This is a genomic window from Agromyces sp. NPDC055661, from assembly GCF_053618135.1.
The window spans coordinates 883,338-938,171 of sequence record NZ_JBSHHC010000001.1 but is presented as its reverse complement, the minus strand read 5'-3'; the positions used below and the strand labels follow the sequence as shown (position 1 = coordinate 938,171).

At 71.7% G+C, this 54,834-nt stretch carries 56 protein-coding genes (1 of these 56 cut by a window edge); 32 read left to right on the top strand and 24 right to left on the bottom strand.

The annotated features are described in order from the left end of the window. A protein-coding gene (locus tag ACWGO8_RS04310) for an RNA polymerase sigma-70 factor (protein WP_376956000.1) crosses the window boundary here: on the top strand, nt 1-124 show its end. It extends 752 nt beyond the left edge of the window; 124 of the gene's 876 nt are visible here — the last part of the coding sequence; the start codon falls outside the window, past its left edge; its stop codon occupies nt 122-124. Between the two features lie 35 nt (nt 125-159). On the opposite strand, the gene ACWGO8_RS04305 is transcribed toward ACWGO8_RS04310, so the two are convergent. The 4 genes from ACWGO8_RS04305 to ACWGO8_RS04290 form a co-directional block, all read right to left on the bottom strand. Beyond that, entirely contained in the window at nt 160-531 is a 372-nt protein-coding gene (locus ACWGO8_RS04305; RefSeq protein ID WP_452041893.1) for a hypothetical protein, read from the bottom strand. Continuing rightward, nucleotides 521-1,399, bottom strand: coding sequence for an RNA polymerase sigma-70 factor (locus ACWGO8_RS04300; RefSeq protein WP_452041892.1), 879 nt, complete (start codon nt 1,397-1,399; stop codon nt 521-523). The genes ACWGO8_RS04305 and ACWGO8_RS04300 overlap by 11 nt, the downstream gene beginning before the upstream one ends. Before the next feature lie 161 nt (nt 1,400-1,560). After that, on the bottom strand, nt 1,561-2,298 hold the full coding sequence (locus ACWGO8_RS04295; RefSeq protein WP_452041891.1) for an alpha/beta fold hydrolase: 738 nt from the start codon (nt 2,296-2,298) through the stop codon (nt 1,561-1,563). Nucleotides 2,299-2,383: 85 nt separating this feature from the next. Then, on the bottom strand, nt 2,384-3,745 hold the full coding sequence (locus tag ACWGO8_RS04290) for an FAD-binding oxidoreductase (RefSeq protein WP_452041890.1): 1,362 nt from the start codon (nt 3,743-3,745) through the stop codon (nt 2,384-2,386). Between the two features lie 111 nt (nt 3,746-3,856). Between ACWGO8_RS04290 and ACWGO8_RS04285 the strand changes: the two genes are divergently transcribed. Continuing rightward, the gene (locus ACWGO8_RS04285) at nt 3,857-4,474 is read left to right on the top strand and encodes a sigma-70 family RNA polymerase sigma factor (protein WP_452041889.1); all 618 of its coding nucleotides are present in this window, start codon (nt 3,857-3,859) and stop codon (nt 4,472-4,474) included. Here ACWGO8_RS04285 and ACWGO8_RS04280 read toward each other — a convergent pair. Next, entirely contained in the window at nt 4,449-5,384 is a 936-nt protein-coding gene (locus tag ACWGO8_RS04280; protein WP_452041888.1) for an alpha/beta fold hydrolase, read from the bottom strand. The two genes, ACWGO8_RS04285 and ACWGO8_RS04280, sit on opposite strands and share 26 nt — an antisense overlap. Before the next feature lie 89 nt (nt 5,385-5,473). Further along, nucleotides 5,474-6,748: a diaminobutyrate--2-oxoglutarate transaminase gene (gene ectB / locus ACWGO8_RS04275; RefSeq protein WP_452041887.1), complete on the bottom strand. Its 1,275-nt coding sequence runs from the start codon at nt 6,746-6,748 to the stop codon at nt 5,474-5,476. Nucleotides 6,749-6,879: 131 nt separating this feature from the next. Here ectB and ACWGO8_RS04270 point away from each other — a divergent pair, with 131 nt between their 5' ends. Beyond that, nucleotides 6,880-7,353 (top strand): nitroreductase/quinone reductase family protein, encoded by a 474-nt coding sequence (locus ACWGO8_RS04270; protein ID WP_452041886.1) that lies wholly within the window; start codon nt 6,880-6,882, stop codon nt 7,351-7,353. Nucleotides 7,354-7,360: 7 nt separating this feature from the next. Here ACWGO8_RS04270 and ACWGO8_RS04265 read toward each other — a convergent pair whose 3' ends face one another. After that, entirely contained in the window at nt 7,361-7,858 is a 498-nt protein-coding gene (locus ACWGO8_RS04265) for a MarR family winged helix-turn-helix transcriptional regulator (RefSeq protein ID WP_452041885.1), read from the bottom strand. Between the two features lie 79 nt (nt 7,859-7,937). On the opposite strand from ACWGO8_RS04265, the gene ACWGO8_RS04260 reads away from it, so the two are divergent. The 3 genes from ACWGO8_RS04260 (at nt 7,938) to ACWGO8_RS04250 (ending at nt 11,618) form a co-directional block, all read left to right on the top strand. After that, nucleotides 7,938-9,905 carry an FAD-binding protein gene (locus ACWGO8_RS04260; RefSeq protein WP_452041884.1) on the top strand — a complete coding sequence of 656 codons (1,968 nt, stop codon included), beginning with the start codon at nt 7,938-7,940 and terminating at the stop codon, nt 9,903-9,905. Next, the gene (locus ACWGO8_RS04255; protein ID WP_452041883.1) at nt 9,902-10,822 is read left to right on the top strand and encodes an LLM class flavin-dependent oxidoreductase; all 921 of its coding nucleotides are present in this window, start codon (nt 9,902-9,904) and stop codon (nt 10,820-10,822) included. Before ACWGO8_RS04260 ends, ACWGO8_RS04255 begins: the two co-directional genes overlap by 4 nt. Before the next feature lie 145 nt (nt 10,823-10,967). After that, on the top strand, nt 10,968-11,618 hold the full coding sequence (locus ACWGO8_RS04250) for a GyrI-like domain-containing protein (RefSeq protein WP_452041882.1): 651 nt from the start codon (nt 10,968-10,970) through the stop codon (nt 11,616-11,618). Nucleotides 11,619-11,935: 317 nt separating this feature from the next. Here the strand turns inward: ACWGO8_RS04250 and ACWGO8_RS04245 are convergent, their stop codons facing one another. Continuing rightward, nucleotides 11,936-13,513, bottom strand: a complete 1,578-nt coding sequence (locus ACWGO8_RS04245; RefSeq protein ID WP_452041881.1) for a multicopper oxidase family protein — start codon at nt 13,511-13,513, stop codon at nt 11,936-11,938. Next, on the bottom strand, nt 13,497-13,982 hold the full coding sequence (locus ACWGO8_RS04240) for a hypothetical protein (protein WP_452041880.1): 486 nt from the start codon (nt 13,980-13,982) through the stop codon (nt 13,497-13,499). The genes ACWGO8_RS04245 and ACWGO8_RS04240 overlap by 17 nt, the downstream gene beginning before the upstream one ends. A 252-nt stretch (nt 13,983-14,234) precedes the next feature. Between ACWGO8_RS04240 and ACWGO8_RS04235 the strand changes: the two genes are divergently transcribed. The 4 genes from ACWGO8_RS04235 to ACWGO8_RS04220 all read left to right on the top strand — a co-directional run bounded on the left by ACWGO8_RS04235 (nt 14,235) and on the right by ACWGO8_RS04220 (nt 19,673). Continuing rightward, nucleotides 14,235-16,232, top strand: coding sequence for a sensor histidine kinase (locus tag ACWGO8_RS04235; protein ID WP_452041879.1), 1,998 nt, complete (start codon nt 14,235-14,237; stop codon nt 16,230-16,232). Between the two features lie 101 nt (nt 16,233-16,333). Continuing rightward, complete coding sequence (locus ACWGO8_RS04230; protein ID WP_452041878.1) at nt 16,334-18,403, top strand: ATP-binding protein; 2,070 nt, start codon at nt 16,334-16,336, stop codon at nt 18,401-18,403. Next, a complete protein-coding gene (locus ACWGO8_RS04225; RefSeq protein WP_452041877.1) occupies nt 18,396-19,076 on the top strand; it encodes a response regulator transcription factor in 681 nt (226 codons plus the stop codon). Before ACWGO8_RS04230 ends, ACWGO8_RS04225 begins: the two co-directional genes overlap by 8 nt. Before the next feature lie 117 nt (nt 19,077-19,193). Next, nucleotides 19,194-19,673: a cupin domain-containing protein gene (locus tag ACWGO8_RS04220; protein WP_452041876.1), complete on the top strand. Its 480-nt coding sequence runs from the start codon at nt 19,194-19,196 to the stop codon at nt 19,671-19,673. A gap of 27 nt (nt 19,674-19,700) precedes the next feature. Here the strand turns inward: ACWGO8_RS04220 and ACWGO8_RS04215 are convergent, their stop codons facing one another. After that, nucleotides 19,701-21,068: an NAD(P)/FAD-dependent oxidoreductase gene (locus ACWGO8_RS04215; protein WP_452041875.1), complete on the bottom strand. Its 1,368-nt coding sequence runs from the start codon at nt 21,066-21,068 to the stop codon at nt 19,701-19,703. Between the two features lie 110 nt (nt 21,069-21,178). Further along, a complete protein-coding gene (locus tag ACWGO8_RS04210) occupies nt 21,179-21,631 on the bottom strand; it encodes an Lrp/AsnC family transcriptional regulator (protein WP_452041874.1) in 453 nt (150 codons plus the stop codon). A gap of 103 nt (nt 21,632-21,734) precedes the next feature. Between ACWGO8_RS04210 and ACWGO8_RS04205 the strand changes: the two genes are divergently transcribed. Continuing rightward, nucleotides 21,735-22,373, top strand: coding sequence for a LysE family translocator (locus tag ACWGO8_RS04205; protein ID WP_452041873.1), 639 nt, complete (start codon nt 21,735-21,737; stop codon nt 22,371-22,373). Between the two features lie 17 nt (nt 22,374-22,390). Here ACWGO8_RS04205 and ACWGO8_RS04200 read toward each other — a convergent pair whose 3' ends face one another. Further along, the gene (locus ACWGO8_RS04200; RefSeq protein WP_452041872.1) at nt 22,391-22,774 is read right to left on the bottom strand and encodes a YciI family protein; all 384 of its coding nucleotides are present in this window, start codon (nt 22,772-22,774) and stop codon (nt 22,391-22,393) included. A 115-nt stretch (nt 22,775-22,889) separates the two neighbouring features. Between ACWGO8_RS04200 and ACWGO8_RS04195 the strand changes: the two genes are divergently transcribed. Continuing rightward, a complete protein-coding gene (locus ACWGO8_RS04195) occupies nt 22,890-23,369 on the top strand; it encodes an SRPBCC family protein (protein ID WP_452041871.1) in 480 nt (159 codons plus the stop codon). Next, nucleotides 23,366-23,680, top strand: a complete 315-nt coding sequence (locus tag ACWGO8_RS04190) for an ArsR/SmtB family transcription factor (RefSeq protein ID WP_376956021.1) — start codon at nt 23,366-23,368, stop codon at nt 23,678-23,680. Before ACWGO8_RS04195 ends, ACWGO8_RS04190 begins: the two co-directional genes overlap by 4 nt. 14 nt (nt 23,681-23,694) lie before the next feature. Here the strand turns inward: ACWGO8_RS04190 and ACWGO8_RS04185 are convergent, their stop codons facing one another. Beyond that, a complete protein-coding gene (locus tag ACWGO8_RS04185) occupies nt 23,695-24,090 on the bottom strand; it encodes a hypothetical protein (protein WP_452041870.1) in 396 nt (131 codons plus the stop codon). A 194-nt stretch (nt 24,091-24,284) separates the two neighbouring features. On the opposite strand from ACWGO8_RS04185, the gene ACWGO8_RS04180 reads away from it, so the two are divergent. The 8 genes from ACWGO8_RS04180 (at nt 24,285) to ACWGO8_RS04145 (ending at nt 33,104) form a co-directional block, all read left to right on the top strand. Then, a complete protein-coding gene (locus tag ACWGO8_RS04180) occupies nt 24,285-24,737 on the top strand; it encodes a GNAT family N-acetyltransferase (protein WP_452041869.1) in 453 nt (150 codons plus the stop codon). A gap of 112 nt (nt 24,738-24,849) precedes the next feature. Further along, nucleotides 24,850-26,268 carry a DUF222 domain-containing protein gene (locus tag ACWGO8_RS04175; RefSeq protein WP_452041868.1) on the top strand — a complete coding sequence of 473 codons (1,419 nt, stop codon included), beginning with the start codon at nt 24,850-24,852 and terminating at the stop codon, nt 26,266-26,268. 98 nt (nt 26,269-26,366) lie between these two features. Further along, nucleotides 26,367-27,002 carry an MEDS domain-containing protein gene (locus ACWGO8_RS04170; protein ID WP_452041867.1) on the top strand — a complete coding sequence of 212 codons (636 nt, stop codon included), beginning with the start codon at nt 26,367-26,369 and terminating at the stop codon, nt 27,000-27,002. 13 nt (nt 27,003-27,015) lie between these two features. Beyond that, nucleotides 27,016-27,960: a helix-turn-helix domain-containing protein gene (locus tag ACWGO8_RS04165; RefSeq protein WP_452041866.1), complete on the top strand. Its 945-nt coding sequence runs from the start codon at nt 27,016-27,018 to the stop codon at nt 27,958-27,960. Between the two features lie 164 nt (nt 27,961-28,124). Then, nucleotides 28,125-29,345, top strand: coding sequence for an epoxide hydrolase family protein (locus ACWGO8_RS04160; protein ID WP_452041865.1), 1,221 nt, complete (start codon nt 28,125-28,127; stop codon nt 29,343-29,345). 20 nt (nt 29,346-29,365) lie between these two features. Further along, nucleotides 29,366-30,280 carry an alpha/beta fold hydrolase gene (locus ACWGO8_RS04155; protein WP_452043516.1) on the top strand — a complete coding sequence of 305 codons (915 nt, stop codon included), beginning with the start codon at nt 29,366-29,368 and terminating at the stop codon, nt 30,278-30,280. Between the two features lie 27 nt (nt 30,281-30,307). Further along, nucleotides 30,308-31,390, top strand: coding sequence for a thioredoxin (locus tag ACWGO8_RS04150; RefSeq protein ID WP_452041864.1), 1,083 nt, complete (start codon nt 30,308-30,310; stop codon nt 31,388-31,390). A gap of 49 nt (nt 31,391-31,439) precedes the next feature. Further along, complete coding sequence (locus tag ACWGO8_RS04145) at nt 31,440-33,104, top strand: Na+/H+ antiporter (protein ID WP_452041863.1); 1,665 nt, start codon at nt 31,440-31,442, stop codon at nt 33,102-33,104. Here the strand turns inward: ACWGO8_RS04145 and ACWGO8_RS04140 are convergent. Genes ACWGO8_RS04140 through ACWGO8_RS04130 form a run of 3 tightly spaced genes read right to left on the bottom strand, consistent with a single transcriptional unit; the run spans nt 33,061 to nt 35,454 of the window. Continuing rightward, the gene (locus tag ACWGO8_RS04140; protein WP_452041862.1) at nt 33,061-33,783 is read right to left on the bottom strand and encodes a CE1759 family FMN reductase; all 723 of its coding nucleotides are present in this window, start codon (nt 33,781-33,783) and stop codon (nt 33,061-33,063) included. The genes ACWGO8_RS04145 and ACWGO8_RS04140 overlap by 44 nt on opposite strands. After that, a complete protein-coding gene (locus tag ACWGO8_RS04135) occupies nt 33,755-34,261 on the bottom strand; it encodes a MarR family winged helix-turn-helix transcriptional regulator (RefSeq protein WP_452041861.1) in 507 nt (168 codons plus the stop codon). Before ACWGO8_RS04135 ends, ACWGO8_RS04140 begins: the two co-directional genes overlap by 29 nt. A gap of 5 nt (nt 34,262-34,266) precedes the next feature. Continuing rightward, nucleotides 34,267-35,454 (bottom strand): CE1758 family FMN-dependent luciferase-like monooxygenase, encoded by a 1,188-nt coding sequence (locus tag ACWGO8_RS04130; protein WP_452041860.1) that lies wholly within the window; start codon nt 35,452-35,454, stop codon nt 34,267-34,269. Nucleotides 35,455-35,603: 149 nt separating this feature from the next. Between ACWGO8_RS04130 and ACWGO8_RS04125 the strand changes: the two genes are divergently transcribed. After that, nucleotides 35,604-36,494: an alpha/beta fold hydrolase gene (locus ACWGO8_RS04125; RefSeq protein WP_452041859.1), complete on the top strand. Its 891-nt coding sequence runs from the start codon at nt 35,604-35,606 to the stop codon at nt 36,492-36,494. 15 nt (nt 36,495-36,509) lie between these two features. On the opposite strand, the gene ACWGO8_RS04120 is transcribed toward ACWGO8_RS04125, so the two are convergent. Next, nucleotides 36,510-37,454, bottom strand: coding sequence for a DUF389 domain-containing protein (locus ACWGO8_RS04120; protein WP_452041858.1), 945 nt, complete (start codon nt 37,452-37,454; stop codon nt 36,510-36,512). A 62-nt stretch (nt 37,455-37,516) separates the two neighbouring features. Further along, entirely contained in the window at nt 37,517-38,566 is a 1,050-nt protein-coding gene (locus tag ACWGO8_RS04115; RefSeq protein WP_452041857.1) for an NADPH:quinone reductase, read from the bottom strand. A 69-nt stretch (nt 38,567-38,635) separates the two neighbouring features. Between ACWGO8_RS04115 and ACWGO8_RS04110 the strand changes: the two genes are divergently transcribed. Continuing rightward, on the top strand, nt 38,636-39,115 hold the full coding sequence (locus tag ACWGO8_RS04110) for a dehydrogenase (protein WP_452041856.1): 480 nt from the start codon (nt 38,636-38,638) through the stop codon (nt 39,113-39,115). After that, the gene (locus ACWGO8_RS04105; protein WP_452041855.1) at nt 39,112-40,194 is read left to right on the top strand and encodes a winged helix DNA-binding domain-containing protein; all 1,083 of its coding nucleotides are present in this window, start codon (nt 39,112-39,114) and stop codon (nt 40,192-40,194) included. The genes ACWGO8_RS04110 and ACWGO8_RS04105 overlap by 4 nt, the downstream gene beginning before the upstream one ends. Here ACWGO8_RS04105 and ACWGO8_RS04100 read toward each other — a convergent pair. Continuing rightward, a complete protein-coding gene (locus ACWGO8_RS04100) occupies nt 40,191-42,197 on the bottom strand; it encodes an acyl-CoA dehydrogenase family protein (RefSeq protein WP_452041854.1) in 2,007 nt (668 codons plus the stop codon). The two genes, ACWGO8_RS04105 and ACWGO8_RS04100, sit on opposite strands and share 4 nt — an antisense overlap. A gap of 169 nt (nt 42,198-42,366) precedes the next feature. Between ACWGO8_RS04100 and ACWGO8_RS04095 the strand changes: the two genes are divergently transcribed. Continuing rightward, nucleotides 42,367-43,620, top strand: a complete 1,254-nt coding sequence (locus tag ACWGO8_RS04095) for a glycosyltransferase (RefSeq protein ID WP_452041853.1) — start codon at nt 42,367-42,369, stop codon at nt 43,618-43,620. Between the two features lie 35 nt (nt 43,621-43,655). Here ACWGO8_RS04095 and solA read toward each other — a convergent pair whose 3' ends face one another. Continuing rightward, nucleotides 43,656-44,849 (bottom strand): N-methyl-L-tryptophan oxidase, encoded by a 1,194-nt coding sequence (gene solA / locus ACWGO8_RS04090; RefSeq protein WP_452041852.1) that lies wholly within the window; start codon nt 44,847-44,849, stop codon nt 43,656-43,658. Here solA and ACWGO8_RS04085 point away from each other — a divergent pair. Continuing rightward, nucleotides 44,836-46,491 carry a right-handed parallel beta-helix repeat-containing protein gene (locus tag ACWGO8_RS04085; RefSeq protein ID WP_452041851.1) on the top strand — a complete coding sequence of 552 codons (1,656 nt, stop codon included), beginning with the start codon at nt 44,836-44,838 and terminating at the stop codon, nt 46,489-46,491. The genes solA and ACWGO8_RS04085 overlap by 14 nt on opposite strands. 6 nt (nt 46,492-46,497) lie before the next feature. Here ACWGO8_RS04085 and ACWGO8_RS04080 read toward each other — a convergent pair whose 3' ends face one another. Continuing rightward, nucleotides 46,498-47,100 (bottom strand): HDIG domain-containing metalloprotein, encoded by a 603-nt coding sequence (locus ACWGO8_RS04080; RefSeq protein ID WP_452041850.1) that lies wholly within the window; start codon nt 47,098-47,100, stop codon nt 46,498-46,500. Between the two features lie 110 nt (nt 47,101-47,210). Here ACWGO8_RS04080 and ACWGO8_RS04075 point away from each other — a divergent pair, with 110 nt between their 5' ends. Beyond that, complete coding sequence (locus ACWGO8_RS04075; protein WP_452041849.1) at nt 47,211-47,468, top strand: zinc-ribbon domain-containing protein; 258 nt, start codon at nt 47,211-47,213, stop codon at nt 47,466-47,468. Between the two features lie 38 nt (nt 47,469-47,506). Here the strand turns inward: ACWGO8_RS04075 and ACWGO8_RS04070 are convergent, their stop codons facing one another. Beyond that, complete coding sequence (locus ACWGO8_RS04070; protein WP_452041848.1) at nt 47,507-47,974, bottom strand: VOC family protein; 468 nt, start codon at nt 47,972-47,974, stop codon at nt 47,507-47,509. Between the two features lie 105 nt (nt 47,975-48,079). On the opposite strand from ACWGO8_RS04070, the gene ACWGO8_RS04065 reads away from it, so the two are divergent. Next, on the top strand, nt 48,080-48,817 hold the full coding sequence (locus tag ACWGO8_RS04065; RefSeq protein WP_452041847.1) for an acetolactate decarboxylase: 738 nt from the start codon (nt 48,080-48,082) through the stop codon (nt 48,815-48,817). A 16-nt stretch (nt 48,818-48,833) separates the two neighbouring features. On the opposite strand, the gene ACWGO8_RS04060 is transcribed toward ACWGO8_RS04065, so the two are convergent. Then, a complete protein-coding gene (locus ACWGO8_RS04060; RefSeq protein ID WP_452041846.1) occupies nt 48,834-49,562 on the bottom strand; it encodes a hypothetical protein in 729 nt (242 codons plus the stop codon). Nucleotides 49,563-49,625: 63 nt separating this feature from the next. Between ACWGO8_RS04060 and ACWGO8_RS04055 the strand changes: the two genes are divergently transcribed. After that, a complete protein-coding gene (locus tag ACWGO8_RS04055) occupies nt 49,626-50,054 on the top strand; it encodes a hypothetical protein (RefSeq protein ID WP_452041845.1) in 429 nt (142 codons plus the stop codon). A gap of 10 nt (nt 50,055-50,064) precedes the next feature. Here the strand turns inward: ACWGO8_RS04055 and ACWGO8_RS04050 are convergent, their stop codons facing one another. Further along, nucleotides 50,065-50,979, bottom strand: coding sequence for a LysR family transcriptional regulator (locus ACWGO8_RS04050; RefSeq protein WP_452041844.1), 915 nt, complete (start codon nt 50,977-50,979; stop codon nt 50,065-50,067). A 73-nt stretch (nt 50,980-51,052) separates the two neighbouring features. On the opposite strand from ACWGO8_RS04050, the gene hisD reads away from it, so the two are divergent. The 3 genes from hisD to ACWGO8_RS04035 are packed head-to-tail and all read left to right on the top strand — an operon-like array spanning nt 51,053 to nt 54,704. Further along, nucleotides 51,053-52,387 carry a histidinol dehydrogenase gene (gene hisD, locus ACWGO8_RS04045; protein WP_452041843.1) on the top strand — a complete coding sequence of 445 codons (1,335 nt, stop codon included), beginning with the start codon at nt 51,053-51,055 and terminating at the stop codon, nt 52,385-52,387. Beyond that, nucleotides 52,384-53,181 carry a nitrilase-related carbon-nitrogen hydrolase gene (locus ACWGO8_RS04040; RefSeq protein WP_452041842.1) on the top strand — a complete coding sequence of 266 codons (798 nt, stop codon included), beginning with the start codon at nt 52,384-52,386 and terminating at the stop codon, nt 53,179-53,181. Before hisD ends, ACWGO8_RS04040 begins: the two co-directional genes overlap by 4 nt. A 44-nt stretch (nt 53,182-53,225) precedes the next feature. Further along, the gene (locus ACWGO8_RS04035; protein WP_452041841.1) at nt 53,226-54,704 is read left to right on the top strand and encodes a purine-cytosine permease family protein; all 1,479 of its coding nucleotides are present in this window, start codon (nt 53,226-53,228) and stop codon (nt 54,702-54,704) included. Nucleotides 54,705-54,834 lie beyond the last annotated feature (130 nt).

Genomic DNA, 54,834 nt, shown 5'->3' with positions numbered 1-54,834 from the left:
CGACGGCGCGATCGTCGCCGCGCTGAGCTTCACGATCGAGCACGGCCGCATCACGCGGATCTTCTCGGTGGCGAACCCCGAGAAGCTCGAGCGCCTCGACACGGAGTCGGCCATCGCCCGCTGAGGCGGGCTGATGCGCCCGCCGCTCGGTCGAGGGGTTCAGCCCTCGGCCGGGCGGCGGCGGTTCCAGTGCGCGAGCTTGCCCGGCGCCGCGGAGAGCCAGATCTCCCGGATCGTCCCGTGCGCTCCGGCGTCGACGACGAGCACGCCGACGACCGTGCCGTCGTGGAGGCGCAGCGCCAGCCCCGGCGCGCCGTTCACGTGCACGGTCGCGAACGCGGAATCCGGATGCCGCACCCGAAGGTCGTCGAGCGCGCGCGCCACGTGCGCCCGGCCGCGCAGCTCGGCGCCCGTGGAGTCGCCCGTGTCGACCACGATGCTGCAGTCGGGATCGAGGAGGTGCGCCTCCGCGAGGTCGTCGCGTCGTTCGAGCGCGGCGAGCAGGCCCGCGACGAGGGACTCAGGCTGCACGGGAGGTCACGCCGCCGAGCTTGTTCGGGTTCATCATCCAGAGCACCTGGTCGATGCCCTGGTCGGATGCCACGACGGTGAGCACCGCGAACGTGGTGCCGTCCTTCGACAGCAGCACCGACGGCTGGCCGTTCGTCTGGGTCTCGGTGACGGTGACGCCCTCCCAGAAGTGCGTGTGGAACGCCCGGACGAACTTCGCGACGGTGACCCGCCCATGCACCGGGAACTTCGACGCGCGCACCACTCCACCGCCGTCGGAGTACGACACGACGTCCTCGGCGAACAGCCGCTCGAGCTGCTCGAGGTCGCCCGTCTGCGCGGCACTCACGAACGCGGTGAGCAGGCGCTGCTGCTCCGACGTGGAGACCTCGCGCCGGCGCTCGCCGGCGAGGTGCTTGCGGGCGCGGCTCACGAGCTGGCGCGCTGCGGCCTCCGAGACCTGGACGATCTCGTGGATCTGCGCGTACGAGTAGCCGAACGCCTCGCGCAGCACGTAGGCGGCGCGCTCGGTGGGCGTGAGCCGCTCGAGCATGACGAGCACGGCGTAGCCGAGCGCCTCGGTGCGCTCGGCACCGAGCGTCGGGTCCTGGCTCGTGTCCACGGGCTCGGGCAGCCAAGGTCCGATGTAGGTCTCGCGACGGGCGCGCGCGGACTGCAGCGAGTTGATGGCGAGGCGGGTGGTCGTCGTCGCGAGGAACGCCGCCGGATCCTGCACCACCGACCGGTCGGTGCCCTGCCAGCGCAGCCAGGCGTCCTGCACGATGTCCTCCGCCTCGGAGGCGCTGCCGAGCATCCGGTACGCGATGCCGAACAGACGCCGGCGCACGGATTGGAAGACGGCGAGCGCGTCGTCGAGGTTCTCGTCCATCTGCTCATCCTGTCGGTCGGCGGGAGGTGGCGCATCCGCCTCCACCTGCTGAGACCGGACGGGATGCCGAAGTGTGACGGGCCCGACGGAGATTCGTCCGGTGGTGGCCGCCCTGGGCGCGCGAGCCGACGACCTCGCGCGCCCGGGGAATCGGCCTCGGCTCAGGCGGCGGCGCGTTCGGCGGCCACCGCGTGCACGGCCTCGAGGATCGCGGCGGCGACGGCCTCGGGCTGCGAGACGCTGATGGCGTGCGACGCGCCCGCGACCTCGTTCGTGCCGCGAGAACCGGCGCGCTCGGCGCCGGCCCGCAGCACGGCGGCCGGGATGTTGCGGTCCTCGGCGCCGAAGACGTGCCACGTCGGCCGGTCCTTCCAACCGGGCACGGGGGCCTCGACGGCGTCCTTCAGCGCCGCTTCGGTGATGGGACGCTGGGTCGCGCCCATCAGGCCCGCGACCGCCGCGGGCACGTCGGCGGCGAACTGCGCGTGGAACCGGTCGCGGCGGATCACGAGCTCGACGCCGCCGGTCGAGATGGGGTGCGCCTCGATCGCCTCGCCGAGGGTCGAGCCGGGCTCGCTCGCCGAGAGGCCGAATGCGCTGTCGCCCGTCTCGGGCACGAACGCCGAGGCGTAGACGAGTGCGGCCACCCGATCGTGACCGGCGGATGCCTCGGAGATCACGAGCCCGCCGTAGGAGTGCCCGACCAGCACGACGGGGCCCTCGAGGGCGTCGATGACGTCGCGGACGTACGCGGCGTCGCCCGCGAGGCTGCGGAGCGGGTTGGCGGCGGCGATCGCGGTGACGCCGGCTTCGGAGAGGCGTTCGATGACGCCGTTCCAGCTGGCGGACTCGGCGAACGCGCCGTGGACGAGCACGACGGTGGGCAGGTGATCGGACATGGAGGTCTTCCTTTCGCGCGGAGCGGGTTTCAACCGCTCTGACCGGATCCGGCGAGCGAGTGTGACACCGACGCGCGATGACGCCCTATCCGAGTGGACGGTTGCTGCGGATGATCCCGTCGGGGTCGACTCGGCGCTTCACGCCCGCCAGCCGGTCGACGACGTCGGCCGAGTAGGCGTCGGCGAGCGACGTGCCGAGCCCGAGGAACGTGGGCACGGTGGTGTCGCCGCGGTGCCGCGCGACGAGGTCGCGCATCGGCTGCAGCGCCGCCGCCGGGTCGAGCGACGGGTCCATCAGGAGCACCCCGCTGTTGAGGAATCCGCCGGCGTGCACCGCGCCCACGGCGGAGAACTCGGCGCCGAGCTCATCGGCGATCGCGCCGCCGAGCGCGCGCACGCTGCAGCGCATGAGACCGTGCTCGGCGCCCGAGAGGAACGCGTCGACGAACTCCCGGGCGAAGCCGGCGTCGAGCGTGTCGACGGCGCCGCCGAAGTCCGCGTTCGGCATCGGGTCGACCGGCTCGGCCGCGACGGCGGCGAGCGACCCGATCGTGAACGCCGTGAGCGTGTCGGCGACGGGCTCGGCCACCGAGACGAGCCGATCGGCGTACGAGCGCCCGGTCGCCTCGTCGCCCACGTGCACGAGCGCGACCGTCGCGACGGTCTGGCCGCGCAGCGGCGGCGGCACGAGCGGCAGGTCGGGGAACTGCATCATGCCGACGTCGAGCCCGAGCTCGGGGACGTCGCGAGCGAGCTCGTATGCGGCGGAGATGACGTCGACCGCGTTGCGCGCGGGGAACGCCAGGCTCCCGCCGAAGAGTGCGTCGCCGGGATGGAGCGCGAGCTCGATGGCGGTGATCACGCCGAACAGGCCGCCGCCTCCGCGGAGCGCCCACGCGAGCTCGGCGTCGTCGGCGTCGGTGACCCGGCGCACCTCGCCGGCGGCGTCGACGAGCTCGACGGCGACGATGGAGCGCGCGGGGATGCCGTACCGGCGGCTGAACATGGACTGCCCGCCGTTGATGGTGAGTCCGACGACGTTGACCTCGGGGTTGGAGCCGGCGAGGCCGATGAGGCCCGTTCCGTCGAGGCGCTCGAGCGCGCGGCCCCAGTTCACGCCGGCGCCGACGCGGAGCAGCTGCGCTTCGGCGTCGACCATGATCTCGTCGAACCGCGACGGCCGGATCAGGATCACGTCGGCGAGGTCGCCGTCGGCGCCGTGGCCGTTCGGCTGCGTGGTCACGCCGTACCCGCCGGCACGCGCGGCGGCGATGATCGCCTGCACGTCGGCGACGTCGGCCGGCGTGGCGACCGCCGCGGGCCGCTGGTCGACGGCGAGGTTCCACGGCAGGCGTGCCGTGTCGTAGTCGGCGTCGCCCTCGAGCACGAGCGTGCCCTGCAGGTCGGAGCGGAGCCGTTCGAGTGCGGCGCGGTCGGAAACGGACATCTTCATCCCCCATTCGGTCCGGGGCCCACCGTATCGTCCGGCACCGACGTCGCGGAAGGGATGCTCCGCCGTCCGCTCCGCCGTCGGCTCGACGAGCGTAGGGTGAGGGTCGTGCCATCCGCTGCAGACCTGGATGAGGCGGCCGCCACCTTCGCGGAGCTCCGGCCGCGGTTGTTCGGCATCGCCTACCGCATGCTGGGCAGCGTCGCGGATGCCGAGGACGTCGTGCAGGACGCCTGGATCCGCTGGCAGGAGTACGACCGCAGCGCCGTGCGCGATCCGGCGGCATTCCTCGCGACGACGACGACCCGGCTCGCCATCAACGAGCTCCAGTCCGCGCGAGTGCGTCGCGAGGCCTACCTCGGCCCGTGGCTGCCGGAGCCGATCGACACCGGCGAGGACCCCGAACTCGCAGCCGAGCGCGACGAGGCGCTCGATTTCGCCGTACTGCGGCTGCTCGAACGGCTCTCGCCGACCGAGCGCGCCGCGTACGTGCTGCGGGAGGCGTTCGCGTATCCGTACGACCGCATCGCGGAGATCGTGGAGACGACCGATGCGAACGCACGGCAGCTCGTGAGCCGGGCCCGCCGGCACATCGCCAAGGGTCGGCACGCATCCGTCCGACGGGCCGACCGGGATCGCCTGCACGACGCGTTCCTGGAGGCCGCGCACGACGGCGACCTCGAGGCGCTCGAGTCGGCCGTCAGGCCGCCGCGTCGGCCGAGCTGAGCCTCGCGACCTCCACGACCGCCGCGGCGAAGGCCTCGGGCGCCTCCTGCGGCAGGTCGTGCCCGGCGTCGGGCACGTGCCGGTGCACGCGCGGCCCGGTGAAGTGCGCAGCGGATGCCGCGGCATCCGTCGCCGGGAAGTTGCCGTCGGCGAGGCCGTCGAGGGTCACCGCCGGCACGGGGATGGGCGGCAGCTCGGCCAGCCGGGCCTCGACTTCCCGGTAGGCGGGCGCACCGTCGACGTGGCCGAGCCGGTGCCGATACGAGTGGATGACGATGTCGACGTAGTCGGGATTCTCGAATGCGGCGGCGGCGCGGTCGAGCTCGGCGTCGGCGAAGGCCCATGCGGGGGAGTTGCGGCGCCAGATCACCTCGGCGATCTCCCGCCGGTGGGCGGCGAGGCCCGCGCGGCCGCGCTCGGTGAGGAAGTAGAAGAAGTACCAGAAGCCCGCCTCGAGCTGCGGCGGGAGCGGTGCCATCGCGGCGGCCAGGTCCTGGATGAGGTAGCCGTTCACCGACACGATGCCCTCGACGCGCTCCGGCCACAGCGCGGCCGCAACGCACGCGGCGCGCCCGCCCCAGTCGTAGCCGGCGAGGACGGCGCGCTCGATGCCGAGGGCGTCCATGAGGTCGATGACGTCCCGGCCGAGCGCGGCCTGCTGCCCCGAGCGCGGGGTCGCGCGATCGCGGAACCGCGTGCCGCCGTGCCCGCGCAGGTAGGGCACGATGACCCGGAAGCCGGCTTCGGCGAGCCGCGGCGCGACGTCGACGTAGCTGTGGATGTCGTACGGGAAGCCGTGCAGCAGGATCACGGGACGGCCGTGGGCCGGCCCGGCTTCGAAGTACGTGACGTCCAGCACGCCCGCCGTCACGTGCCGCAGCGGCTCCAGCCGCTCGAGTCCCTCGCCCATGTGTCGCCCTCCCGGTCAGCGCCCCGGCCTCCGGCGGGGGTCACCAGCGAGGACCGGGTGCGCGGCGGGATTGTGACCGGGCGACCGGGTCAGCCCGCGAGCACCGCGTCGAGGCTCTCCCGCACGATCGCGAGGCCCCGGCGGAGCTCGTCCTCGTCGATCGTCAGCGCGGGCAGGAACTTCAGCACCTCGTCGAACGCGCCCGACGTCTCGATCACGAGTCCGCGCCCGAACGCCTCCTTCGAGATCCGGCCGGCCAGCGTGCGATCGGCGTCGCAGGCGAGCCCGTACATGAGGCCGCGGCCGCGCACGACGAAGCCCTGCTCGGGGTGGTCGGCGGCGATGCGGTCGAGCTCGCTGCGCAGGAGCGCCGACTTCGCAGCGATCGCGTCGGTGAACGCCGAGTCGGCCCAGTAGGTCTCGAGCGCGACCCGCGCCGACACGAACGCGAGGTTGTTGCCCCGGAACGTACCGGTGTGGGCGCCGGGCTTCCACACGTCGACCTCGGGGCGCAGCAGCACGAGCGACATCGGCAGGCCCGAGCCCGAGATCGACTTCGAGACGGTCACGATGTCGGGGACGATGCCCGACTCCTCGAACGCGAAGAACGCGCCGGTGCGGCCGACGCCGGCCTGGATCTCGTCGAGGATCAGCAGGATGCCGCGGGCGGCCGTCAGCTCGCGCAGGCGGCGCAGCCAGGTGGCGCGCGCGACGTTGATGCCGCCCTCGCCCTGCACCGCCTCGACGATCACGGCGGCGGGCAGGTCGAGGCCCGAACCCGGGTCGTCGAGCATCTTCTCGAGCAGGTCGAGGGTGTCGACGTCGGCGCCGAGGTAGCCGTCGTAGGGGAGGCGCGCGACGTCGTCGAGGCTGACGCCGGCGGCGGAGCGGTAGTGGCTGTTCCCCGTTGCCGCGAGGGAGCCGAGGCTGAGCCCGTGGAAGGCGTTCGTGAAGGCCACGACGGTCGACCGCCCGGTCGCCTGGCGTGCGACCTTGAGCGCCGCCTCGACGGCGTTCGCGCCGGTCGGGCCGGTGAACTGCAGCTTGTGGTCGAGGCCGCGCGGCTCCAGCACGATGCGCTCGAAGGCCTCGATGAACGCCCGCTTCGCCGAGGTGGCCATGTCGAGGCCGTGGATGATGCCGTCGCGCTCGAGGTACTCGATCAGCGCACGCGTGAACGCGGGGTTGTTGTGCCCGTAGTTGAGCACGCCGGCGCCGGCGAAGAAGTCGAGGTACTCGCGGCCGTCGGCGTCGACGAGGGTCGAGCCGGTGGCCCGGTCGAACACGGTCGGGAACGCGCGGATGTAGCCGCGCACCTCCGACTCACGACGGTCGAAGACTTCCAGGGCTGCGACGCTGCTCATGGCAGGCGTACTCCTCTCGAGGCGGGGGACGGTGAATCGACCCTACGTCCTCCAGCCGAGCGTTCCGTGCACGGGGCGTCGGACGGCGAGATGATGGAGGCAGGGGATCGCCACCCCGAGGAGGCGACGACATGGCCCTCGACACGCCGAACGGCACCCGCGGCGCACGGCAGCCCGGCCGCAGCCGCATCGAGCAGCGCGGCAATCGCTGGATGGTCGACCGCATCCGACGCAAGGGCGCGAAGGACGACCGCCAGGTGGTGCTCGTCACGATCGGCAAGCGCACCGGCCGGGAGCGGATGAACCCGGTGCGCTCCTTCGCCGAGGCCGACGGCTCGCGCCTCATCGTGGCGTCCGCGAACGGCGCCGCCCGCAACCCGTCGTGGTACTACAACATGGCGGCGAATCCCGAGCGGGTGCGCATCGAGTTCGCCGGGCAGCGCATCGACGTGACGCCGTGGCAGCTGCACGGCGACGAGCGCGCGACGGCGTGGCGGCGCATCACGGCCGAGGCTCCGGGATTCGCGAAGTACGAGAAGATCACGGACCGCGAGATGCCGGTCATCCGGCTCACGCCGCGCGGCACGGGCGACGGGCAGGCGTAGCCTTCGCTCAGGCCTCGTCGGCGACCTCGCACGGGTCGTCGACGTCCTCGCCGGTGCCGGCGGCGGCCTTGTTGAGCAGCTGTCGGAAGGCGGTGCGCTCCGGCCCGTCGAGCGTGCCGAGCAGCTCGTCCTGCGCCTCGACGACGCGGCGGCATGCCGTCTCGACGAGCTCGCGTCCCTTGTCGGTGGCGACGACCATCCGCTGCCGGCGGTCCGTCGGGTTCGCCCGTCGCTCGACCAGGCCCTCCTGTTCGAGGTCGTCGACGAGGTAGGTCATGACGGTGCGGTCGATCCCGAGGTGGTTCGCGAGGGCGAGCTGGCTGGGCTGCGTGCCGCGCAGCACCTCGGCCATGGTCTCGTAGCCGCGGGGTCCGTGCGGGAAGTCGCCGAGGGCGCGCTTCACCCGATCGCGGTAGCCGCGGAGGAGGACCCCGAGGGCCCAGCCGAGGTCGTCGCCGAGGTCGAGCGCCGGGGGCGGGGCATCCGTTCGCGTCGTGTCGCTCATGCCCTCAGTCTACAACTCGATCTGCGGAATAAATCATCTAAAGAACCGATTATCGTTGGTACAGCACGTTTGGAGGAGCATGACCATCGAGATCGGAATCCGGATCGAACCGACCGTCGAGGGATCCGACGACCTGGCGATCGCGGCTGAGGGGCACGGGCTCGACCTCGTGGTCGTCGGGGCGCGACCAGAGCCCGACCGCACGCCGCTCGACCCGTGGACGACCGCCGCCTGGCTGGCCGGCCGTACCGAGCGCATCGCGATCGGCGTCGACGAATCCGCGCGGGCGCCGCGGGGCGCGGCATTCGGCCTTCGCGAAGCGGCACCCGACCCGCGCGACGCCGAGCGCCCCATCGCGAGTGTCATCGCCCGCGCACACGAGAGCCTCGACGTGCTCGCGCCGTCACGACTGCTCCGTGGCGGCGCGGCCATCGCGGCGAGCGTCGGCGGCGAGCGAGCGGATGCCGCCGCCGCGCGGCCGTGGCGCATCGCGCCCGCCGGGGCGACCCGTGACGACCTGACGGTGCTCGCCGGCGAGGGCGTGCCCGTCGTGGTACCGGCGGACACGCTCGCCGACGTGGAGCGCATCGCCGCCCTCGCCGAGGAACTCCGCGGACTCGCGCCGGCCCGACCCGCGCGCTCGGCCGCCGCGCGCGCCCGACGCGTTCCGGGCATCGACTACGACGGCGTGCCCGAGTCGCTCGCCGACGCGATCGTCGAGCCGGGCGACCCCGCGTACCGCAGCGTGTCCTCGACCTACCTCAGGGGCGGCGCTCCCGGCCTCGTGCTCCGGCCGCGAACGGCCGACGAGGTCGCCGACGCGCTCGGGTTCGCGCGACGTCACCCCGATGTGCCCCTCGGCGTCCGCAGCGGCGGACACGGGGTCAGCGGACGGTCCACGAACCGCGGTGGCCTCGTGATCGACGTCGGACGCATGAACGGCATCGAGGTGCTCGATCGCGAGCGCCGACTGGTGCGCATCGGACCGGGTGCGACGTGGAAGCAGGTGGCCGCGGCGCTGCATCCGTTCGGCTGGGCGCTCGGTTCGGGCGACTACGGCGGCGTGGGCGTCGGCGGGCTCGCGACGGCGGGCGGCATCGGCCTGCTCTCGCGGGAGCACGGGCTCACGATCGACCACCTGCGCGCGGTGGAGCTCGTGCTGGCCGACGGCCGCCGTGTGCGGGCCTCCGCAGACGAGCACCCAGGCCTGTTCTGGGCGGTGCGGGGCGCCGGGGCGAACTTCGGCATCGCCACGGCGTTCGAGTTCGAGGTCGACGAGGTCGACGAGGTGGGCTGGGCGAAGCTCGCGCTCCTCTCGCCCGACCTCGAGGGCAGCCTGCGCGACTTCGGGCGCATCGCCACCGCCGCCCCGCGCGACACGACGGTGTTCCTCGTCACGGGACGCCCGCATGAGGGGCAGTCCGTCATCCAGCTCTACGCGATCGTCGACGACCCCGATCCCGACGTCATCGTCGAGCGGCTGACCCCGTTCACGGGCATCGGCCTCTTGGCGCAGCAGGAGGCGGCCGTCATGCCGTACCGCGAGGTGATGGCGCAGGCCGGTGACGTCGGACCCGACGGCCACCACGGCTTCGGCGAGCCGGTGTCGCGCTCGGCCTTCCTGCCGACGCTGACGCCCGAGTTCGCAGCGGATGCCGCGACGCTCCTCGCGAGCGGTGTCGTGCACTTCTTCCAGCTGCGCACCATGGGTGGCGCGATCGGGGACGTCGCGCCCGAGGCGATGGCCTTCCCGCACCGTTCGGTCGCCTTCCAGGTGACCGCGATGGGCGCCGACGACGCGGCGCTGAGCGCGGCATGGCGTCGGTTGCGACACCACTTCGACGGGCTCTACGTGAGCTTCGAGACCGACCGCAGCCCGGATCGGCTGCTCGAGGCGTTCCCCGAGCAGGTGCTCGAGCGACTTCGAGCGCTGAAGCGCCGGTACGACCCTCGGAACCTCTTCCGCGACAACTTCAACATCGACCCGACGGTCGCCGCGGCATCCGCCCGACCGTCGCCGACCCCCCGCTTGGAGGCGGCATCATGACCGACTACGGACACGACCTGCGGTTCGGCACGTTCATCACCCCGTCGGCGCAGGGCGCCCGGCAGGCCGTGGAACTCGCCGTGGCATCCGATCGGGCCGGACTCGATCTCGTGACATTCCAGGACCATCCGTACCAGGCGTCGTTCCTCGACACGTCGACGCTCCTCGCGTACGTCGCGGCGCGCACGGAGCACGTGCACCTGAGCGCGAACGTCGCGAGCCTGCCCTTGCGCCCGCCCGCCGTGCTCGCCCGCTCGGCGGCATCCCTCGACGTGCTGAGCGGCGGTCGGTTCGAGCTCGGGATCGGTGCCGGGGCGTTCTGGGACGGCATCGCGGCGATGGGCGGGCGCCGGCTCACGCCGGGCCAGGGCGTCGACGCGCTGCGCGAGGGCATCGCGATCATCCGCGACCTGTGGGACGTGGATGCCCCGGGCCGGATCTCCCACCACGGGCGGTACTACGACGTCGCCGGGGCGAAGCGCGGGCCGCGACCCGCGCACGACATCGGGGTCTGGGTCGGCGCCTACAAGCCCCGGATGCTCGCGCTCACGGGCGAGGCGGCCGACGGCTGGCTGCCGTCGCTGGAGTACCTCGACCGGGGCGTGGACTCGCTCGACCCGTCGAACTCGCGCATCGACGACGCCGCGCTCGCGGCGGGCCGCCCGCCCGCCGGTGTGCGCCGGCTGCTCAATTTCATGCGCGTCGACCTCTCGCCCGTGTCGCGCGGGCTGCTCTCCGGCCCGCCCGAGCAGTGGGTCGACGACCTCGCCGGACTCGCGCTCGAGCACGGCATGAGCTCGTTCCTCGTCGCGGGCGACGACCCCGTGGTCGCCGAGCGTCTCGGCGCCGAGATCGCGCCGGCGGTGCGCGAGCTCGTCGCGCACGAGCGCGGTGCGCGCGGGACGACGGCGGCCTGAGCGGCGAGCGGCCGTCGGTCAGCTCATCGGCCCGCTCGGCGGGCGCCGAGCCGACCGGGGATCCCCGAGCGGCGAGTCGGGAACGCACGTCGACTACCGGGGCATCCGGTCACGAACTGACCGAGGGTCGTCGTACGCTCGCCGCATGGCCGAGCCCACGACTGCGAAGTACGACGTCAAGCGCGAGCATCGCGAGCTGTACGCGCCCTCGGCGAAGGACTTCGCGATCGTCGAGGTGCCGCCCATGCGGTATGCCGCCGTCGACGGGCACGGCGATCCCAATACCGCGGCGGCGTACCGCGAGGCCGTGCAGGCCCTCTACGGCGTGGCCTACACCGTGAAGTTCGCGAGCAAGCGGAGCCTGGGCCGCGACTTCGTGGTCGCCCCGCTCGAGGGACTGTGGTGGGCCGAGGACCCGCGGGCGTTCGCGGCACGCGACAAGCGCGCCTGGAGCTGGAAGATGCTCATCGCGCAGCCCGACTGGATCGAGGAGGATGCGATCGCCGCCGCCGTGGCCACCGTGCGCGAGAAGGCGGCGAAGGCCGGCGATCCGCCGAACCCCGCGCTCGACCGGGTGCGCCTCGAGCGCCTGACCGAGGGCAGCTCGGCGCAGATCCTCCACGTCGGCTCCTACCAGGACGAGTCGCCGACGCTGGCGCGCCTGCACGACGAGTGGATGCCGCAGCACGGCCTCACCTTCAACGGCCCGCATCACGAGATCTATCTCAGCGATCCCGGTCGAACGGCGCCCGAGAAGCTGAAGACCGTGCTGCGCCAGCCGGTGCGCCCGGCCTGACCGCGCCCGCACACCGACCCGACCCGCACCCGCGCCCGCGCACCCGAGCGGCGGGGGACACGATTCGGCGGCGGGTGGGACCAGCCGCGGTCTGCTTGGCGCAACCCCGTTCGGGAAGGCCGCCTGAAACCCAGTGCTCCCGCTCTTACCTCACGACTCGACCGAACCTGTCACCATCCCTGACCGACCTGTGCGCGCGGATGTGACGGGATTCGACCGCACCCCAGGTTGGAATCACGCTCGGCTGTGTTCTACTCCGCTCACGCCGGATCCGCCACACTTCCAGCGCATTCCGCACGGCTCACGCGCCCGGCCCCTCACTCAGGGTGGTTCCCCGCATCGCCGTTGATCGTGAACGGCGTCGTCACGCCGTCGTACATGACGTGCGCGATGAGCCCGTCGACCGCGTGGGGGAGCGTGTGGCAGTGGTCGCTCCAGATGCCCGGGTTGTCGGCGACGAACGCGATGTCGTAGGACTCGCCCGGGTGCACGTCGAGCGAGTCGACGATCCAGGGGCTGCCGGATGCCGCGACGCCGTCCCGCGAGAGCACGACCACGTGGTGCCCGTGCAGGTGCATCGGGTGCACGTCGCCCGAGTCGTTGCGCAGGTGCATCACGACCACGTCGCCCTCGGACACCTCGAACATCGGCACGTCGGGGAACATGCGGCCGTTGATCGTCCAGAAGCTGCCCGGCCGGCCGTCGATGATGCCGAAGCGCCGCGCGATGACGTACTCGTACGAGCGGTCGGGGAGGGTCGGATCGAAGTCGAGCGGGGCCGGCGAGCCGTAGGCGAGCAGGTCGAGGCTCGTCGAGGGCTGGGGCACCTCCTCCGGTCCCTGAGCCCGTCCATCCGGTCCCTGAGCCCGTCGAAGGGCCGACGCGTCCCCGACGAGCACGCTGCGCGCGCCGCCCGTGTGCAGCCGCACCAGCTCGCCGCGCGCCGGCGCCCGCACCGTGACGTCCGCGCGTCCGCCCGCCGGGATGAGCACGCGCTGCCCGACCACGTCGGTGGGCTCGTACACCTCGTGCCCGTCGGTCGCGGCGACGCGGAACGGGGCATCCGACCACACCGAGGCAGTGCCCTGGTCGGTGTTGATCACGCGGACGCGTACGGTCGATCCAGGTGCGGCGTCGACGCGTTCGTCCTCGACCGCGCCGTTGAGGGTCTGCTGGCCGCCGTACACGTGCAGCAGGGCGGTGACGTCGAGGGCGCCTGTCGCGGCATCCGTCGACGCGGTCGACGCCGTCGACGCCGTGGCCGGATCGATCACGATCGCGCCGAGCAGCCCGCCGACGACCTGCTCGTGCGACACCTGGTGCGAGTGGTACCAGTAGGTGCCGGCGTCCGCCGCCACGAAGCGGTAGACGTACCGGCCGCCGACGGGCACGGCGTCCTGCGTGATGCCCGCGACCCCATCGGCCGAGTTCGGCACGTCGATGCCGTGCCAGTGCAGCGTCGCGCCGTCGGTCACCGACTCGTTGACGAACGTCACCTCGACGAGGTCCCCCTGCCGAGCGCGGATTTCGGGTCCGGGCGACGTGCCGTTGACGGTGTAGCCCTCGACCGGGTGGCCGCCGGGCACGTCGATCGTGCCCTGCCGGGCGGTGAGCTCGACGCGCACGTCGGGCGCGCGGTCGGGGTCGGCCGTGAGGTCGGTGACGCTGAGCGCCTGCGACGAGCCGACGGCGCCGGATGCCGCGGACGCACCCGACCCGGCGGGGCTTCCGTGTCCGCCGTGCCCGCCCTCGCCGCCGCTTCCGCCGCGGCCCATGTCCATGACCGAGTACTCGCCGAGCAGCGTGGAGCTCCACGCGAGCGCGCCGGCGCCGAGCGCGGTCGTGACCGCGACGCCGACGACGGCGCACCGCAGGAGATCACGCCGAGAGGGCATCGCTCGTCGCCTCCTCGGAGGGTTCGGCCTTCGCTTCGACGATCGGACGCGCCGCCCGCCCGCGGAACGCGGCGATCACGGCCGCCACGACGATCGCGGCGGCGTTCGCGCCGTGGAGGAGGCCGAGATACGGGACGTCCATGATCGAGAAGCCGAGCGTCACCTGCAGCGCGATGAGGGCGAGCGTGATCGCGGCCCAGAGCTTCGCGCCGCGGGCGCGCACGAAGGACGACACGATCAGCAGCGCGACGGCGAGCAGCGGCAGCACCACGCCGCCGACGATCCCGTGGATGAAGAAGCCCGACTCGCCGACGCCGCCGGCCGTGCGGCTCTCGAGGAGCGCCTTGTCGACGACGTCGCCGTTCGACACCCGGTTGAGCACGCCGCCGAAGGCGAACGCGATGGCGGCGGCCTGCACGACCACGCCGCCCGCGATGATCCAGGCCAGAGCCGTGTAGACCTTGCGCATGATGTGACTCCCTGTTCGGTGCGGCGCGCCGTCGTGGCATCCGCTCGCCCCCGAGGCTCGTCGAACGGCGTGCGTGCCGGAACGCAGCAGGCCGGAGGTCGCGTGGCGGTCCGCCGCACACCGCATGGAGGCCAGCCGCCAAGGGACGGTACGGATGCCCCTCTCCCGCGCGCACGGCGAGAGGAGGACCATGGGAGTGTGCTCCGCAGGTGGGGATGGTTCGCAGCCCTGGCGCCGCTCGGAGCGGCGTGCATGCTGTACACCGTCGTGGCGCGCGGATTCGTGGCGGGCGACGCCGGTCCCGGCCTGACCTGGCCGCTGCTCGGCATCCTGCCGCTGTTCGTGTTCGGCATGTGGCTGCTCACGGTCTCGACGGCGCGCTCGGCCCTGTTCATCGCGTGGGCCGCGACGGCGATGGCCGTCGGTGCGGGCTTCGAGACGTTCCTGCAGATGACCCCCGACGTGGTCCGCGAGCCGTGGTTCCCGTTCCTGAACCTCGTCGGCCTGACCTCGTCGACGGTCGCGTCCGCCGCGTTCATCAGCCTCTTCGCGACGTTCCCCACGGGCATCCCCGAGCGCCGATGGCAGCGCATCTCGGTCGGCGTGTTCTGGATCCCCGTCGTGCTGGCACCGTTCTCGATACTGATCGTCCCGCACGTGCTCACCGTGCAGGTCCACGCCGAGGCCGGCGTCGCGATCCCGAACCCGTTCGCCGTGCCCGCCCTCGCCTGGGCGGCGCCGCTCACGGAGTGGGTCGTCTACGCCTGGCCGGCGGTCTTCCTCGCACTGGCGGTGCTGATCTCCCGGGCGTTCTTCGGAGACCCGGAGGTCCGGGCCCGAACACGACTGATGGCATGGCTGACGTTCGCGATCGTCGTGAGCTACTCGATCTCGCTGTTCGTGCCCGAGAACATGATCGCCAACGCCGTGGTGCTCGTGCTGCTCGCGGCCGTCCCGCTCGTGGCGATCCACGGCATCCTCCGGTACGGCGCGTTCGACGTCGCGGTGGAGGATCGCGCCCGCTCCGTCACGCGTTCCTCGAACGTGCTCATCACTGTGCTCTACGGCATCGCTGTCGTCGCGCCCGCCGTGCTCCTCGTCGGCCTCATCACCCCGCTCGGGATCGCCTTCCTCACCGGCATCCTCGCGGTCGCCCTGCTGCCGGTGCGCGGATGGCTCCAACGGTGGATCCACCGCGTGGTCTTCGGCGACCGGGACCGCCAGCTCGCGATGCTCAGCGAGCTCGGCGCCGAGCTCGAGCGCTCGGCGGACTCGGGTGACCTGCTGAGCCACCTGGCGAGCGCGGTGGCCGACGGCCTGGGCGCGACGTGGGTGCGGATCCGGCTCGTGGGGTCGGACGGTGCGCTCGTCGCGTCGCCCGCCGGGATCGCCGGGGAGGTCGGCGGCGATCCGGTCGAGGGGGTCGATCTCGTCCACGCCGACGAGGTCCTCGGTCGCATCGAGGTGGGGCCGCGCCATCGCGGGGAGTACAGCGAGGCCGAGCGGGCGCTCCTGCGCACGGTGGCCGGCCAGGCCGCGGCATCCGTCGCCAACGTGCGCCTCACGGCGCGCCTCGCCGAGCAGCTCGCCGAGCTCACCGCCTCGCGGGAGCGGCTCGTGGCTGCGCAGGACGACGAGCGCCGGCGCCTCGAACGCGACCTGCACGACGGGATCCAGCAGGACATCGTCGCCCAGATCGCCGGCCTCCGACTGGCGCGGAACCGGCTCGAGCGCGGCCAGCTCTCGTCGGCCGAGCTGGCCGAGCTGCAGGAGCAGGCACGCCAGACGCTCACCGACCTGCGGGAGCTCGCGCACGGCATCCACCCGCCGGTGCTCAGCGACAACGGGCTCGTGGCGGCCATCGAGTCGGGGGCGGCGCGGTACCCGATCCCGCTCGAGGTGCATGCGGATGCGCGGGTCCGCGCCGAACGGTATCCCGCCGACGTCGAGACGACCGCCTACTACGTGGTGCGGGAGGCGCTGACGAACACGGCCAAGCATGCGAACGCGAGCCGGGCGTCGGTCGCGCTCGCCCGGACCGACGGGCGGCTGCGCGTCTCGATCAGCGATGACGGATGCGGCCTCGGATCGAGCTCCCCGGGTTCGCCGCCGAGCGGCGGGCTCGCGAACATCCGGGATCGCGTCGCTGCGCTCCGGGGCACGGTCCGCATCTCGGCCGCCGAGCCCTCAGGGGCCGGCACGACGATCGACGTCGACCTGCCCGTCGGCGTCGGCGCGCCCGCGCCCTGACCCGGCCGTTGGGACGCGTCCGCCGGGATGGGGGCCAGCCTCCACGGGACCACACGGAAGGCCCTCTCCCGCGAACAGCCCGGGAGGAGGACGATAAGACCGTGGACCGCAGGTGGGTGTGCCTCGCGACGCTCGGCCCGATCGGGGTCGCCGCGCTGGTCTACATCGTCGTCGTGCGGGGATTCATCGAGGCCGATGCCGACCACGGGCTCGCGTGGCCGATCCTCGGAGCGCTGCCGCTCTTCGTGCTCGGCATGTGGCTGCTCACGGTGACGAGGTCGCTCACCGCCGTGCTCATCGCGCTGGCGGCGACGGCGATCCTCGTCGGCTCCGCGTACGAGACGTTCCTGCAGCGCAACATCGAGCTCATGGCGGAGCCGTGGTTCCCGCTGTTCAACCTGATCGGCCTCACCGCGGACGCCGTCGCGACGTCGGCGTTCCTCATCGTGTTCGCGACGTTCCCCGACGGCGTCGTCGAGCACCGGTGGCAGCGGATCGCGGTCGCCGTCCTCTGGGCCCCGCTGCTCATGGGCCCCCTGACGCTGCTCACCACGTCGCACGTCGTGATGTCGCCGTGGATCGGCATCAGCGGCGACGCCATCCCCAACCCGTACGTCGTGCCGTGGCTCGAATGGGCCGCACCCGTCGTCACCGTCCTCTTCTTCCAGTCGTGGCCCGCCGTGATCGTCGGACTCGCGGTGCTGGGCACCCGTGCGCTGTTCGGGACGCCCGACGTGCGTGCGCGCACGCGGGTCATGGCGATCACGGTCGCCGCGGCCGCGGCCGCGTTCGCGATCTGGCCGTTCCTGCCGTGGCCGGAGGTCGGGCAGTTCCTCGTGTACGGGGCGCTCATCGCCCTGCCGATCGCCGCCGTGCACGGCATCTTCAAGTACGGCGCGTTCGACGTCGCGCCCGGCGACCGCGGCCGCAACGCCGCACGTTCCGCGAACCTGCTCATCACGGTCTTCTACGCCATCGCGGTCGCGACGCCGGCGATCCTGCTGGCGGGGCGGATCCGCGTCGTGCCCGCGGTGATCGTCACGACCCTGGTCGCGGTCGCGCTGCTGCCGGTGCGCACGTGGGTGCAGCGCTGGATCCACCGCCGGCTCTTCGGCGACCGCGAGCGACAGCTCGAACTGCTGGGCGAGCTGGGCGCGAGCCTCGAGGAGGCCGGCGAGCCGCGCGACCTGCTCACCCGGCTCACCGAGGCGGTGCGCGACGGCCTCGGCGCCACGTGGGTGCGGATCCGGCTCGTCACGGACGACGGCGACCTCGCCGCGTCGCCGATGGGCGCGGCCGGGGACGTGGACGGGGCCTCCGAGCCCGTGCTCTCGGCCGACCTCGTGCGCGGCGACGAGACGCTCGGGCGCATCGAGGTGGGGCCGCGTCACCACGGCGACTACAACGACGCCGAGCGGATGCTGCTGCGCACGGTCGCGGGCCAGGCCGCGGCATCCGTGGCCAACGTTCGCCTCACGGCGCAGCTCGCCGCGCAGCTCGTCGAGCTGACCGCGTCGCGCGAGCGGCTCGTGGCCGCGCAGGACGACGAGCGCCGCCGGCTCGAGCGCGACCTGCACGACGGGATCCAGCAGAACGTGGTCGCCCAGATCGCAGGGCTGCGACTCGCCCGCAACCGCTTGCAGCGCGGCGAGCTCACACCGGCCGAGCTCGGCGAGCTGCAGGACCAGGCGCGCGAGACGCTCACCGACCTGCGCGAGCTGGCGCAGGGCATCCACCCGCCGGTGCTGAGCGACAACGGACTGGTCGCCGCGGTGGAGTCGGGCGTCGCGCGCTACCCGATCCCGCTCTCGGTCGAGGCGGATGCCGCGGTGCGCGCCGAGCGCTTCCCCGACGAGGTCGAGACCACGGCCTACTACGTGGTGCGCGAGGCACTCGCCAACACCGCGAAGCACGCGAATGCGACGCGCGCGTCGGTCGAGCTCGCGCGCTCGAACGGGCACCTGCGCATCTCGATCAGCGACGACGGCTGCGGCATCGGCGCGACGACGACGGATGCCGCGACGGCCGCCTCGGCGTCGCACGGCGGGCTCGCGAACATCCGCGACCGCGTCGCCGCGCTGCGCGGGACCGTGCGGGTCGCGCCGGCCGACACGTCGGGGCACGGCACGACGGTGCTCGTGGACCTGCCCGTGGGTGATCGCGTTGGATGACACGGGCGTGCTGCGCGTCGTCATCGCCGAGGACAACTACCTCGTGCGGGAGGGGCTGCGGCGCCTGCTCGAGGACTCCGGCGAGATCGACGTGATCGCGTCGGTCGGCAACGGCGTCGAGCTCCTCGACGCAGTGCGCCGGCTCGGCCCCGACGCGGTGCTCACCGACATCCGGATGCCGCCGGGCCACCACATGGAGGGTATCGAGGCCGCGCACGCGATCCGCACGGCCTCGCCCGACACCGGCGTGGTCGTGCTGTCGCAGCACGCCGACGAGAGCTACGCCCTTGCGCTCTTCGACGACGGCTCGGCGGGACTCGGCTACCTGCTCAAGGACCGGATCGGCGACCTCGAGGACCTCGTGCACGCGCTCCGCGAAGTGCGCGCCGGCGGATCGGTCATCGACCCGCAGATCGTGGACACGCTGGTGCGGCGGCGCAGCGCGGCCGGCGCGGCGAGTCCGCTGGCGGCCCTGTCGCCGCGCGAGCTCGAGGTGCTGCGCGAGATGGCCGCCGGCAAGACCAACGCGGGCATCGAGCAGGCGCTCTTCCTGTCGTCGTCGACCGTGGAGAAGCACGTCAACGCGATCTTCACGAAGCTGCGCCTGCCCGAGTCCGGGGTGCACCGGCGGGTGGCCGCCGTGCTGGCGTTCCTGCAGAGCTCGAGCGCATAGCCACGTCGACGGGGTGCGTGTCCACCCCTCCGACACGGATGCCGCACCGGCCTAGCCTGAGAGCGAGCCGTCCGGCGGCATCCGATCGCCGGGTCTGACGAAGGGGTTGCGATCAGCATGGACATCACCGACAACGGGCCGGAGCCGAACGCGTTCGACATCGAGCGGGCCACGAAGGAGAACGACACCTACCGAACCGTCGCGTGGAGCGGGAAGTACCTGCAGGTGACGCTCATGTCGATCCCGGTGGGGGAGTCGATCGGCCTCGAGGCGCACCCCGAGACCGACCAGTTCCTGCGGCTGGATGCCGGCCGCGGCCGGGCCAAGATGGGCCCGTCGAAGGACGACCTCTCCTTCCAGCAGGACGTCTCGGACGGCTGGAGCATCCAGGTGCCCGCCGGAACCTGGCACGACGTCGAGAACACCGGCGACGAGCCGCTGCGCCTCTACGTGGTCTACGCGCCCGTGCACCACGCCGCGGGCATCGTGCAGCCGACCGCCGACGACGCGGAGCGCGACGAGGAGTCGGGTCGCGACGAGCCGCCGTCGTGGGCGGCCGAGCCCGAGGGTGGGCAGCCGGAGGACGAGCACGCCTGACAGCGTGCCCGTCGCTTCCGCTCGGGCCTAGGCGGCGCGGGCGAGCTCGTCGTGCTGCGGTCGCGCCGCCCGCGCCACCGGAGCGACGCGCGGCACGCCCGCCGCGACGAACGCCTCGCGCGGGTTCTGCACCGACAGCAGCGACACGATGTCGCGGCCGGCGACGAGCGCGCTCAGCCAGACGAGGAGCACGCGGAACTTGCGCTCCCACGTCGGGATCGCCAGCACGTGGTAGCCGCGGTGCATGACCCAGGCGAGGAACCCGGTCACCACGAACCGCTTGTACTGGAAGATCCCGCGGCCGAGCCCGAGCGTCGCGACCGCGCCGAGGCTCGCGTGGCGATACGGGCGCGTCGGTCGTCCGTGCAGCACGGCCACGATGTTCGCGGCCAGGCGCTTGCCCTGCCGCACGGCGTGCTGCGCGTTCGGCACCGTGGTCGTGCCGGGGATCGCCAGGTCGGGCACGGCGGCGTTGTCGCCGGCCGCCCACGCGTCCTCGACCGGGGCGTCGACGGTGCCGATCCGCAGGTCGGGCCGCACGACGATGCGTCCGCGCTCGTCGGTGGGCAGGTCGGTGTGCTTCGCGATCACCGGGTGCGCGCCGTTGCCGGCGGTCCAGACGATGAGGTTCGCGTCGAACTCCTCGCCGTTCGACAGCACGACGTGGCCGTCCTCGAGCGAGACCGCCCGCGCGCCCAGGTGGATGTGCCCGCCCCGCTGCTCGAGGTGGCGCACGACCCACGCGCCCGGCTTGTCGGTGACCTCGGGCAGGATGCGCGTGTGCGCCTCGACGAGGTGGAACGACAGGTCGGAGAACGAGAGCTCGGGGTACTGCTTCAGCAGGTCGGTCGCGAGCGAGAGCAGCTCAGAGAAGCCCTCGACGCCCGAGAACCCGCCGCCGACGAAGACGACGGTCAGGAGGCGTCGCCGCTCGGGCCCGTCGGGCAGCGCGGCCGCCCGGTCGAACGCGGTGAGCAGCCGGTCGCGGATCGCGACCGCCTCCTCGACGTGCTTCATGCCGATGGCCACGTCGTCGGCGTCCGGCACCGGGAGCTTGCGCGTGACGGCGCCGGCCGTGACGACGATGACGTCGTACGGGAGCGGGTAGTCCGGGGCATCCGTCGGACGCACCATGACGGTCTTCGCAGCGTGCTCGATGCTCGTCACGGTGCCCGCGATGACCTTGGTGCGCTGCAGGTGCTTGCGCAGCGAGACCGCGGCGTGCCGAGCCTCGATGGAGCCCGCGCTCACCTCGGGGAGGAACGGCTGGTAGGTCATGTACGGGCGGGGGTCGATGATCACCAGCTCCGCCTCGTGCGGCGACAGCTGCTTCTCGAGCTTCCACGCCGTGTAGAAGCCGGCGTAGCCGCCTCCGACGATCACGATCCTTCGCATGAGCTGGTGCTCCTTTCGGTCCTTACACCTGTTAAGACCGGAGAGGGGCCCGATTTGTGACAGCGCTTGCAGTCCTCGTCGCAAGACGGGCGGATGCCGCGAGGCCTGCGTCAGATCGGCAGTGGGCGGTCGTCGACGATCGTCTTCATGACGAGGGTCGACTCGACGCGCTGCACGCCGGGCAGGGCGGCGAGCTGTTCGTCCCACAGTCGCTGGTAGGCGGGGAGGTCGCGCACCGCGACTCGCAGCAGGTAGTCGGGGTTGCCGAACAGGCGCAGCGCCTGGATCACCTCGGGGATCTCGGCGACGGCCGCGTCGAACGCCGGGATCGTCGCCTTGTTCGCCTGCTCCATCGTCACGAACACGAGCGCGCCGAAGCCGAGCCCGACGACCTCGGGGTCGATGACCGCCCGGTAGCCCGAGATGGCACCGGATGCCTCGAGCGCATGCAGTCGGCGATGGGTGGGCGACATGGTCAGCTGCACGCGGGCGGCGAGGTCGGTGAGGCTCAGGCGGCCGTCCTGCTGCAGTTCGGTGAGGATTCTCCGATCGATGGCGTCCATGAGTGGATTCTTCCACTGGAACCTCCATCAGGGGACGAATTTGGAAGCCAATTCCGGCCGTCCTTCCGTAGGTTCATCGTGTGCGAACCGGAAGGACCCTCCCATGAACCTCGAGATGCTGCTCGCGTGCTGGGGCATGATGACGCTCATGGTGGTCGTCCCCGGTCCCGACTGGGCGTACATCATCTCGGCGGGCATGCAGGAGCGCGCCCTCGCCCCGTCGCTCGCCGGCATCCTGGTCGGCTACCTCGCGGCCGTGGCGGCGGTCGCCATCGGCGTCGGTGCTGCAGTGGCGGCCTTGCCCTGGGTGCTGGTCGGGCTCACGTTCGCGGCGGCGGGGTACCTCGCGTACCTCGGCGTGCGCGTGCTGCGTGCGCCGCCCGAGGTCGCCGGCGCGGAATCCGCCGCTGCGGCGGCATCCGATCGCCCGTGGCTGCGGCTCGTGCAGGGTGCCGGTGTCAGCGGCCTGAACCCGAAGGGACTGCTCGTGCTCGTGGTGCTGCTGCCGCAGTTCACGGACGCGGCGAGCGCCTGGCCGATCCCGGTGCAGCTCGCGGTGCTGGGCCTGATCTTCGTGGCGAGCTGCGCGCTCGTCTACTCGGTCGTGGGCGTGAGCGCCCGTGCCGTGCTGCGGGCGCGGCCGTCGGCGATGCGCATCCTGTCGCGGGTCTCGGGCGCGGCGATGGTGCTGCTCGCGGGGTGGCTCGTCGTCGAGCAGGTCACGCACTTCGCGACCGCGTGACGTGCCGGCGTGACGGTTCAGTCGTCGGGCATCGATCGCCGGTCGCCCACCGGGCCGCCGGCCCTCGGGAAGGCGAGCGAGTCGGCGGCGACCCACCACTCCATGACGTCGTACGCGAGCCGCCTGGCGATCACCGACGGGTCGTCGTCCGAGAGGCGAGCGGCCTCGTCGGGGTCGCAGGCGAAGATCGACATGCCGCGATACGACTCGTCGCTCTGCCGGTCGAAGGGCCCGTTCACCACGAGGATGCCGCGGCGTCGCAGGTCGGCTCGGTAGGCGAGGTGCCGCGCCTGCAGCGTGTCGAGCTCGGCCTCGGGGAGGTCGGGCGCATCGGCCGGCCGCCGCAGCACCACGAGCGTGTAGACGTCGAACGCGTCGGGGATGTTCGGATCGCGTGCCATTGCACGATCCTAGGACTCACCCTTCGCACGCACCTGCCGAACTGCAACTCACAGGTTGCATTATGGTGGAGCGTATGCAATTCTGAGGTTGCATGTCAACGCGAAAGGAACCATCATGGAGCACATGACCGACAACCAGGCATCCGTCATCGACGAGGGCCAGTTCACCGTGCGGCGCACGATCCACATCGCCGCCCCCGTCGAGAAGGTCTGGTCGGCGGTGACCGAGCCCGAGCACATCTCGAAGTGGTTCGGCCGAGCCGACTTCGACGGCGTCGGCGTCGGTGCGACGGGCACGCTCACGTTCGACGGCTACGGTGCCGTGCCGCTCCGCGTCGAGGCGATCGACGAGCCGCGCATGGTCTCGTACCGCTGGGGCAACGACGACGCGAGCGGCGTGCTGCCCGAGCAGCTCGACGACCACGCGACCGTGTTCACCTTCACGCTCGAACCGATGTCGAACGGCACGCAGCTCACCGTCGTGGAGACCGGGTTCGACGTGACGTCCGACCCCGCCGCGAACATGGAAGCCCACCGCGAGGGCTGGGACGGCGAGCTCGACAAGCTGGTCGCCCTGCTCGAGGGCGGCTCATGACCCAGGCGCTGGTCCCCGTGTTCGCCGCTCTCGGCGACGAGACCCGGTGGAGCATCCTCGCGGCACTCGGCGAGGGCGACGCGTCAGCGTCCGCCCTCGCCGGGCGCCTGCCCGTCACTCGCCAGGCCATCGCCAAGCACCTCGCCGTGCTGCAGGAGGTCGGGCTCGTCGAACCCGTGCGCGTCGGCCGCGAGGTCCGGTACCGCGTGATCGGGTCGCAGCTCAGCGACACCGCGCACCGCCTCGACGCCATCGGCGCCGAGTGGGACCGCCGCCTCGCCGCGATCAAGGAGCTCGCCGAGGGGCTCTGAGATGGGCGCGACGCCTACATCATCGCCTGGAGCACCTCCGCGGTCTTCGCGTCGTCGCTCGTCGAGAGCACCAGGCGACTGCCGCTCGCCACGTAGGCGAACGAGATGTTCACGTCCGCGTCGGCCAGCGCTCGCGCCATCCTGCCGAAGCCGCCCGGCGTGTCGACCCACTCCTCGGGCAGGGGCGGACTCACCAGCACGTCGGTCTCGCGATCGACCGTGATGCCGGCGCCCTCCAGTGCGGTTCGGGCACGTGCGGCGTCGTCGACGAGCACGTGCACGGTGCTCCGTCCTCCGTCGGCCATGGCGCAGAGCCCTTCGATGTTGGCCCCGGCGCTGCCGAGCGCCTCGCCGAGTCGTGCCGCTTCACCGGGCTTGTCCTCGAGGCTCAGAAACAGATCCTTCGCCATTGCGGCACCTCCTTCCCAGTGGTCTCAGGTCTACGCCCGAGGCGGTGGGGCGTCAATGGAAGTGAGGAAAGCTCAGTAGAGCGCGGCGCTGTGCCGGGCTATTCTCGTCGGCACGGCGCTGTCACAATGGCGTCATCTGACTGGTCCTCGTTCGTAGCCGGCCGGCCGAGCCGAGGACGGAGCGGAGGGGCGCGATGAGCACAGGCGATGGTTCCGAGCGGTTCGAGTACACCGATCGGGCGGGGTATCCAGACGGCAGTGGCACGCTCGACGAGGGAACCGCGGCATTGGTCGACGAGGTGACGGCCGATGCGCTGCGTGCCGTCGACACGCCGTCGGAGGACGCCGACGCCGAGATCGAGGTGCATCGGTACGACGACCGCGGCGTGTTCGCCGCGACGCTGGGGGGTCGCGAGATCGCGACGGTGCGCTTCGACGTCGATGGCGATCGGCTCACCCTGATCACGACGACGGTCGAACCCGAGTTCCGCGGCCGCGGCATCGCGACCGACCTGATCGCCGACGTGCTCGACGACCTCCGCGATGGCGACGAGCAGCTCACCGTGCTCTGCCCGGTCGTGACCGCCTTCATCAAGGGGAATCCGGAGTACTCGGATCTGCTCGATCGGATCGGATCGGATCGATAGCGTCTTCTCCGGGTTCATCACTTCGCCCGCCGGGCGTTGGTAGACAAATTTACTGATCAACGGTGATTTCGGGCGCGTCCACGATGTCGGTGGGTCGTGGTGGAATCGGAGTGTGAAGCCTCCGATCGTACGTCCCGCCACGGCGTCGATCGAGCATGATCTCGAAGCCGAGCTGTCCGACGATCTCGGCTCCATCGTGGCGCTCGAGCGCATCGTCCGGGTCGCCCAGGCGGAGCAGCTGCGGCTGGTCCGCCGCGCCCGTGACCGAGCGGCGTTGCTCGACGGGGTGCACGACGGCAGCACCTCGAGCGATCGCGAGTTCGCGACCCGATCCTTCATCGCAGAGCTCGCGACGACGCTCGTCGTCGCGGAGGCGCGGGCCTCGGGCATGGTCGGCGACGCCGCGCGACTCGTCGAGCTGCCCGCGACGGCTGCGGCGTTCACGGCGGGCGATCTCGGGCTCGCGCACGTGCGCACGGTCATGGAGGTCACCTCAGGGGCGTCCGCCGAGCTCACGGCCCGACTCGAGCACGAGGCGATCGAGCGGGCGCCGCGCCAGACGAACGCCTCGCTACGTCGCAGCCTCCGCCGAATGCGCGAACGTCTCGAACCGCAGCCGCTCGAGGAACGCCACACGGCGGCCGAGGCCGACCGCCGCGTGTGCGTCGACCCCGCGGCCGACGGCATGGCTTGGCTCAGCGTCTTCATGCAGGCCGAGCGCGCCTACGCGATCAAGGCGCGGCTCGACGCGATCGTCGAGCGTGCGGCCGAGGCGGATGCCGCGAGCACGTCCACCGCCGCAGCCGTCACGGATGCCGCCTCCCTCAGCGGTGCCGTGGTCGGTGCGTCGTTGGGCCCGGGTGCACCCGCTGCGGCATCCGTCGCTCGGCCAGACCACCGCACCCTGACCCAGCGCGTCGCCGACCTCGTCGGAGACCTGCTGCTCTCCGGAACCCTCGAGGGCGACCTGACCGGCTTCACCGCCCTCGGCGCGGTCACGCCGCGCATCCTGGTGACGGTGCCCGTGCTGTCGCTGCTGGGGCAGACGAACGAGCCGGCCGAACTCGACGGCTACGGGCCCATCGACGCCGAGACCGCCCGCCGCATCGCCGTGCACGCCCCGAGCTTCCAGCGCATCCTCACGCATCCCGAGACCGGCGCGTTCCTCTCCTACGGCCGCACGTCGTACCGCGTGCCCGCCGATCTCGCCGGCTACCTCGCCGTGCGCGATGGTCGCTGTCGCTTCCCGGGCTGCGGGCGCCGCGCGCGTTCCGCCGACATCGACCACACGGTCGACTGGGCCCACGGTGGCTCGACCAGCCACGAGAACCTCGCGCATCTGTGCCGCAAGCATCACCGCCTCAAGCATCGAACCCGCTGGCGGGTGACGCAGGAGCCAGGCGGCGTCATCCGTTGGACCTCACCGGCCGGCCACGTCCTCCGCACGTACCCCGAGCGGCCGTTCATCGCGGTGCCGCCCGACGCGGCGCCCGGAGCCGAGCCTGGTGAGGCGACGGGCCGAGCCGCGTGAACGGTCCGCCGTCGGCCGCCGCGCGACGGCGTTCATTGTCGGCGTACACCGGGGTGCGATATCCTCGCGCCCAACTCGGGGGAGATCGGAAGCGCGACATGGCAACTGATGGAGGGAGCGCGGACGATCCCGTCACGTTCGCAGGCGGGGTGCTCGATCCCTATCGCCACGTGTGCGCGTTCGTGAACGACCCCGGCGAGGTGAATGCCGTGCTCGATCCGTTCATCAGGCAGGGCATCGACGGCGGCGATCGACTGCTCTACCTCGTCGATCCCGCCGACACGGCCGCGCCCGTCAACCGGCTCCGGCACCTCGGGTACGACGCCGGAGCGCTGCTCGAGGACCACCAGGCCGAGGTGCGGACCTGGAAGGACACGTACCTGCGGGGCGGCACGTTCGACCAGAGCTCCATGCTCGAACTGCTCGACGGGATGCTCCTCGGGCAGCAGGCGCCGCGCATCCGCATGGTGTGCGACATGGGCTGGGCGGCATCCGATCACGAAGGGGTCACCGAGGAGCTCATCGAGTTCGAGGCGAAGGCCAACTTCATCCACGCCCACCACGAGCACATCGTGATCTGCTCCTACGACGTGACGAAGTTCGACGGCGCGTTCATCATCGACATCCTGCGCACCCATCCCATGGTGCTGCTGGGCGGCATCCTGCAGGAGAACCCGTTCTTCATCCCGCCGTCGGAGTTCCTGGCGGAGCGGGGCGTGCAGGCGACCGGCTGAGGGTCGAGTGGCCATGGATGCCGCGTCGATCGACGGAGTACCCCAGCCCGAGCCCGACGGCGGCACGGGCCCCGACGTGCGGCGGTGGATGCGGGACATGGCCGCGCTCCACGCGCTCCCCGCGCTGTGGGTGGACCACGAGCCGAACGAGATCGCCGCGGGCCTGTTGAGCGTGCTGTTCGGTGTGCTCGAGCTCGACGGCGCATACGCGCGCTTCGAGGACCCCCGGGACGGCGGTCCTCCGCTCGAGACCTGGCGTCCGTCGGGAGCGGAGCCGCCGGCGGACGTGCGCATCGCGCTCGATTCGGGCGACGCACCGGCACCGGGCATCACGACGACCGAGGTCGAGGACGCGGACGGCGGTCGGCACCGGGTCACGCGCCTCCCGGTCGCGCTGCCGTGGGAGCGGGGCATGGTGGTCGTGTCGGCGGCCCGGTCCGTCTTCCCGACCGAGCGGGAGACGCACCTCCTGCGCACCGCCGTGGGCCAGGCCGCGATCGCGATCCACACCGCGCGGCGGATCGCGCGCGAGCAGGCCGCGAGAGCCGCCGCCGAGGCGACGCTCGCGCGGCAGGGCGAGCTCCTCCGGTCGCTCGTCGACGAGGTCGGGCCGACGCTGGAGTCGCTCGCCTCCATCACCCGGCGAGCCGAGGAGGCGGCGAGGCTGAGCGTCGCCGGGGGTCCCGGCGACTGGTCGGGTCGTGAGCTCGACGGCCCCGCGCCGGCGGCAGCCCGCCACGGCGACGGGCCGGCCCCACGCACCCCGCTGCCGCTGACCCGCCGCGAGACCGAGGTGCTGGGGCTCCTCGCGCAGGGATTGAACAACCGCGAGATCGCCGGCGTCATGTGGCTCAGCGACCGCACCGTCGAACGCCACATCACGAGCCTGTACCGCAAGATCGGCGTCGCCCGCCGGAGCGAGGCGACCGCGTTCGCCCTCCGGCACGGCCTCGGCTGACGCGATCTCGCGCGCCGCCGAATTGAGGGGTTCCCCTCAATTTCCGCCGAAGCCGCCACCGGAGTCGCGGAGGAGCACGGACGCCGCCGCGCTCGAATCGCGGGAGCCTCGAGGTACGGGCATCGACCGAAGCGGTCGGACCCGGCAGACCGAAGGAGCACACCATGACCATCACCGAATCCGGTTCCGGCAGCGCCGCGTCGAGCGACCCGACCACGATCCGCCCGTTCACCGTCGAGATCCCGCAGGCCGAGGTCGACGACATGTACCGCCGGGTCCGCGAGACCCGCCTGCCCGAGCGGGAGACCGTCGGGGACGCCTCCCAGGGCGTGCAGCTCGACGTGATCGAGGAGCTCGCGAAGCGCTGGGGCGACGGCCACGACTGGCGCGACGTGGAGGCGCGGCTCAACGCGCTGCCGCAGTTCGTCACCGAGATCGACGGCCTCGACATCCACTTCATCCACGTGCGCTCCCCGCACGAGGACGCGCTGCCGTTGATCGTCACCCACGGCTGGCCCGGCTCGATCATCGAGCAGCTCAAGATCGTCGGTCCGCTGACCGATCCCACGGCGCACGGCGCGAGCGCGTCCGACGCGTTCCACCTCGTCATCCCGTCACTGCCCGGACACGGCTTCTCGGGCAAGCCCGAGGCGACCGGCTGGGACCCGATCCGCATCGCGAAGGCGTGGGTCGAGCTCATGGACCGACTCGGCTACGACCGCTACGTCGCGCAGGGCGGCGACTGGGGCAATGCCGTCACCGAGCAGATGGCACTCCTGAAGCCGGCCGGCCTCGTCGGCATCCACACGAACATGGCCGCGACCATCCCCGACGCCATCCAGACCGCGCTCGAGGACCACGAGGCGGCGCCCGCCGACCTGTCGTCGGAGGAGCGGTACGCGTGGGACCAGCTCGAGTTCTTCTACGCGCACGGGCTCGCGTACGCCCAGGAGATGGGCAACCGCCCGCAGACGCTCTACGCGCTCGCCGACTCGCCGGTCGGCCTCGCCGCATGGATGCTCGATCACGACGCTCGAAGCTACGACCTCATCGCGCGCGTGTTCGCCGGGGCATCCGAGGGCCTGACCGTCGACGACGTGCTCGACAACGTCTCGCTGTACTGGCTCACGAACACCGCCGTCTCGTCCGCACGGCTGTACTGGGAGAGCAAGCTCGCGTTCTTCGCGCCCAAGGGCGTGACCATCCCGACCGCGGTCAGCGTCTTCCCCGACGAGATCTACGCCGCGCCGCGCAGCTGGGCGACCGAGGCGTACCCGAACCTCATCCACTTCAACCGACTCGACCGCGGCGGCCACTTCGCGGCCTGGGAGCAGCCCGAGCTGTTCTCGCAGGAGATGCGCGCCGCCTTCCGGTCGCTGCGCTGAGGCGGGCTGCGGTGACCGAGATGGACGCCGAGCCGACGCTCGGACCGATCGTGCAGGTCGAGGCCGGCGAGCTGAGCGTCGGCCTGGCCGACCTCGGTCCGGCTGACGGCCCGGCGGTCCTGCTCCTGCACGGCTGGCCGTACGACGTGCACAGCTACGCGGATGCCGCGCCGCTCCTCGCTGCGGCAGGGTATCGCGTGCTCGTGCCGCACCTCCGCGGGTACGGCACCACGACGTTCCGATCGCCGGAGGCGTTCCGGAACGGCCAGCAGGCGGTGTTCGCCCTGGACGCGATCGCCCTCATGGACGCGCTGGGCATCGCGGATGCGGTCGTCGCCGGCTTCGACTGGGGCGCCCGCACCGCGAACATCCTCGCGGCCCTCTGGCCCGAGCGAGTGCGCGGGCACGTCTCGGTGAGCGGGTACCTCATCGGAAGCCGCGCGGCCAACGCGCAGCCGCTCCCGCCCGCGGCCGAGCTCGCCTGGTGGTACCAGTTCTACTTCGCCACCGAGCGCGGTCGGGCCGGCTACGACCGGCATCGTCGCGAGTTCGCCCGGCTGATCTGGCAGACCGCGTCGCCGAACTGGGCGTTCGACGACGCCACGTTCGCCCGCAGCGCGGCATCCTTCGACAACCCCGACCACGTCGAGATCGTGATCCACAACTACCGATGGCGACTGGGACTTGCGGACGGCGCGCCGCAGCACGACGATCTGGAGCGAAGGCTGGCCGAGCGGCCGCCGATCTCCGTTCCCACCATCACCATGGAGGGCGATGCCAATGGCGCCCCGCACCCGGATGCCGCGTCGTACCGCGACGCGTTCACGGGCGCGTACGAGCACCGGCTCGTCACCGGCGGCGTCGGGCACGACCTCCCGCAGGAGGCGCCGCGCGCTTTCGCGGACGCGGTGATCGACGTCGACCGGTCCGCCTGACCGATCCACCCCACATTGGAGGCAGTCATGTCCGATGAACCCCGCAGCGACGATTCCGCCGCCGACGCCGTGATCGAACGGGAGGGCCGCGGCGGGCTCTTCCGCTCCCTCGCCCACCGCCTGGCGGGCGACCAGAACGTGCTCCCCGACGAAGGGCGCTTGCCGTCGTTCGGCCGGGCGACGAGCTGGCTCAACTCCGAACCGCTGACGGCCGAGGGCCTTCGCGGGCGGGTCGTGCTGGTGGACTTCTGGACCTACACCTGCATCAACTGGCTGCGGACCCTTCCGTACCTGCGGGCGTGGGCCGACAAGTACGAGGACGCCGGGTTGACCATCGTCGGCGTGCACACGCCGGAGTTCGGCTTCGAGTCGGACCTGCGGAACGTGACGCTGCAAACCCGCAACCTCGGGGTGCGCTACCCGGTCGCCGTCGACAGCGACTACGGCGTCTGGAACGACTTCGCGAACCACTACTGGCCCGCGATCTACCTCGCCGACGCGAACGGCCGGCTGCGGTTCCACCACTTCGGCGAGGGCGAGTACGCCATGACCGAGATGGCGATCCAGCAGCTCCTCATGGAGGCCGGGGCGTCGGACCTCGACACCGACCTCGTGATGGTCGAGCCGCAGGGACTCGAGGTCGCGGCCGACTGGCGCTCGCTCGGGTCGCCGGAGACGTACCTCGGCTACCGGCAGAGCAGCGGCTTCGTCTCGGAGCAGTCGGAGCACTACGACCGTCCGCACCTCTACGCCGGAGGGCGCCGGCTCCTGCGGAACACGTGGGACCTCACGGGCGACTGGACGGTCGCGAGCCACGCCGCCGTGCTGAACGAGCCGAACGGGAAGATCTCCTTCGCCTTCCACGCCCGCGACGTCAACCTCGTGATGGGACCTGCGCAGGCTGGGGCCTCCGTGCCGTTCCGGGTCACCCTCGACGGTCACCCGGTGGGCGACGCCGGAGGCACCGACGTCGACGCCGACGGCCTCGGCGTGGTCACCGAGCAGAACACGTACCAGCTGGTGCGCCAGCCGGGTCGGGTCGGGGATTCCGTGTTCGAGATCGAGTTCCTCGAGGCGGGCGTCGAGGCATACTGCTTCACGTTCGGGTGATCCTCCGCATGCGGCATCCGTCGGGCATCGATGCACGGGGAGGCGGAGCGTGAATCCCGTGGCGGCGGTCGTCTGGAGCGTGGCGTTCGTCGTCGTCACGGTGTCGGTCACGGGGCTGGCGCGGCGGCTGGGGTGGTCCGCCCCGGTCATCCTCGTGGCAGTGGGCGGACTCGCCTCGTACGTGCCGTTCGTTCCGCAGATCGAGATCGAGCCCGAGCTCGTGCTCTACGGGGTACTCCCGCCGCTGCTCTTCGCGGAAGCCGTCCGCACCTCGTTCATCGACGTGCGCAAACGCCGCGACAGCATCCTCGCGCTCTCGATCGGCACGGTGGTGTTCACCGTCGTCGTGGTCGGCTTCACGACGTCTGCGCTCCTGCCGGCGATCGGGCTCGCCGCGGCGTTCGCCTTCGCCGCAGTGGTGGCGCCGACCGACACGGTCGCCGTGTCCGCGATCGCCGGCCGGATCGGCTTGCCGCGACGCGTCGTGACGGTCCTCGAGGGCGAGAGCCTGCTCAACGACGCGGCCGCCCTCGTCGCGCTGAACGCGGCCATCCTCGCCATGTCGGCGACCGTGACCCCGTTGTTCATCGCCGGAGAGTTCGTGCTCGCGGTGGTCGCCGGCGTCGCGGTGGGCCTCGCGGTCGGGTGGGTGATGGGGCGGATCCGGTCGCGGCTGCGATCCCCGGTGCTCGACACGTGCCTCGCGCTGATCACCCCGTACCTCGCGTTCATCGCCGCCGAGGCGGTGCTCGGCTCGGGGGTGCTGGCCGTGGTCATCGCCGGCCTGTACCTCGGCTACCGGTCGCCGGTCGTCCAGTCGGCCGAGGCCCGCATCGCGGAGTCGCTCAACTGGCGAACGATCCAGTTCCTCCTCGAGAACGCCGTCTTCCTGTTCATCGGGCTGAACCTCTCGAGCATCCTCACCGGCGCCATCGAGACGGGGCCCGGCCTTTGGCCCACCATCGGGATCAGCGTCGTCATCCTGGTCGCGCTGGTGGTGGCGCGCTTCGTCTTCGTCCTGGCGGTCACGCTCGCGTTCCGGCGAGGCCCGCGACGGCTGCGCGAGCAGCACGTGCAGTGGCGGAATGCGATCGCCATCGCCGCCGCGAGCGTGCGCGGCGTGGTCACGCTCGCGGCGGTGTTCCTGCTGCCGCCGGACACGCCCGACCGGGAGTTCCTGCAGTTCCTGGCGTTCGTGGTGGTCGTCGGCACGCTGCTCGGCGGCCTGGCACTGCCCACCATCGTGCGCTGGCTGAAGCTCCCGCCGCCGAACCGCGACCAGGAGCGGATGGAATGGCAGGTGCTCATGGCCGAGGCGCAGGCCGCAGGCCTGGCGCGGCTCGACGCCGAGGTGACGGATGCCGACGAGGAACGCGTGGTCTCGCAGCTGCGCGTCAACGCGACGCTCATCGCCGAGTCGATCGAGCGGCGTTCGGTCGACCTCGAGTCGGAGTCGCTGCTCGCCGCCTACGCCCGGCTCCGGCGGGTCATGATCCAGGCCGAGCGCGATGCGGTGCTGGCCGCGCGGATGGACGGTCGCTTCCCGGAGCCCGCCGTCAAGGCGGTGCTCCGGGCGATCGACGCCGAGGAGCTGTCGTTGCGCGCGAGCGCGACGGGGCAGGAGCCGGGGCCGTCGCCGTCGCCGTCGCCGTCCGCGGAAGCTCCGCCCGTCAGCGGCGCCCGCCGGCGGCGAGCCTCATCAGATCGGTGCTGAAGTCGACGTCGGCGACCGTCCGCTCGGCGTTCGTCGCATTCCCCGAGAACCGGTGCTGATAGCCCGACCAGCCGTCGTCGGCGATCGATCGTCCCACGCCGCTGCGCACCAGCAGGGCGAGTTCCGACGCCGCGCGGGCGATGCGGTCGGCGAGGGTCGTCGATCCCCAGTCGTCGGGCGCCGCGAACAGCGACGTCGGGACGGGCATGGCGCGCAGGAACGCGAAGAGCGGCCGGAGCTGCTCGTCGACGACCATCGCGTGCCGCGCCGTGCCGGCGGTGGCCGCCAGGATGACGGGCTTGGCGATGAGCAGGTCGTCGTCGAGCAGGTCGGCGAACGACTTGAACAGTCCGCTGATGCCGGCCTTGTAGACGGGCGTGCTCGCGATCACGGCGTCGGCTCCGGCGAGGAGCTCGATCGCCGCCTGCACGCGCGGACCCGGGAAGCCCGACACGATCGCCTGGGCGATCTCGACCGCGAGCGGGCCGAGTTCGATGACGTTCACGGTCGCGTCGACTCCGGCGTGGCGGAGCAGGTCGATCGTCTTCTGCGCCGTACGGTCCGCGAGGAGGCGGGTCGTGGAGGGCGTGCTCACGCCCGCACTGACGACGACGAGGCGCACCGGGGCGTCCGCGGCATCCGTCACGGGTTCAGGAGCGAGGTTCGGGAGCGTGGTCATGGATGGTCCTTCGCATGGCTCGTTGCTGCACCTCGGCCGCGAGGCCGGAGGCGCCCGAGAGGACGGCGAGGCTGAGGTCGCGCAGCATCGCCAGCTGGGTGGCGTCGAGCGCGCGGCCGAGTGCGACGGCGACGTGGCGGGCGACGCCCGCGCCCACCCTGCGCTGCACGGCCAGGCCCTCGGCGGTGAGGCGGATGCGACGGGCGCGGCCGTCCGCGGCATCCTCGATCCGCTCGACGAAACCGCGGGCCTCGAGGCGGACGATCAGGCGGGACATGCCGCCCTGCGTGATGAGCACGTCGTCGCCCAGCTCGGTGATGCGCAGCCCGTCGGGCTCGGTCGAGAGTGCGAACAGCACGGCGTACTCACGGGTGAGCAGGCCCTCCCAGATGTCGGCGTCGATGAGCTCGCGGGCGATCGTGGCCTGGGCGCGGTAGTACGCCTCCCAGGCCTCGTTCGCGAGTCGCAGGTCGACCATCTCGATCAGGCCACCAGCGGGAAGCGCGCCGGAGCGGCCGGATCGCTGTCCTGGTAGGGCGACGTGCCGGAGAGGTTGTCGCCGCGGTTCGGGTTGGGGCGCGGCTGCCGAGGTTCCGCCTCGCCGTACTTGTCGGCGACGAGGGTCGGATGCGTCGGGGCGTCCGGAACGCCCGGTGCGCGCCGTGCGGCCATCTCCTTCCGGAGCACGGGCACGACCTCGGTGCCGAGGAGCTCGACCTGCTCGAGCGCCATCTCGACCGGCAGCGCGAGGCCGTCGAGGGCGAACAGCTGCCGCTGGTAGTCGCCGAATCCCTCCTGGAACGTGAGGGTCTTGTCGATGACCTCCTGCGGGCTGCCGACGCTGAGCGGGGTGCGCGTCATGAAGTCGTCGAGGGAGCTGCCCTTGAACAGCGGGTACTCCTCGAAGTACGGCCGGAACGCGTCGACCGCGTCCTGCGAGCGCTTCGCGATGAACGCCTGTCCGCCGAGGCCCACGATGGCGTCCTCGCGCCGGCCGTGGCCGTAGTGCTCGTACCGGTCGCGGTAGAAGTCGACGAGCGGCTTGAAGTGGAAGTTGGGTGCGAGCACGTTGTTCGCGAAGTAGCCGTTGCCGTAGTACGCGGCCTGCTCGGCGATCTCGGGCGTGCGGATCGATCCGTGCCAGACGAACGGCGGCACGTCGTCGAGCGGACGCGGCGTCGAGGTGAAGCCCTGCAGTGCAGTGCGGAAGCTGCCCTCCCAGTCGACGACGTCCTCGCGCCAGAGACGGTGCAGCAGGTTGTAGTTCTCGAGCGCGAGGGCCACGCCCTGGCGGATGTCCTTGCCGAACCACGGATACACCGGCACCGTGTTGCCGCGACCCACCATGAGATCGAGCCGGCCCTTCGCCACGTGCTGGAGCATCGCGTAGTCCTCGGCCACCTTGACCGGGTCGTTGGTCGTGATGAGCGTGACGGAGGTGCTCAGGATGATGCGCTTCGTGAGCGCCGCGATGTGCGCGAGCAGGGTGGGCGGTGACGACGGCACGAACGGGGGATTGTGGTGCTCGCCGAGCGCGAACACGTCGAGACCCACCTCGTCGGCCCGTCGGGCGATGCGCACGAGGTTGTCGATGCGCTCCGCCTCGCTCTGCGTGTAGCCGGTGGTGGGGTCGGGGGCGATGTCGCCGACGCTGAAGATGCCGAACTGCATGGGGTCCGCCTTCCTGCGGGGTGCTGCGTGGTTCGTGGTTCGCATGAGTAAACAACATGACTGAGCATGTATTCCCAGCATCATCGTCGTCGTTGCCGCCGTTCTCCTGCCGATACGCCGGCGTCGGCGGGTCGGGGCAGACTGAGCGGATGACGCGGAGCGACGTGCAGCGGATGCGGGTCTCGCGGCCCGACGGGGCGGAGCTGGCGGTCGAGGTGATCGGCGAGGCGGGGCATCCGCCGGTGCTGCTCGTGGCCGGCGCGGACTGCTCGATGGAGTGGTGGCGGCCCGAGTTCTGCGCCCTCCTCGTCGCACGGGGGCTGCGCGTGATCCGCTACGACCAGCGCGGCACGGGGCAGACCACGCTCGGCCCGCCGGGAGGACGGCGCGAGGGACTGCAGACCGCGCTCGAGGATGCGCTCGCCGTGCTCGACGCCGTCGCCGCCGGCGCGGCGAGCGCCGCGCACTGGGTCGGGTTCTCCGCGGGCGGGTGGATCGCGCAGCTCGCGGCGCTCGACCATCCCGACCGGGTGCGGTCGCTGACGCTCGTCTCGACGCGGCCGACGGGTCCCGGGTCGGCCGACGCCGACCTGCCCGAGGTCGCCGATCGACTGGCGGCGACGTGGGAGCATCCGCGGCCCGAGCCCGACTGGAGCGACGAGACGGCCGTCGTCGAGCACTTCATCGAGGTGGATCGCGACTACGCCGGCGACGAGTTCGACGAGGCGCATGAGCGGACCATCTGGACCGCGACCGTGCGGCGGTCGCCCGGGATGCATCGCGACGAGGGCGGTGCCGACGTGTTCGACGCGAACGTGCACTGGCGGGAACGGCTCGGCTCGCTGCGCGTCCCGACGACCGTGCTCCACGGCACCGCGGATCCGCTGTTCCCGATCGGCAACGGCGAAGCGCTCGCGCGCGAGATCCCGGGCGCGCGGTTCGTGCGGCTTCCGGGGGTCGGGCACGAGCTGCCCCCGCGCGCGTGGGGTGCGGTGGCCGAGGCGGTCGCGTCGGCCGCCGCGCGGGCGGGTTCGTCCTAGGATCGGCTGCCCCGGTCAGGACCGCGTTCGAGTGCGCTGGCGCGTCCGCGACATCCGCTGTGCGCCCAGCTGCACCGCCAGGGTGAGCGAGCCCGCGACGACGATCGACGTCAGGTTGATCAGCAGCTGCACGGCCGCGGGTCCCGCTTCGTCCCATGCTCCGACGGACACGGCGATCGCGATCGCCGCGGCGGCCGGGACCGTCGTCACCGAGATGAGCACGCCGATGAGCGCGCCCGACTTCGCGGACGTGAGCGAGAGGATGCCGGCGATGCCCGCCAGGAAGGCCACGATCCAGCTGAGCGCGTCGGGCGACCAGATGAACTCGGTCGACGGATGCGCCTCCAGGAACGGGTTCCCGCGGAACACGCCGACGGCCCGCAGGATCGCCCCGAAGGCGATGGTCACCACGATCGCGAATGCGAATCCGGTGAGGAGCGTCATGACCGAGCGCATCGCGATGCGCGACCGACGTCGGACGATGCCGACCGCGATGGCCGCGAGCGGTCCGAACTCGGGCCCCACCACCATCGCCCCGACGATGAGGATCGGCTGGTCGATCACGACGCCCACCGCTGCGATCATCGTCGCGATCGACATGAACGTGAGGAACGTCCCCGAGAGGCGCACCTCGTCGTTCGTGCGGGCCTCCACCTCCTCCCAGACGACCGCGTCGTCCTCGCCGCCGAAGGCGTCGTCCCGGGTGCTGCGGCCATCGATCCTGAGGTCGAGGTGCTCGGCCGAGATGGAGCCGGACTCGCCGAGCCCGGCGGCCTCCAACCGCTCGAGCAGGTCGCTCGCCTCGGTTCGATCGACGTCGAACAGGACGACATCGCCGGCGGGCGACACCCCGGCACCCGGATGCACGACGAGATTCGTGACCCGAGGGGTCGTGTCGGCGATCGCTGCGTCGACCGCGTCGCGGAGTTGGGGCGGGACGATCAGCCTGACGTGGAGCACGTCGCAAGTCTCGTCGATGGCGGCTGGGGCGACGGCCTGCCACGCCCGATGTGGACGGTCGGTCAGCTCAGCGGCGCTTCCGCGGCATCCGCTGCGACGTCGATGAGCACCTTGCCGACCGTGCCCGCCTCGACCGCGTCGTGCGCCTCGGCCGTTCGCTCGAGCGGGAAGCGCGTCAGTGGCAGCCCGGCGTCCTCGCCGACGGGCAGCGCGCCGTCTTCGAGCGCCCGGGTGATGTCCTCGGCGGCCGCCGTGAGCGCGTCATCGCCGACGGTGTACAGCAGCAGGAACTGGTACCGCACGTTGAGCGAGAAGTGCCGGCGGATGTCGAGGGTCATCTCGCTGCCGCCGTCGGTGGCGTAGACCGACACCGAGCCGTGGTTCGCGAGGACGCGGCTGTTGAGGTCGGCGTTGCGGGCGGGGGAGACCTCGACGACCTGGTCGACGCCGTCGGGCGCGATGGCGCGGATGGCCTTCGCCGCGTCGTCTGCGCGGTAGTTCACGACGTGGTGGGCGCCGGCGGCGCTCGCGAGCGCCGCCTTCTCGGGCGAGCTCACCGTGGTGATGACCCGCGCGCTCGACCAGCTAGCGAGCTGGATCGCCGCGTGCCCGACCGCGCCGGCGCCGCCGGCGACGAGCACCGTACGTCCGTCGAGCGCGCCCGGCCCGAGCCGTGACGGCCCGCCCTCGTGCACCGTGAGGGCACGATGCGCGGTCATGGCGGGCACGCCGAGGGATGCCCCGAGCTCGAAGCCCGCGGCATCCGGCAGGTGCACGACCCGTGCTGCCGGCAGCACCGCGATCTCCTGCGCCGTGCCGGTCGGACGCCCGTGCGCGGCGAGGAACACCCACACCCGGTCGCCGACCGCGAACCCGGTGACGCCCTCCCCGACCGCGTCGACGACGCCCGCGCCGTCCTGGTTCGGCACGACCTCGGGGAACGGCGTCGGCCGACCGGCGCCCGCACCGGCGCGCGCCTTCCAGTCGGTCGGGTTGACGCCCGACACGACGATGCGCACGCGCACCTCGCCGGGTCCCGGCTCGGCGACGTCGCGGTCGACGAGCTGCAGGACGGAGGACGGGCCGGTCTTGGCGTACGCGATCGCTCTCATGCTGAGGGCAACGCCTCCCGAGCGGCGGATCTTCCGCGAGAATGGAACCCGAGGACGAGGGGTTTCGACATGGCTGAGCACGTGACCGATTCGACGACGGATGCCGCGACGCCGCCGGACGAGACCGAGGCGGCCGCCACGCACGATCACGCGCACTACGCGATCGGATGCCCCGAGTGCTTCGAGGAGCTGCAGCAGAACCACGACTGGTGGAAGGCGCGCCCCGAGGGATCGCGGCTCGTCGGCCTCGTGGTGCCCCGCGCCGACATGCCGTCGGTGGTCGAGCAGCGGAACGACCTGACCCGCTTCGGCGTGGCGATCCTCGACTTCAAGCACCCGGCGCCCGAGATGCCCGAGACCTGGGAGCAGCGGCTCGGCCGCCTGTTCGAGACACTGCAGGCCGGCGACGTGCTCGTCGTCTCGAACGAGCGGGCGCTCGGTCGCACGCCCGACGAGGTCGCTCGCACGATCCGCACGCTGCGCCGCCACGACCTCGTCGTGAAAGTGCTCGGCCGCGGAGCGCCGCACCTCGAAGACGCGCGGGCGTGAGGACCGACCGCGACCTGGCGCGCTGGCGGCTGCACTCGCAGCTGCTCGCCGCGCCGGTCACGGCCGCGGAGCAGGTGGTGTCCACCCTCCTCGCGGTGCAGGCCGAGAACCCGTCGCAGTCGGCGTGGGCGGTGGCCACCCGCACCGCCGCGCCCAGTCAGGAGGACCTCGCCGAGGCGATCGCCGACGGTCGCGTGCTCCGCACGCACGTGCTGCGGCCGACCTGGCACTACGTCCACGCGAAGGACGCGCGGTGGCTGCTCGAGCTCACCGCGCCGAGGGTGCTGCCGGTCATCGACCAGCAGCTGCGGCCGCTGGCCGAGCGGATGCCGCAGCTCACCGACGCCGTGAGCGAGATCCTCGCGAGCACCCCCGACCGCACGCGCGGGGAGGTCGCGAGCGAGCTCGCCGAGCGCCGGGCCGACCTCGGCGTCGAGCTCACGGGCCAGCAGCTGATGCTGCTCCTCGGGCACTTCGAGCTGCATGCCCTCGTGTGCAGCGGTGCGCCGCGCGACGGCGAGCACACCTACGCACTCTTCGACGAACGAGTGCCCGCCGCGCAGGCGTTCGACCGCGACGCGGCCCTGACCGAGCTCGCCCGCCGCTACTTCACCTCGCACGGGCCCGCCACCGAGCGCGACCTCGCCTACTGGGCGACGCTCACCCTGACCGACGTGCGCCGCGGCGTCGCCGGCGCCGGCGATGCGCTCGACTCCTTCGAGCACGACGGCCGCACGTTCTGGCACGCGCCCGGCGACGTTCCAGCCGCCGCCGAGCCGGCCGGCCACCTGCTCCAGGTGCTCGACGAGATGTACCGGGGCTACCAGGATTCGCGATGGCTGATCGACGCGGAGGGCCTCGCGTCACGTGCCCGCGAGACCGCGATCGGCATGGCGCTCGTCGATGCGCAGCTCGTCGCCGGGATGCGACGCACGGTCGGCCCGAAGGCGGTCACGTTCGCGCTGTACCCGCACCGTGCCCTGCGCGCACGCGAGCTGGAGTCGGTGCACGACGCCGCCGCCCGATACGCCGAGTTCCTCGGCCTCGAACCGCGCGTCGAGATCGAGGAACGCCCCTAGGCCTCCGTCGTCGGCCGGATGACCCGGCGCGCCACGTTCTCGGCCGCGTCCGCCGGGATCTCCTCGGTGATCCAGGGCCCGGTGCCCTCGCTCACGTCGATGATGCCCTCCTCGAGCCAGGTGTAGCGGCCGTCGAGCACGCGCTCGGCGAGGCGTTCGTCCGTGGCATCCGTGTTGTGCCAGAGCTCGTCGAGCAGCCGTTCGGTGCGGTGCCGCGACTGCTCGGCGAAGGTGGCGGCGAGCTGGTAGGCGGCCTTGCCCTCGTCGGGGGAGTCGGCGGCGATCATCATCGCGCGCACGCACGAGGCCGAGACGGCGAACAGCTCGGCGCCGATGTCGACGACGCGGGCGAGGAAGCCCTGCTTGTGCTCGAGGCCGCCCTGCCAGCGGGCCATCCCGTAGAAGGTCTCGCGGGCGAGCTTGCGGCTCGTGCGCTCCACGTACCGCAGGTGCGGCGCGAGCGCGCCGAACTCGTCGAACGCCGTGGGGATGTCGCCCTTTCCGGCGACGAGCTGCGGGAGCCAGCGGGCGTAGAACCCGCTCGCCGAGACCGCGGCCTTGAGCTTGCCGGCGAGGTCCTGGTGGGGGTCGATCAGGTCGCCCGCGGCCTTGAGGTGCGCATCGACGGCCTCACGCGCGATGAGGAGGCGCATGATCTCGCTCGACCCCTCGAAGATGCGGTTGATGCGCAGGTCGCGGAGCATCTGCTCGGCCGGCACGGCGCGTTCGCCTCGGGCCGCGAGCGACTCGGCCTTCTCGAACCCGCGACCGCCGCGGATCTGCACGAGATCGTCGGCGATGCGCCAGCCCATCTCGGATGCCCACAGCTTGGCGAGCGCCGCCTCGATGCGGATGTCCTTGCGACCCTCGTCGGCGAGCACGCCCGACAGATCGACGACCGCCTCGAGCGCGAACGTCGTCGCGGCGATGAACGCGATCTTGTGCGCGACGGCGGCGTGCTCGCCGATCGGCCTGCCCCACTGCACGCGCGCGTTCGACCACTCGCGCGCGATCTTGAGGCTCCACTTGCCGGCGCCCGCGCAGATCGCGGGGATCGCGAGCCGCCCGGCGTTGAGCGTGGTGAGCGCGATCTTGAGCCCCTCGCCCTCGCGGCCGATGAGGTTCTCCTTGGGCACGCGCACGTTGCGCAGCGACGTCAGCCCGTTCTCGAGGCCACGCAGCCCCATGAACGCGTTCCGCCGGTGCACGGTGATGCCCGGGGCATCCGCTTCGACGATGAAGGCGCTGATGCCGCCGCGGTGATCCTCCGACTTCGGCACGCGCGCCATGACGACGAGCAGCTCGGCGACGACGCCGTTGGTGGTCCAGAGCTTGGTGCCGTCGAGCACGTACTCGGAGCCGTCCTCGCTCGGCACGGCCGTCGCGCGCAGCCGCGCCGGATCGGAGCCGACCTCGGGCTCGGTCAGCAGGAATGCGCTGATCGCGCCGGTCGCGCAACGGGGCAGGTACTGCCGCTTCTGCTCCTCGTTTCCCGCCAGCACGAGGGGTTCGGGCAGTCCCACCGACTGGTGCGCCGAGAGCAGCGCGACGACGGCCGGGCTCACGGTGCCGATCATGGTCAACGCGTGGTTGTAGTAGTACTGCCCGAGCCCGAGGCCGCCGTACTCGACGGGGATCTTCATGCCGAAGCATCCGAGGTCGGCAAGGCCCTGGTAGACCTCGTCGGGGATGCGCGCGTCGCGCTCGATCTGCGCGCTGTCCACCGTGCGCAGGAACGCCTCGAGATCGCGCATGAACTGCTCGCCCCGGTCGCGTCGATCGGGTGCCGGTCGAGGGTGCGGATGGATGAGGGCGAGGTCGAACTGGCCGAGGTAGAGGCCCTTCGCGAAGCTCGGCTTCCGCCATTCCTGCTCGCGGGCGGCCTCGGCGACAGCTCGCGACTGCTGCTCGTCGACGTGCGGCGCCTGCCGGCCGTCGCCGTCGGGCTGCGGCGGTTCGACGCCCTCGGCCGGGGGAACGGTGGACTCTCGGATGGTGGTCACGCCAACCTCCTCGTTCGTGGCCAATCTACGCTCGGGCCCTGGAGGCGGCCACAGGTTGACGGGCGCGGCGGCGTTGCGTACGGCCACGGCGATCGGGGTTCCCACCGATGCATACGACCCCCGCATGGCGATACGCTCGGCGGCATCCGACCCGGGAGGGCGATCGCCGATGACTCCGAACCCGCCGCGCACCTACCTGTTCGCGTTGACGGATGCCGGTGGCACCGTGCCGCCCGAGGTCGGCGTCGTCCGCCGCGTCGCCGAGCGCGGGCACCGCGTGATCGTCCTCGCCGACGACTCGATGGCGAGCACGGTCGAGGCGACCGGCGCCGAGGTGCGCACGTGGACGCGACGGAGCACGGAGTTCCGCGACTGGGAGCTGCGCAGCCCCATGGCGCAGGCCCGTGGCATGGCCGAGCACATGCTCGTCGGCGCAGCCCCCGCGCAGGCCGACGAGACCGGCGCCGCGATCGACGAGCTCGAGCCCGACCTCGTGATCACGTCGGGCTTCGGACTCGGCGCGATGATCGCGGCCGAGTCGCGCGACGTGCCCTTCGACCTGCTCATGCCGAACGTCTACGTGCTGCCCGCCGACGGCATGCCGCCGTTCGGTGCCGGCCTGCGGCCCGCCCGTGGTCCGCTCGGGCGCGCCCGTGACGCCGGAATGCGCCGGGCGAGCGCGGCCCTCATCGATCGGTACGCGCTGGGCGACCTCAACGGGGTCCGCACGGCGCACGGACTCGATGCCGTCTCGACGCTCTGGGAGCAGATGGGCGCCGCCCGCCGCCAGCTCGTGCTCACGTCGGCGGCCTTCGACTTCCCGGCCACCCTCCCCGACAACGCGCGGTACGTCGGGCCGATCCTCGACGATCCTGCGTGGGCGGATGCCGCGGACTGGCGCCTCCCGCCGGGCGACGCGCCGCTCGTGGTCGTCGCCATGTCGTCGACGTTCCAGAACCACGTGGACTGCCTGCAGCGGATCACCGCCGCACTCGGCGGCCTGCCGGTGCGCGGGCTCGTGACGACGGGGCCGGCCGTGTCGCCGCAGGCGATTCCCGCGGCCGAGAACGTGGTCGTCGTGGCATCCGCGCCGCATCGCGACGTGCTGCCGCTCGCCGACGTCGTCGTCACGCACGGCGGCCACGGCACGGTCATCAAGGCGCTCGCCGCAGGCAAGCCGCTCGTGATCCTGCATCACGGACGCGATCAGGCCGACAACGCGGTGCGCGTCACGTCCCGCGGCGCCGGCGTCGCCGTGCCGCGCAGCGCCTCGAGCGCGCGGATCGCTCGGGCTGTCGAGACGGTGCTCGACGATCCCCGCTACCGCGCGGCGGCCGGTGAGCTGGGGCAGGCGATCGCGCGCGATGCGAACGACTCGGCGCTGCTCGAGGAGCTCGAGGGGGTCTCGGCGCGGGCTCGGTGAGGTCGAGCGCCCCTCGTCGCAGGTGTCGCGCTGCCTCAGCCGCTGAACCGCCGCGGGTCGAGGAACGCGGCATCCGTGAAGTGCTCCTCGCCGACGACCGACTGCGCGACGAGTTCGCCGAGCGCCGACGCGTGCTTGAACGAGTGCCCCGAGCAGCCGCCGCCGACGACGACGCGCGGATGCTCCGTGGCGCCGACGACGAACAACGCGTCAGGTGTGTGCGTCATGATGCAGGTCGTCACGCCCGACGGCTCGGGCTCGAGGTCGGGGAACGTCGCGGCGACGAGGTCGCGGATGCCGTCGGTCTCGCCGGGATGCACGGTGCGGTCGATCGCGTCGGGGTCGTCGGCGACGAACGGGCCGTCGAACTCGGGCCCGACCTTCGCGTCGAACCCGCCGAAGCCCTCCTTCGAGGCCGGACCTTCGGCCGGCACCATGCCGTGCCCCCAGATCCACGTGTCGTGCCCGGGCACGCTGCGGATGAACACCGGCAGCGCGTCGAGATTCGCATCGTGTCCTTCGCGGGCGCGGAACCACGTCATGATCACGCGGTGCGGCGTGAGCGGCAGGTCGGGCACGAAACGGGTGATCCACGGGCCCGCGGTCACGGCGACCCGGCGCACGCGGAACTCCGCGGCATCCGTGCGCACCGTGACGCCGTCGGCGTCGGGCTCGATCGCGACGATGCGGGTGCCGGTGAGGATGCGCGCCCCCGCCGCTCGGGCGGCCTCGGCCGCCGCGACGATCGCCGCTTCGGGGCGCAGGATGCCGGCTTCGGGATCCCACACCCCGACGTCGCCCGGATTCGTGCGGGCGTGCGCCGGGAAGCGGCTCGCGATCTCGTCGGCGTCGAGCCGCTCGACGGGCAGGTCGTGGGCCTCGGCCGCCGCGAGCGTGCCCTCGATGATGTGCGAGTCGGGCGGTCCGATCATGAGGCCGCCGGTCTCGAAGAACAGCGACCGATCAGCGGATGCCTCGAGCTCGCGCCACAGGTCGCGGGCGCGCCGCGCGATGGGCGTGAGCCCCGGATGCTCCAGGCACGCCACCCGGAACAGGCGCGTCCTGCCCGTGGATCCGCCCCACGCGTTCCCGGGCTCGAACTGCTCGAACCCGATCACGTCGACCCCGCGCGCGGCGAGCCGCCACGCGGCGCTCGACCCGACCGCGCCGAGGCCGATCACCGCGACCTCTGCGTCGAAGCTGGCGTGGTCGTCGGTGGTGGTGCTCATCCTTCGATTCTCGCGCCCAGCGGTGGCCGTGTGTCGGCTGGTGACGATGATGCCGGCGGCTCAACTCGTCGTTGACGCCCGCGGCCGAAACGGAGGATCATACCCGTATGCGAGGAATCCTCGCGGCGCTTGGGGGCAGTCGCCGCGAAGTCCGATCTCGCAGCTCGAATCGAATGCTTCGCTATGGGGGGAAGTCATGTCTTTCGTTGAGCCTGAATCCGAATCCGAATCCGCTCGCGTTCGTCGCGGTCGTCGCGCCGTCGCAGTCGCGGTCGGAATCTGTGCACTCGTCGTGCCGATGCTGGGCGGGTCGGCGGCTTGGGCGGCGAAGCCGCTCGTGGTCGACGACGACGGCGCCCAATGCGGATCCGCCGCGTACACCAGCATCGCCGATGCCCTGGATCACGCCGTCGACGGCGATCGCATCCAGGTGTGCCCCGGCGTGTATCGGGAACCACTGCATATCACGAAGTCGGTCACGCTCGTCGGGCCCGTCGACGCCGTGAGCCGGCTCGACTGCTTCGCCGCGGCACCGACCACTCCGGGGGACCTCGACACCACGCAGGTCGCCGTGCTCGAGCCGAACGTGGCAACGACCGAGGCGACCGACCCGCTCGTCGTGCTGGACGCCGACGGCGCCGAGCTGGCCGGGTTCGTCGTGCAGGGGGTGATCGACGACACCGCCGCGATCATCACGGTCCCTCCGGCTGCGAACTATCCGGTGTACACCCCGGCGGTGGCGACGAGTGACGCGCACTCGGGCTACCGCATCCATCACAACCTGATCCGCTCGAACACGCTCGGCGTCGAGCTCGGCAGCAGCGGTGACCTGCCGACGAGACTCGACAACAACTGCCTGCGCGACAACGAGTGGGCGGTCGCCAATCAGCGGATGGTCCTCGACGACGCGGTGCTCGTGGGGAACACGGCGTTCAGGACGCTCGTGGCCGGGTTCGAGATCGGCTGGAGTTATCGCGCGGCCGTGGACGTCACGGTTCGCGAGAATGTCGTGGAGGTGGGCCGATACGGGATCCTCGTCGAGAACTCCCGTGATGCGCGCATCGCGGGCAACCACGTCGCGTCGGTGCGTGAACGAGGCATCTGGATCTCGGGAGCGAGCACGAACGTCGAGGTCATCGACAACGTCGTGGAGGGCGGATTCACCACCTTGCCGACCGCGGCGAGTGGCATCGCGACGACGTTGACGAGCAGCAACATCCCGCTGGCGCGAAGCACCGGCGTCGTCATTCGTGGGAACACCGTCTCGGGGATCCGCGCCACCCTCCCGAGCGGCGCGATCGCGGGATTCGGCGTGGCGGTGGGCGCAGGATCACTCCAGGGCGCCGTGATCACCGGCAACGTCGTATCCGGAAGCGGATCTGCCGGAATCACGCTGGTCAACAACAACCCGAACAACGTGCTGCGTGGCAATCTCTCCTCCGACAACGGCACCTACGGCATCCGCCTGCAGGGCGCTCTCTCGATCGGAAACGACCTGCGCGGAAACACCATGCACGGCAACGCGCTCTTCGATGCGAGCGACATCACCGATGCCAATCCGGCCGACGGGTTGTCGAACACCTGGCTCGACAACGAATGCGTCACCGACGAGCCGGCGGGAGCGCTCTGCCTGATCGAGTAGTCCGATTCAGCGCGCGAGCGTGCGCGCGACGCGCAGCCACGGCACGGATGCGTCGGGGCGGGCGGCCGCCCCACGTGCCTCGCCGTCGCAGCGGACGACGACGGCCCAGTCCTCGAGCGAGGTGCCGGCGGCCGCGAGTCGAGCCTGCAGTCGCCGCACCGCTCGCGCGCTCGGCTCGCCGTGCACGGAGATGTGCGCCATGTGCGTCTCCGTGATGGCGGCGGCAGCCCGAACGAGCGGATCGGGGAGGTCGAGTCGGCGACCCATCGACCGGATCAGCTCGGCACCGCGCTCGGCATGCCCGCGCGAGCTGATCCGACCGTCGATGCGCCGAGTCGTATCGGGCTTGCCGACGTCGTGGAAGAGCGACGCGAACACGAGGAGCATCCGTCGTTCGGCATCCACATCGTCCTCGTCGGAGTACCCGGCCGCGAGGTCGGCCGCCCACATGGAGTGCACGAGCACGTCGCCTTCGGGGTGCCAGTACGCGTCCTGCGGCGTCCTCGCGAGGGCCGCGAGCTCGGGTATGGCGTCCACGATCCCGTCGTCGCGGAGGGGACCCGACGGCACCGGCGCCTCGCGCACGATCCGCAGCAGCGCTGCGCCCACCTCATCCTCCGAACAGATGCCGCCGCCAGTCATGTCCTGCACTCTGCACGGTGCCGATCCCTGTACGCAAACAGGTCGTGACTCCCAGCCCCGATCCGTAGCCTTGGAGCATGTTCCTGTTCATCGGCGTGTTCCCGCGTGAGCGGGAGCTCGCCGTGGCGCGTTTCCACTGCGATCGCTGCCATGAGGACGCGGCGCAGCACATCATCGAGACCGGCAGCCGGCTCTGGGTCTTCTTCCTCCCGCTCTTCACGTTCTCGCGTCAGTACGTCGTCGTCTGCGAGCACTGCGGTGCGATCACCGAGGTCACGCTCGAGTTCGCGAAGCGGGCCGCCGACCTGGCGGCGCACGACGAGCAGCTGCGCTGAGCCGCGGGCCCGCGGCATCCGCTCGACCGGGTCTCGCGTCAGGCGTTCGCGAGCTCCGAGATCACGATCTTCTTCTGCTGCATCATCACCTGGATCTGCGCGGGCGTGCGCGTGAGCTCGCCCATGTTCGCCGGAATGACCTGCCAGCTCAGGCCGAAGCGGTCCTTGCACCAGCCGCACTGCTCGGACTCCGGGACGTGCGACAACTTCGACCAGTAGTAGTCGATCTCGGCCTGGTCGGCGCACGAGACGATGAACGAGATCGACTCGTTGAACCGGAAGATCGGCCCGCCGTCGAGGCAGGTGAAGTCCACGCCGTTCAGCGTGAACTGGCCGTTCAGCACCTTGCCCGACATCCCCTGGAAGTTCTCGTCGAGCGACTCGTCGGGATACTCGTCGATGCGGTTGATGCGCGAGTCGGGGAACACCTCGACGTAGTACTCCATCGCCTCGCGCGCGTTGTCGTCGAACCACAGGCACGCCTGGATCGGTGTCACGTCGGCCATCGTCGAACCCCCTCGTCGGATGCTGCGTCTCCCCGGCCACGCTACGCCGATGCCTCGCCGTGATCGAGTGATCCGTCGGGCGAAGGGCCGGAGTACGATCCGACCGTGACGACTCCGATCCACCAGACGGATGCCGCGGTGACGCAGTTCGCGGTGCTCGACGCGCTGCTCGCCGGCGCCTACGAGTCGGGCATCCGGGTCGACGAGGCGACCGCGATCGGCGACTTCGGGCTCGGCTGCGTCGACCACCTCGGCGGCGAGGTGGTCATCCTCGACGGCTCAGCGATCGAGTGCACGCTCGACGGTCCGCCGGTGGTGATGGGCGGCGACGAGATCCTCCCGTTCGCGATCGTATGCCGCTTCCCCGACATGCCTGCGGCCGACCTGCTTGAGCGGGATTTCGCGGGGTTCGCGGCATCCGTCGAGGGGAGGCTCGCGAGCCGGAACCTCTTCCACGCGGTGCGATTCGACGGCGTGCTGTCGGACGTGCGCGTGCGCGTGACGCCGCGGCAGCACCACCCGTTCCCGCGGCTCGCCGACGTGACGAGCCAGCAGGTCGAGACGGTGGCGCGCGGCATCCGGGGCACCGTCGTCGGGTTCTGGACGCCCGCGATCTACCAGGGGATCGCCGTCGCCGGGCTGCACCTGCACTTCCTCAGCGAGGACCGGGGCCTCGGCGGCCACGTGCTCGACCTCGCCGTCGACGCCGGGGAGCTGCGCGTGGCCGCGTTCGCTCGGCTCGACCTGCGGCTGCCGACCGACGAGCTGTTCCTGCGCACGGAGCTCACGCACGCCGAGGACCATCGGATCGTCGCGGTCGAAGGCGGCGGCGCGTCAGCTTGACCGTGCTCGTCACACGTCAGACGTGCCCGATCCCGAAGTTCCACGGGGCGAAGATCGTGTTCGACGCGCCCTTCCACTCCCAGGTGTTGATGGCGACCGAGTACGCGTTCTCGTACTCGCTGTAGGGCTGCTGCTCGCCGATCGGCTCACCGGTCTCGACACGCACCTGGTCGTAGCCGTTGCCGGACCAGGGTTCACCGAGCTCGGCGGCGAGCGCCTGGGCATCGCTCCCGGGCTGGTACCCGTTCACCGTCCGAACGATCACGCCGCTGCCCACCGTGGGGGCCATGAAGTACACGCTCACGTTCAGGTCGATCTGGCCGTAGTCCCCGTATCCGTTCTCGGACACGACCTCCTCATGGTCGTCGGTCACCATCAGCCCGTCCCACTGGTACTCGGTGCGGGCGGGCGTCTCGATGCTGGCGCCGTACTCGGTCGGCACGGGCGTCGCCCCGAGGACGGTCTCGAGGGCACCGAGGAATGCCGCCGCTTCTGCGTCGTAGGAGAGGGTCGTCACCACTGCGCCCTGCGCGTCGAGGAGTTCCAGCTGCTCGGGACGCACGACGATCTCGGTCACCGTCGTGAGCGGATCGATCGGCTCGGGCTCCGCGGTCGGCGTCGGGCTCGCGGGCCTTGCGTCGGCGGTGGGTGATGGCGTCGGCGTGGTTCCGAAGGTGCAGCCGGTCAACGTGAGCAGGGTCGCTGTGGCGATCCCAGCAGCGGCCCGTCGGGCGGTGAGCTTCATCGGTCTCCGGTTCGTAGGGTCGGGGATGCGCTGCGCTCACTGTATCCGCCATACAGTGACGTGATGGATGCCTGCGCAGCGCTCGCCGAATCGATCGATCGACTCGCGGCCCGTGGGTACTCGAGCCGCCGGTTCCTGAAGGAGCTGGGACGTGTGGCCGGGGTGCGTCGCGGACCCATCTGGCTGTTCGACGCGGCATCCGGCGGCCGCGATCGCCTGCGCGGTCGTGGCTTCCGTCGCGCCGTGGACGATGACACCGACGGGCAGGCACGGCACTTCGCCGGGACCGTCGCCGTGGCGACGCGTCTGGGCGGATCGTTGACGCAGTGGCTCACCGTGCACATGCTGCGCGATGCCCCCGACACCGCCGACGGGCGGCTCAGCGAGGAGGCCATCGAGTTCGTCAGGCTCGTGCGTTCCGGCGGGTTGACCCAAGCGGATGCCGCGGGCTGGGTGCGCGAACGGCTGTGCCACGCTCCGACGGGCGGCTGAGCAGCGAGTGCTACGGGCGGACGGAGCCGCGGTCGGCCGGTCGGAGCAGTTGGAGGGCGGTCGACACCAGCGCTTCCGTGACCGGTGAGAGGGTGCTGCCCGTGCGGGTGACGAGCGCGATGACGTCGTAGAGGGGTTCGGCGAAGGGCGTGGTCAGCAGCTCGGCCGGGAACGTCGGGCTCGAGACGACGGCGCGTGCGGCCATCGTCTCGCCGAGGCCTCTCCCGACGAGTGAGAGGGCGGCCTCGACGTTCTCCACCTCGATCACGGGATCGAGCTCGACGCCGGCGGCCAGCGCGCGGTCGGCGAGCTGACGCCGGGTCGGGTCGTCCGATCCGTAGTGCGCGTCGTACAGGATCAGCGGCGCCCCGGGAATCCGCTCGATGGTCATGGGCTCGGCCGTTCGGGCGGGATCCGCGCTCACCCACAGCACCTCGTCACGGCGGATCGGGCGCACGTCGAGCCCGTCGGACGGCACGGGCAGCACGATGAAGCCCGCCTCGAGCTCACCAGCGCGTACGGCCTGCGCGACGCTCACCGAGTTCTGCCCGACGAGGCGGATGCGCACGTTCGGGTGGGCGCGGTGGAACTCCTCGGCGAGCGACGAGAGGAAGTAGAAGTCCGCGTTGCGGAGCACGCCGAAGGAGGCAACGCCGCCGTCGAGCCCTCGAAGCGAGCGGACCAGGTCCTCCGCGCCGGCAACGCTTTCGACCGCGCGCCGCGCCCAGGGCAGCAAGGACTCGCCGGTGGCGGTGAGCTGCAGCGTGCGCCCGCCGCGCACGAACAGCTTCAGCCCGCACTCGTCTTCGAGCGTTCGGACGAGTTCGGAGACGGTCGGCTGCGCAAGGCCGAGCCGACGGGCCGCGGCCGTGAACGACCCGCCCTCCGTGGAGGCGATGAAGGCGCGGAGCTGCGAGATTCGCATAGGGAAAGCCTATGGTATTCAGTGGTGTTCTCAGGGTTGTCCTTCGGTTTCGGGCCTGCCTAACATGACCGGCATGCGTCACACCTCTGCCGTCCTCGCCCGTCATGCCGACCGCATCCAGCGCGTGAAGGTCCCCGCAGTCGATGCCCCCGCTGCGCAGCGCGACCCGGCGGTCATCGCCCGCGTCAGCGAGATGCTGGCCGACCTCGAGCGGCGCGGCCTCGACGCCGTGCGCGACTACGCGCAGCGGCTCGACAACTGGACGGGCGGCTCGTTCGAGCTCGACGGGAAGCGGATCGCCGCCAGCGGCGACCGCCTCGACCCGGCGCTGCGCGAGGCCATCGAACTGGGATCGGAGCGGACGCGAGCATTCGCCCGTGAGCACCGCGCGCACCTGCAGGACTTCGAGTTCGAGCCGGCTCCCGGGGTGCGCACGGGCGTGCGCTACGTGCCGGTCGGCCGGGTCGGGGCGTACCTCCCCGCCGGGCGATTCCCGCTCACCGCCTCCGCATTCATGACCGTGGGCGTCGCGAAGGAGGCCGGAGTGCCTCGCGTCATCGCCTGCACGCCGCCCCAGCCCGACGGCGGACCGAACGACGCCGTGCTCTACGCCGCGTACCTCTCGGGCGTCGACGCCGTCTACGTGCTCGGCGGCGTGCAGGCGCTGGCCTCGATGGCGTTCGGCCTCATCGAGGAGCCCGTCGACATGCTCGTCGGCGCCGGCAACGCCTACGTCGCCGAGGCGAAGCGCCAGCTCTTCGGCACCGTCTCGATCGACCTGCTCGCCGGTCCGAGCGAGGTCGCCGTCATCGCCGACGAGACGGCCGACCCGGTGATGGTCGCGGCCGACCTGCTCGGCCAGGCGGAGCACGGTCCGAACTCACCCGCCGCGCTCATCACCACCAGCCGTGCGCTCGCCGACGAGGTGACCGCCGAGGTCGACCGCCAGCTCGTCGACCTCTCGACCGCCGAGATCGCCGGCGCAGCCTGGCGCGACTACGGCTCCATCACGGTCGCACCCGACCGCGAGACCGCCGTCGAACTCATGGACGACCTCGCCCCCGAGCACCTCGAGGTGCTCACGGGCGACGACGACTTCTACGCGGCGGCTCTGTCGAACTACGGCTCCCTGTTCCTCGGCCCGTGGAGTACCGTCGCCTACTCCGACAAGGGCGTGGCGGGCACGAACCACGTGCTGCCCACCGCCGGCGGGGCGAAGCACAGCGCCGGGCTGTCGGTCTCGAGGTTCCTCAAGCCGCTGACCTGGCAGCGGATCGACCGCGACGCGACCCCCCTCGTCGCGGAGGCGACGCATGTCATCTCCGAGTCCGAGGGGATGTCCGCCCACGACGCGACCGCCACCCTCCGCCTCGCTCGGCTGGAGGCCACGGAACAGGTGCCGGCATGACCGTTCCACTCCGCGCTGCGGCGCTCGAGGTCGACATCCGGATCGGCGACGTCGAGGGCAACCTCGAGCGGATCCGGACCGCACTCGACCGCGGCGCGGCATCCGGTGCCCGGCTGATCGTGCTGCCGGAGCTGGCGACGAGCGGCTACCTGTTCGACGACGTCGCAGAGGCCGCGCAGGCGGCCCTGACCCGCGACGACCCGCGTCTCGACGCGCTCCGTGCCGCGTTGCCCTCGGGCGTCGTCGCCGTGCTCGGCTACCTCGAATGCGACGGCGACCGCCTGTACAACTCGGCCGTGGTGCTCACCGCCGACGCGATCATCGGCCAGTACCGCAAGGCGCACCTCTGGGATCGCGAGAGCGAGCTGTTCGAAGTGGGCGACTCGGCCGGGGCGGTCTTCGACACCCCCGTCGGGCGGCTCGGCGTGGCGATCTGCTACGACAACGAGTTCCCCGAGGTGCCCCGCGCCCTCGCGCTCGCGGGCGCCGATGTGCTGGCGCTGCCCGTCAACTGGCCGCTCGTTCCGCGGCCCGACGGCGAGCACGCGCCCGAGGTCATCCAGGCGATGGGATCGGCGCGGTCGTCGCGATTGCCGACCGTGATCGCCGATCGCATCGGAAGCGAACGCGGGGTCGCCTGGACGGGCGGCACCACCGTGATCGACGGCGACGGATGGATCGCCGCGGTGTCCGACGACGGTGTCGCGCTCGCCGACCTCACCCTCACACCGGGCGACAAGGCGCTCAGCCCTCGCAACGACCTCTTCGGCGACCGCCGACCCGACCTCTACTGACCCACCTCCGAACGCCTCGCGCCTCGCGCCCGAAAGGACCTGCCATGACCCCCCAGTCCACTGCACCGTCGCAGACTGCACCAGCAGCCGCTCCTCGCCCCGCCATCGAGGTCAAGTCGATCGACTGGGTACCGCTCGACGAGCGCCGCGGGAAGCCGACGATGCTCTTCCCGCTGTGGTTCATGTCCAATGCGAACCTGACGACGCTCGCCACCGGCATGGTGGGAGCCGCGCTCGGCGCGAACCTGGTCACCTCGCTCCTCGCGATCACGATCGGCGTGGCCGTCGGCACGATCTTCACGGCGTTCCACTCGGCGCAGGGTCCGCAGCTCGGGCTGCCGCAGATGATCCAGTCGCGCGCCCAGTTCGGCTACCGCGGCGTCGTCGTGATCTGCCTCGTGGTCGTCGCGAGCATCGTCGGGTTCAACATCTTCAACCAGCTGCTGGCCGCCGACGTCATCAGCCAGACCACCGGCATCCAGGCGCCGAACCTCTGGTACGTCCTGATCACCGCGCTCGCCCTGGCGCTGGCGATCGTCGGCTATCACTGGATCCACCGCACGCAGAAGTGGCTCACGTGGCTCTTCCTCGCGACGTTCGGCCTCTTCTCGGTGGCCGCGATCTTCCTCCTGCCGCTTCCCATGGACCAGTTCTCGCTCGCAGGCCTGAACTGGCCGGCGTTCCTGGTGCAGTTCGGCGCGGCCGCGGCCTATGCGCTCGGCTGGGCACCCTACGTGTCGGACTACTCGCGCTACCTGCCGCCGCAGACGAGCCCGCGCCAGGCGACGTTCTACACCTACACCGGCGTCTTCGTCGGGGCGGTCTGGCTGATGGCGCTCGGTGCGTTCGTCGCAGCGCTGTTCACGGATGCCGCGCCGATCGAGGCCGTCCGTCAGGCGGCCGACGCGATCCTGCCCGGATCGGGAACGTGGCTCCTTCTCTCCGCACTGCCCGCGCTCATCACGGTCATCACGGTGAACATCTACGCTTCGTCGATCGAGGTCATCACCATCGTGGACTCGTTCAAGACGATCACGCCGACCCGCCGCGTGCGCATCATCGCGTGCAGCGTGATCGCGCTGGCCGGGCTGATCGGGGCCGAGCTCTCGACAGGCGAGTTCCTCGCCTCCTTCGGCAGCTTCCTCGTCGTGCTGCTCTACGTGCTCGTGCCGTGGACGTCGGTGAACCTCGTCGACTACTACTTCGTGCGTCGCGGACACTACGCGGTCGGCCAGATCTTCGTGCCGAACGGCATCTACGGCAACTGGGGCTGGCGCGGGCTCACGGCGTACGCCATCGGCATCGTCGCGATGATCCCGTTCGTGGTGACCGCCTGGTACGTGGGTCCGATCGCCCAGGCGATGGGTGGGGCGGATGTCGCGCTGTTCGCCGGTCTCGCAGCCTCGGCCGTTGCCTACCTGATCCTCGCTCGCAGCCTCGACCTGGATGCGGAGCGGAAGCAGGCGAAGCTCGACACCGAGTCGATCGGCGTCGAGTCGGTGAGCTTCGGGTCGCGTCGCTGAGACCCGGCCCACCGGTCGAGGGGTTGCGCGGGGGGCGCCCGCCCCCCCGGGGGGTGGGGGCCCCGCACCCCCCCGAGGAATAAACCACGGAAAAAAGAACGGGCCGGTAGCGGGGCCCCCACCCGGGGCC

Coding starts and splice junctions, on each gene's coding strand:
- ACWGO8_RS04240 (WP_452041880.1), bottom strand. CDS start 13,982: ATGCGCAAGGTCTACACGGCTCTGGCCTGGATCATCGCGGGCGGCGTG.
- ACWGO8_RS04300 (WP_452041892.1), bottom strand. CDS start 1,399: ATGGACGAGAACCTCGACGACGCGCTCGCCGTCTTCCAATCCGTGCGC.
- ACWGO8_RS04290 (WP_452041890.1), bottom strand. CDS start 3,745: ATGTCCGTTTCCGACCGCGCCGCACTCGAACGGCTCCGCTCCGACCTG.
- ACWGO8_RS04150 (WP_452041864.1), top strand. CDS start 30,308: ATGTCCGATGAACCCCGCAGCGACGATTCCGCCGCCGACGCCGTGATC.
- ACWGO8_RS04245 (WP_452041881.1), bottom strand. CDS start 13,513: ATGCCCTCTCGGCGTGATCTCCTGCGGTGCGCCGTCGTCGGCGTCGCG.
- ACWGO8_RS04070 (WP_452041848.1), bottom strand. CDS start 47,974: ATGGCCGACGTGACACCGATCCAGGCGTGCCTGTGGTTCGACGACAAC.
- solA (WP_452041852.1), bottom strand. CDS start 44,849: ATGAGCACCACCACCGACGACCACGCCAGCTTCGACGCAGAGGTCGCG.
- ACWGO8_RS04220 (WP_452041876.1), top strand. CDS start 19,194: ATGGACATCACCGACAACGGGCCGGAGCCGAACGCGTTCGACATCGAG.
- ACWGO8_RS04180 (WP_452041869.1), top strand. CDS start 24,285: ATGAGCACAGGCGATGGTTCCGAGCGGTTCGAGTACACCGATCGGGCG.
- ACWGO8_RS04135 (WP_452041861.1), bottom strand. CDS start 34,261: ATGGTCGACCTGCGACTCGCGAACGAGGCCTGGGAGGCGTACTACCGC.
- ACWGO8_RS04125 (WP_452041859.1), top strand. CDS start 35,604: ATGACGCGGAGCGACGTGCAGCGGATGCGGGTCTCGCGGCCCGACGGG.
- ACWGO8_RS04200 (WP_452041872.1), bottom strand. CDS start 22,774: ATGGCACGCGATCCGAACATCCCCGACGCGTTCGACGTCTACACGCTC.
- ACWGO8_RS04205 (WP_452041873.1), top strand. CDS start 21,735: ATGAACCTCGAGATGCTGCTCGCGTGCTGGGGCATGATGACGCTCATG.
- ACWGO8_RS04215 (WP_452041875.1), bottom strand. CDS start 21,068: ATGCGAAGGATCGTGATCGTCGGAGGCGGCTACGCCGGCTTCTACACG.
- ACWGO8_RS04265 (WP_452041885.1), bottom strand. CDS start 7,858: ATGAGCGACACGACGCGAACGGATGCCCCGCCCCCGGCGCTCGACCTC.
- ACWGO8_RS04130 (WP_452041860.1), bottom strand. CDS start 35,454: ATGCAGTTCGGCATCTTCAGCGTCGGCGACATCGCCCCCGACCCCACC.
- ACWGO8_RS04235 (WP_452041879.1), top strand. CDS start 14,235: ATGCTGTACACCGTCGTGGCGCGCGGATTCGTGGCGGGCGACGCCGGT.
- ACWGO8_RS04260 (WP_452041884.1), top strand. CDS start 7,938: ATGACCATCGAGATCGGAATCCGGATCGAACCGACCGTCGAGGGATCC.
- ACWGO8_RS04295 (WP_452041891.1), bottom strand. CDS start 2,298: ATGTCCGATCACCTGCCCACCGTCGTGCTCGTCCACGGCGCGTTCGCC.
- ACWGO8_RS04255 (WP_452041883.1), top strand. CDS start 9,902: ATGACCGACTACGGACACGACCTGCGGTTCGGCACGTTCATCACCCCG.
- ACWGO8_RS04160 (WP_452041865.1), top strand. CDS start 28,125: ATGACCATCACCGAATCCGGTTCCGGCAGCGCCGCGTCGAGCGACCCG.
- ACWGO8_RS04270 (WP_452041886.1), top strand. CDS start 6,880: ATGGCCCTCGACACGCCGAACGGCACCCGCGGCGCACGGCAGCCCGGC.
- ACWGO8_RS04055 (WP_452041845.1), top strand. CDS start 49,626: ATGGATGCCTGCGCAGCGCTCGCCGAATCGATCGATCGACTCGCGGCC.
- ACWGO8_RS04165 (WP_452041866.1), top strand. CDS start 27,016: ATGGATGCCGCGTCGATCGACGGAGTACCCCAGCCCGAGCCCGACGGC.
- ACWGO8_RS04075 (WP_452041849.1), top strand. CDS start 47,211: ATGTTCCTGTTCATCGGCGTGTTCCCGCGTGAGCGGGAGCTCGCCGTG.
- ACWGO8_RS04095 (WP_452041853.1), top strand. CDS start 42,367: ATGACTCCGAACCCGCCGCGCACCTACCTGTTCGCGTTGACGGATGCC.
- ACWGO8_RS04050 (WP_452041844.1), bottom strand. CDS start 50,979: ATGCGAATCTCGCAGCTCCGCGCCTTCATCGCCTCCACGGAGGGCGGG.
- ACWGO8_RS04210 (WP_452041874.1), bottom strand. CDS start 21,631: ATGGACGCCATCGATCGGAGAATCCTCACCGAACTGCAGCAGGACGGC.
- ACWGO8_RS04040 (WP_452041842.1), top strand. CDS start 52,384: ATGACCGTTCCACTCCGCGCTGCGGCGCTCGAGGTCGACATCCGGATC.
- ACWGO8_RS04140 (WP_452041862.1), bottom strand. CDS start 33,783: ATGACCACGCTCCCGAACCTCGCTCCTGAACCCGTGACGGATGCCGCG.
- ACWGO8_RS04155 (WP_452043516.1), top strand. CDS start 29,366: ATGGACGCCGAGCCGACGCTCGGACCGATCGTGCAGGTCGAGGCCGGC.
- ACWGO8_RS04060 (WP_452041846.1), bottom strand. CDS start 49,562: ATGAAGCTCACCGCCCGACGGGCCGCTGCTGGGATCGCCACAGCGACC.
- ACWGO8_RS04195 (WP_452041871.1), top strand. CDS start 22,890: ATGGAGCACATGACCGACAACCAGGCATCCGTCATCGACGAGGGCCAG.
- ACWGO8_RS04185 (WP_452041870.1), bottom strand. CDS start 24,090: ATGGCGAAGGATCTGTTTCTGAGCCTCGAGGACAAGCCCGGTGAAGCG.
- ectB (WP_452041887.1), bottom strand. CDS start 6,748: ATGAGCAGCGTCGCAGCCCTGGAAGTCTTCGACCGTCGTGAGTCGGAG.
- ACWGO8_RS04250 (WP_452041882.1), top strand. CDS start 10,968: ATGGCCGAGCCCACGACTGCGAAGTACGACGTCAAGCGCGAGCATCGC.
- ACWGO8_RS04170 (WP_452041867.1), top strand. CDS start 26,367: ATGGCAACTGATGGAGGGAGCGCGGACGATCCCGTCACGTTCGCAGGC.
- ACWGO8_RS04280 (WP_452041888.1), bottom strand. CDS start 5,384: ATGGGCGAGGGACTCGAGCGGCTGGAGCCGCTGCGGCACGTGACGGCG.
- ACWGO8_RS04035 (WP_452041841.1), top strand. CDS start 53,226: ATGACCCCCCAGTCCACTGCACCGTCGCAGACTGCACCAGCAGCCGCT.
- ACWGO8_RS04110 (WP_452041856.1), top strand. CDS start 38,636: ATGGCTGAGCACGTGACCGATTCGACGACGGATGCCGCGACGCCGCCG.
- ACWGO8_RS04190 (WP_376956021.1), top strand. CDS start 23,366: ATGACCCAGGCGCTGGTCCCCGTGTTCGCCGCTCTCGGCGACGAGACC.
- hisD (WP_452041843.1), top strand. CDS start 51,053: ATGCGTCACACCTCTGCCGTCCTCGCCCGTCATGCCGACCGCATCCAG.
- ACWGO8_RS04115 (WP_452041857.1), bottom strand. CDS start 38,566: ATGAGAGCGATCGCGTACGCCAAGACCGGCCCGTCCTCCGTCCTGCAG.